This window comes from Streptosporangium brasiliense, assembly GCF_030811595.1.
Classification (GTDB): domain Bacteria; phylum Actinomycetota; class Actinomycetes; order Streptosporangiales; family Streptosporangiaceae; genus Streptosporangium; species Streptosporangium brasiliense.
This window is the reverse complement of the sequence record NZ_JAUSRB010000002.1, coordinates 1,191,239-1,246,947: the sequence shown is the minus strand read 5'-3', so window position 1 is coordinate 1,246,947 and position 55,709 is coordinate 1,191,239. Positions and strand designations below refer to the sequence as shown.

At 71.7% G+C, this 55,709-nt stretch carries 55 protein-coding genes and 2 pseudogenes (2 of these 57 running past the window's edge); 36 read left to right on the top strand and 21 right to left on the bottom strand.

Annotation, left to right across the window (positions count from 1 at the left end):
• Positions 1–511 carry the 5' portion of a metallophosphoesterase gene (locus J2S55_RS14270; protein ID WP_306875419.1) on the bottom strand. The gene continues 368 nt to the left of window position 1, outside the view, so only the first 511 of its 879 coding nucleotides appear in the window; the start codon lies at positions 509–511; the stop codon falls past the left edge of the window.
• A gap of 124 nt (positions 512–635) precedes the next feature.
• Here J2S55_RS14270 and J2S55_RS14265 point away from each other — a divergent pair, with 124 nt between their 5' ends.
• Positions 636–1,091: a GatB/YqeY domain-containing protein gene (locus J2S55_RS14265; RefSeq protein ID WP_306860663.1), complete on the top strand. Its 456-nt coding sequence runs from the start codon at positions 636–638 to the stop codon at positions 1,089–1,091.
• 207 nt (positions 1,092–1,298) lie between these two features.
• Here J2S55_RS14265 and J2S55_RS14260 read toward each other — a convergent pair whose 3' ends face one another.
• Positions 1,299–3,530 carry a transglycosylase domain-containing protein gene (locus J2S55_RS14260; RefSeq protein ID WP_306860661.1) on the bottom strand — a complete coding sequence of 744 codons (2,232 nt, stop codon included), beginning with the start codon at positions 3,528–3,530 and terminating at the stop codon, positions 1,299–1,301.
• Between the two features lie 265 nt (positions 3,531–3,795).
• On the opposite strand from J2S55_RS14260, the gene J2S55_RS14255 reads away from it, so the two are divergent.
• Entirely contained in the window at positions 3,796–4,092 is a 297-nt protein-coding gene (locus tag J2S55_RS14255; protein WP_306860659.1) for a WhiB family transcriptional regulator, read from the top strand.
• A 217-nt stretch (positions 4,093–4,309) separates the two neighbouring features.
• On the opposite strand, the gene bagB is transcribed toward J2S55_RS14255, so the two are convergent.
• Together bagB and bagA are read right to left on the bottom strand one after the other, a co-directional pair.
• Positions 4,310–5,497 (bottom strand): ATPase BagB, encoded by a 1,188-nt coding sequence (bagB, locus tag J2S55_RS14250; protein WP_306860658.1) that lies wholly within the window; start codon positions 5,495–5,497, stop codon positions 4,310–4,312.
• A complete protein-coding gene (bagA, locus tag J2S55_RS14245) occupies positions 5,494–6,498 on the bottom strand; it encodes an ATPase BagA (protein ID WP_306860656.1) in 1,005 nt (334 codons plus the stop codon). Before bagA ends, bagB begins: the two co-directional genes overlap by 4 nt.
• Before the next feature lie 147 nt (positions 6,499–6,645).
• Between bagA and sp36 the strand changes: the two genes are divergently transcribed.
• The 4 genes from sp36 (at position 6,646) to J2S55_RS14225 (ending at position 9,154) form a co-directional block, all read left to right on the top strand.
• Positions 6,646–6,801: a Sp36 family protein gene (gene sp36, locus J2S55_RS14240; protein ID WP_306860654.1), complete on the top strand. Its 156-nt coding sequence runs from the start codon at positions 6,646–6,648 to the stop codon at positions 6,799–6,801.
• Positions 6,798–7,256 (top strand): RidA family protein, encoded by a 459-nt coding sequence (locus J2S55_RS14235; RefSeq protein WP_306860652.1) that lies wholly within the window; start codon positions 6,798–6,800, stop codon positions 7,254–7,256. The genes sp36 and J2S55_RS14235 overlap by 4 nt, the downstream gene beginning before the upstream one ends.
• A 285-nt stretch (positions 7,257–7,541) precedes the next feature.
• A complete protein-coding gene (locus J2S55_RS14230) occupies positions 7,542–8,369 on the top strand; it encodes an NUDIX hydrolase (protein ID WP_306860650.1) in 828 nt (275 codons plus the stop codon).
• The gene (locus J2S55_RS14225; protein WP_306860648.1) at positions 8,366–9,154 is read left to right on the top strand and encodes an MBL fold metallo-hydrolase; all 789 of its coding nucleotides are present in this window, start codon (positions 8,366–8,368) and stop codon (positions 9,152–9,154) included. Before J2S55_RS14230 ends, J2S55_RS14225 begins: the two co-directional genes overlap by 4 nt.
• Positions 9,155–9,322: 168 nt before the next feature.
• Here J2S55_RS14225 and J2S55_RS14220 read toward each other — a convergent pair whose 3' ends face one another.
• Positions 9,323–10,003: a Crp/Fnr family transcriptional regulator gene (locus J2S55_RS14220; RefSeq protein WP_012887240.1), complete on the bottom strand. Its 681-nt coding sequence runs from the start codon at positions 10,001–10,003 to the stop codon at positions 9,323–9,325.
• A gap of 81 nt (positions 10,004–10,084) precedes the next feature.
• Between J2S55_RS14220 and nth the strand changes: the two genes are divergently transcribed.
• Together nth and J2S55_RS14210 are read left to right on the top strand one after the other, a co-directional pair.
• The gene (nth, locus tag J2S55_RS14215) at positions 10,085–10,810 is read left to right on the top strand and encodes an endonuclease III (RefSeq protein WP_370879670.1); all 726 of its coding nucleotides are present in this window, start codon (positions 10,085–10,087) and stop codon (positions 10,808–10,810) included.
• Positions 10,811–10,885: 75 nt separating this feature from the next.
• On the top strand, positions 10,886–11,527 hold the full coding sequence (locus J2S55_RS14210; protein WP_306860646.1) for an NUDIX hydrolase: 642 nt from the start codon (positions 10,886–10,888) through the stop codon (positions 11,525–11,527).
• Here the strand turns inward: J2S55_RS14210 and J2S55_RS14205 are convergent.
• Positions 11,477–12,028 carry a HEAT repeat domain-containing protein gene (locus J2S55_RS14205; protein WP_306860645.1) on the bottom strand — a complete coding sequence of 184 codons (552 nt, stop codon included), beginning with the start codon at positions 12,026–12,028 and terminating at the stop codon, positions 11,477–11,479. The genes J2S55_RS14210 and J2S55_RS14205 overlap by 51 nt on opposite strands.
• A 72-nt stretch (positions 12,029–12,100) precedes the next feature.
• Here J2S55_RS14205 and J2S55_RS14200 point away from each other — a divergent pair, with 72 nt between their 5' ends.
• Positions 12,101–13,300 carry a MarP family serine protease gene (locus J2S55_RS14200; protein ID WP_306860643.1) on the top strand — a complete coding sequence of 400 codons (1,200 nt, stop codon included), beginning with the start codon at positions 12,101–12,103 and terminating at the stop codon, positions 13,298–13,300.
• 47 nt (positions 13,301–13,347) lie between these two features.
• Here J2S55_RS14200 and J2S55_RS14195 read toward each other — a convergent pair whose 3' ends face one another.
• Genes J2S55_RS14195 through J2S55_RS48310 form a run of 4 tightly spaced genes read right to left on the bottom strand, consistent with a single transcriptional unit; the run spans position 13,348 to position 15,855 of the window.
• Entirely contained in the window at positions 13,348–13,833 is a 486-nt protein-coding gene (locus J2S55_RS14195) for a DUF309 domain-containing protein (protein ID WP_306860641.1), read from the bottom strand.
• Positions 13,834–13,871: 38 nt separating this feature from the next.
• A complete protein-coding gene (locus tag J2S55_RS14190) occupies positions 13,872–14,795 on the bottom strand; it encodes an alpha/beta fold hydrolase (protein ID WP_306860639.1) in 924 nt (307 codons plus the stop codon).
• A complete protein-coding gene (locus tag J2S55_RS14185; RefSeq protein ID WP_306860637.1) occupies positions 14,792–15,265 on the bottom strand; it encodes a phage holin family protein in 474 nt (157 codons plus the stop codon). Before J2S55_RS14185 ends, J2S55_RS14190 begins: the two co-directional genes overlap by 4 nt.
• Positions 15,266–15,291: 26 nt before the next feature.
• The gene (locus tag J2S55_RS48310; RefSeq protein ID WP_370879669.1) at positions 15,292–15,855 is read right to left on the bottom strand and encodes a hypothetical protein; all 564 of its coding nucleotides are present in this window, start codon (positions 15,853–15,855) and stop codon (positions 15,292–15,294) included.
• Positions 15,856–15,955: 100 nt separating this feature from the next.
• Here J2S55_RS48310 and J2S55_RS14175 point away from each other — a divergent pair, with 100 nt between their 5' ends.
• A complete protein-coding gene (locus J2S55_RS14175; protein ID WP_306860633.1) occupies positions 15,956–16,210 on the top strand; it encodes a hypothetical protein in 255 nt (84 codons plus the stop codon).
• An 82-nt stretch (positions 16,211–16,292) separates the two neighbouring features.
• Here J2S55_RS14175 and acs read toward each other — a convergent pair whose 3' ends face one another.
• Complete coding sequence (gene acs, locus J2S55_RS14170) at positions 16,293–18,278, bottom strand: acetate--CoA ligase (RefSeq protein ID WP_306860631.1); 1,986 nt, start codon at positions 18,276–18,278, stop codon at positions 16,293–16,295.
• Positions 18,279–18,592: 314 nt separating this feature from the next.
• Between acs and J2S55_RS14165 the strand changes: the two genes are divergently transcribed.
• From J2S55_RS14165 to J2S55_RS48295, 12 genes and pseudogenes are all read left to right on the top strand, one after another.
• Positions 18,593–19,366: a Fic family protein gene (locus J2S55_RS14165; RefSeq protein WP_306860629.1), complete on the top strand. Its 774-nt coding sequence runs from the start codon at positions 18,593–18,595 to the stop codon at positions 19,364–19,366.
• Positions 19,367–20,491: 1,125 nt separating this feature from the next.
• Positions 20,492–21,538 (top strand): septum site-determining protein Ssd, encoded by a 1,047-nt coding sequence (ssd, locus tag J2S55_RS14160; RefSeq protein WP_306860627.1) that lies wholly within the window; start codon positions 20,492–20,494, stop codon positions 21,536–21,538.
• Positions 21,535–22,695: pseudogene (locus tag J2S55_RS14155) on the top strand (TadA family conjugal transfer-associated ATPase); the annotation flags it as partial. The gene ssd and the pseudogene J2S55_RS14155, both read left to right, overlap by 4 nt.
• Positions 22,696–23,069: 374 nt before the next feature.
• Complete coding sequence (locus J2S55_RS14150; RefSeq protein ID WP_306860625.1) at positions 23,070–23,774, top strand: type II secretion system F family protein; 705 nt, start codon at positions 23,070–23,072, stop codon at positions 23,772–23,774.
• Positions 23,775–24,165: 391 nt separating this feature from the next.
• On the top strand, positions 24,166–24,750 hold the full coding sequence (locus tag J2S55_RS14145) for a type II secretion system F family protein (protein WP_306860623.1): 585 nt from the start codon (positions 24,166–24,168) through the stop codon (positions 24,748–24,750).
• Between the two features lie 665 nt (positions 24,751–25,415).
• On the top strand, positions 25,416–25,742 hold the full coding sequence (locus tag J2S55_RS14140) for a MerR family transcriptional regulator (RefSeq protein WP_306860621.1): 327 nt from the start codon (positions 25,416–25,418) through the stop codon (positions 25,740–25,742).
• A 164-nt stretch (positions 25,743–25,906) separates the two neighbouring features.
• Positions 25,907–26,143, top strand: coding sequence for a DUF4244 domain-containing protein (locus tag J2S55_RS14135; RefSeq protein ID WP_306860618.1), 237 nt, complete (start codon positions 25,907–25,909; stop codon positions 26,141–26,143).
• 44 nt (positions 26,144–26,187) lie between these two features.
• Complete coding sequence (locus J2S55_RS14130) at positions 26,188–26,520, top strand: TadE family type IV pilus minor pilin (protein ID WP_306860616.1); 333 nt, start codon at positions 26,188–26,190, stop codon at positions 26,518–26,520.
• A gap of 265 nt (positions 26,521–26,785) precedes the next feature.
• On the top strand, positions 26,786–27,106 hold the full coding sequence (locus J2S55_RS48305) for an Rv3654c family TadE-like protein (RefSeq protein WP_370879668.1): 321 nt from the start codon (positions 26,786–26,788) through the stop codon (positions 27,104–27,106).
• A 295-nt stretch (positions 27,107–27,401) separates the two neighbouring features.
• On the top strand, positions 27,402–27,725 hold the full coding sequence (locus J2S55_RS14120; protein ID WP_306860612.1) for a YciI family protein: 324 nt from the start codon (positions 27,402–27,404) through the stop codon (positions 27,723–27,725).
• A 53-nt stretch (positions 27,726–27,778) separates the two neighbouring features.
• Positions 27,779–29,008: pseudogene (locus J2S55_RS48300) on the top strand (RNA polymerase sigma factor); the annotation flags it as partial.
• Complete coding sequence (locus tag J2S55_RS48295; RefSeq protein WP_370879782.1) at positions 28,994–29,758, top strand: site-specific integrase; 765 nt, start codon at positions 28,994–28,996, stop codon at positions 29,756–29,758. The pseudogene J2S55_RS48300 and the gene J2S55_RS48295, both read left to right, overlap by 15 nt.
• Positions 29,759–29,811: 53 nt before the next feature.
• Here the strand turns inward: J2S55_RS48295 and J2S55_RS14110 are convergent, their stop codons facing one another.
• Positions 29,812–30,297: a hypothetical protein gene (locus J2S55_RS14110; protein ID WP_306860608.1), complete on the bottom strand. Its 486-nt coding sequence runs from the start codon at positions 30,295–30,297 to the stop codon at positions 29,812–29,814.
• 810 nt (positions 30,298–31,107) lie between these two features.
• On the opposite strand from J2S55_RS14110, the gene J2S55_RS14105 reads away from it, so the two are divergent.
• Entirely contained in the window at positions 31,108–33,105 is a 1,998-nt protein-coding gene (locus J2S55_RS14105) for a hypothetical protein (protein WP_306860606.1), read from the top strand.
• Positions 33,106–33,352: 247 nt separating this feature from the next.
• Here the strand turns inward: J2S55_RS14105 and J2S55_RS14100 are convergent, their stop codons facing one another.
• Positions 33,353–35,704 (bottom strand): DEAD/DEAH box helicase, encoded by a 2,352-nt coding sequence (locus J2S55_RS14100; RefSeq protein WP_306860604.1) that lies wholly within the window; start codon positions 35,702–35,704, stop codon positions 33,353–33,355.
• 154 nt (positions 35,705–35,858) lie between these two features.
• On the opposite strand from J2S55_RS14100, the gene J2S55_RS14095 reads away from it, so the two are divergent.
• From J2S55_RS14095 to J2S55_RS14075, 5 genes are all read left to right on the top strand, one after another.
• Positions 35,859–36,209 (top strand): STAS domain-containing protein, encoded by a 351-nt coding sequence (locus tag J2S55_RS14095; protein WP_012887265.1) that lies wholly within the window; start codon positions 35,859–35,861, stop codon positions 36,207–36,209.
• 2 nt (positions 36,210–36,211) lie between these two features.
• Entirely contained in the window at positions 36,212–36,658 is a 447-nt protein-coding gene (locus J2S55_RS14090) for an ATP-binding protein (protein WP_306860602.1), read from the top strand.
• A 428-nt stretch (positions 36,659–37,086) separates the two neighbouring features.
• Positions 37,087–39,420 carry a sodium-translocating pyrophosphatase gene (locus J2S55_RS14085; protein ID WP_306860600.1) on the top strand — a complete coding sequence of 778 codons (2,334 nt, stop codon included), beginning with the start codon at positions 37,087–37,089 and terminating at the stop codon, positions 39,418–39,420.
• Positions 39,421–39,589: 169 nt separating this feature from the next.
• Positions 39,590–40,099 (top strand): SixA phosphatase family protein, encoded by a 510-nt coding sequence (locus tag J2S55_RS14080; RefSeq protein WP_306860598.1) that lies wholly within the window; start codon positions 39,590–39,592, stop codon positions 40,097–40,099.
• Positions 40,100–40,366: 267 nt separating this feature from the next.
• Complete coding sequence (locus tag J2S55_RS14075) at positions 40,367–42,454, top strand: FUSC family protein (protein ID WP_306860596.1); 2,088 nt, start codon at positions 40,367–40,369, stop codon at positions 42,452–42,454.
• On the opposite strand, the gene serB is transcribed toward J2S55_RS14075, so the two are convergent.
• Complete coding sequence (gene serB, locus J2S55_RS14070) at positions 42,435–43,658, bottom strand: phosphoserine phosphatase SerB (RefSeq protein WP_306860594.1); 1,224 nt, start codon at positions 43,656–43,658, stop codon at positions 42,435–42,437. The two genes, J2S55_RS14075 and serB, sit on opposite strands and share 20 nt — an antisense overlap.
• A 115-nt stretch (positions 43,659–43,773) precedes the next feature.
• Here serB and J2S55_RS14065 point away from each other — a divergent pair, with 115 nt between their 5' ends.
• Complete coding sequence (locus tag J2S55_RS14065) at positions 43,774–44,487, top strand: GNAT family N-acetyltransferase (RefSeq protein ID WP_306860592.1); 714 nt, start codon at positions 43,774–43,776, stop codon at positions 44,485–44,487.
• Positions 44,484–45,347, top strand: coding sequence for a lysophospholipid acyltransferase family protein (locus J2S55_RS14060; RefSeq protein ID WP_306860590.1), 864 nt, complete (start codon positions 44,484–44,486; stop codon positions 45,345–45,347). Before J2S55_RS14065 ends, J2S55_RS14060 begins: the two co-directional genes overlap by 4 nt.
• Positions 45,348–45,486: 139 nt before the next feature.
• Here the strand turns inward: J2S55_RS14060 and J2S55_RS14055 are convergent, their stop codons facing one another.
• From J2S55_RS14055 to J2S55_RS14035, 5 genes are all read right to left on the bottom strand, one after another.
• Positions 45,487–46,167 carry a response regulator transcription factor gene (locus J2S55_RS14055; protein WP_306860587.1) on the bottom strand — a complete coding sequence of 227 codons (681 nt, stop codon included), beginning with the start codon at positions 46,165–46,167 and terminating at the stop codon, positions 45,487–45,489.
• A gap of 185 nt (positions 46,168–46,352) precedes the next feature.
• Positions 46,353–46,910 (bottom strand): hypothetical protein, encoded by a 558-nt coding sequence (locus J2S55_RS14050; RefSeq protein WP_306860585.1) that lies wholly within the window; start codon positions 46,908–46,910, stop codon positions 46,353–46,355.
• Positions 46,911–47,144: 234 nt separating this feature from the next.
• Positions 47,145–47,684: a hypothetical protein gene (locus J2S55_RS14045; protein ID WP_306860583.1), complete on the bottom strand. Its 540-nt coding sequence runs from the start codon at positions 47,682–47,684 to the stop codon at positions 47,145–47,147.
• Between the two features lie 89 nt (positions 47,685–47,773).
• A complete protein-coding gene (locus tag J2S55_RS14040) occupies positions 47,774–48,895 on the bottom strand; it encodes an S-adenosylmethionine:tRNA ribosyltransferase-isomerase (RefSeq protein ID WP_306860581.1) in 1,122 nt (373 codons plus the stop codon).
• 55 nt (positions 48,896–48,950) lie between these two features.
• Positions 48,951–49,616 carry an SDR family oxidoreductase gene (locus J2S55_RS14035; protein WP_306860579.1) on the bottom strand — a complete coding sequence of 222 codons (666 nt, stop codon included), beginning with the start codon at positions 49,614–49,616 and terminating at the stop codon, positions 48,951–48,953.
• A gap of 123 nt (positions 49,617–49,739) precedes the next feature.
• Between J2S55_RS14035 and J2S55_RS14030 the strand changes: the two genes are divergently transcribed.
• Positions 49,740–50,861: a GAF domain-containing sensor histidine kinase gene (locus tag J2S55_RS14030; RefSeq protein ID WP_306860577.1), complete on the top strand. Its 1,122-nt coding sequence runs from the start codon at positions 49,740–49,742 to the stop codon at positions 50,859–50,861.
• Positions 50,858–51,490 (top strand): response regulator, encoded by a 633-nt coding sequence (locus tag J2S55_RS14025; protein WP_306860575.1) that lies wholly within the window; start codon positions 50,858–50,860, stop codon positions 51,488–51,490. The genes J2S55_RS14030 and J2S55_RS14025 overlap by 4 nt, the downstream gene beginning before the upstream one ends.
• 32 nt (positions 51,491–51,522) lie before the next feature.
• Here the strand turns inward: J2S55_RS14025 and J2S55_RS14020 are convergent, their stop codons facing one another.
• On the bottom strand, positions 51,523–52,242 hold the full coding sequence (locus J2S55_RS14020) for an Rv1486c family protein (RefSeq protein ID WP_306860573.1): 720 nt from the start codon (positions 52,240–52,242) through the stop codon (positions 51,523–51,525).
• 65 nt (positions 52,243–52,307) lie between these two features.
• Here J2S55_RS14020 and J2S55_RS14015 point away from each other — a divergent pair, with 65 nt between their 5' ends.
• The 4 genes from J2S55_RS14015 to J2S55_RS14000 all read left to right on the top strand — a co-directional run bounded on the left by J2S55_RS14015 (position 52,308) and on the right by J2S55_RS14000 (position 55,200).
• Positions 52,308–53,102 carry an ABC transporter ATP-binding protein gene (locus J2S55_RS14015; RefSeq protein ID WP_306860571.1) on the top strand — a complete coding sequence of 265 codons (795 nt, stop codon included), beginning with the start codon at positions 52,308–52,310 and terminating at the stop codon, positions 53,100–53,102.
• Positions 53,103–53,195: 93 nt separating this feature from the next.
• On the top strand, positions 53,196–54,110 hold the full coding sequence (locus tag J2S55_RS14010) for an SPFH domain-containing protein (RefSeq protein ID WP_306860569.1): 915 nt from the start codon (positions 53,196–53,198) through the stop codon (positions 54,108–54,110).
• Positions 54,111–54,187: 77 nt separating this feature from the next.
• The gene (locus J2S55_RS14005; protein ID WP_306860566.1) at positions 54,188–54,943 is read left to right on the top strand and encodes a sulfite exporter TauE/SafE family protein; all 756 of its coding nucleotides are present in this window, start codon (positions 54,188–54,190) and stop codon (positions 54,941–54,943) included.
• Positions 54,944–54,972: 29 nt separating this feature from the next.
• Positions 54,973–55,200, top strand: coding sequence for a DUF8836 family protein (locus tag J2S55_RS14000; protein WP_306860563.1), 228 nt, complete (start codon positions 54,973–54,975; stop codon positions 55,198–55,200).
• A 192-nt stretch (positions 55,201–55,392) separates the two neighbouring features.
• On the opposite strand, the gene J2S55_RS13995 is transcribed toward J2S55_RS14000, so the two are convergent.
• Positions 55,393–55,709 carry the 3' portion of a Rieske (2Fe-2S) protein gene (locus J2S55_RS13995; protein WP_306860561.1) on the bottom strand. It continues 595 nt past the right edge of the window, so 317 of the gene's 912 nt are visible here — the last part of the coding sequence; its start codon lies beyond the right edge, outside the window; it ends in the stop codon at positions 55,393–55,395.

The following is a 55,709-nucleotide window of genomic DNA, read 5'->3' as shown; positions in this document are numbered from 1 at the left end:
GGTTGATGTGGGAGTCGTGGATGCCGCCCACGGCCACGTCGAGATCGCCGACCTTGATGCGGGCGGTGGTGTTGTTCATGTCCAGCCAGCCCTCGACGGCCATGGCGGAGCCCAGCTCCTCCCAGGGGAGCGAGGGGATCTTCTGGGCGTGGTCGCCCTTGGAGGTGCGCCAGAGGTAGCGCGCGGGGTTCTTGGGGCGCGGGGCGTACATGTCGTTGGAGCCGTAGACGAACAGGCCCGGACGCGACAGCAGCGGTTCGAGGGCGTGCAGGAGCGGGCCGATCGCGTCGGGGTGGGCGATGGAGTCGCCGGTGTTGACCACCAGGTCGGGCTTGAGGTCGCCCAGTGAGCGGACCCAGTTGATGAGCATCCGCCGGCCCGGGGTGAGGTGCAGGTCGGACAGCTGCAGGATGCGCACCGGACGCTGGCCGGGCTCCAGCACGGGCACGTCGAAGCGGCGCAGGCGGAACGCGTTGCGCTCGACGACCGAGGCGTAGGCGAGGCCGGCCATGCCGACACCGAGCAGGGACAGGGGCACCGCGGCTGCTTTCCTCACCCTTTCATCATGCCCGACATCGAGCTCCCCGAAGGAGACTTGGGCTGTGGCGAGCTGGTGAGACGGCAAGATGGAGCACATGAGCACATTGAAGGACAGGCTGAAGGCCGACCTCACGGCCTCGATGAAGAGCAGGGACGAGATCCGCACGCGGACGATCCGCATGGCCCTGGCGGCCGTGAACGTCGAGGAGGTCGCCGGTAAGACGGCGCGCGAACTCTCCGACGACGAGATCATCAAGGTGCTGACCAAGGAGGCCAAGAAGCGCCGGGAGGCGGCCGAGGCGTTCAGCGGCGCCGGCCGTACGGAGCAGGCGCAGGCCGAGGTGGACGAGCAGGCCGTGCTGGAGGAATACCTCCCGGCCCAGCTCTCCGACGAGGAGCTCGGCAAGCTCGTGGACGAGGCCGTCGCCGAGACCGGCGCCGCCGGTCCTCAGGCGATGGGGCAGGTCATGAAGGTCCTCAACCCCAAGGTCGCCGGGCGGGCGGAGGGCGGCCGGGTGGCGCAGGCCGTGCGCGCCCGCCTGACGGCCTGAGCCGGGCCGCCCGCCCGCCTGACGGCCTGAGCCGGGCCGGTGCCCTGAACCGGGCCGCGGGCCCGCCCTGGGCGGCGCTGTGGGCCCGCCTGGCGGCGGGATGACACCGGTAGACCCTTGATGTGACGAGAGCCCTCCCCGATGTCTCAGGGAGGGCTCCGGCGTCTCTACGGGGGCTCCGGCGTCCGCACGGGGGCCCCGACGGCTCTACGGGATGATGGGGACGGTCAGCTCACCGGGGTCGCCGTCGTTCGGGACGCCGCCGTTGGCGTCGTCGATGATGATGTTGCCGTCGTCCTGGGGCGGCCCGTCGCCGTCCACGTTGCCGGGCTTCCTGACGGGCGGCGGCGCGCAGGCGCCGGAGCAGCCCCCGAAGCGACCCGTGTTCACCGGGGTGAAGGAGCTCGGATCGACGCCCTTCAGGGCGCCCAGCATGGAGCTCTTCCAGATCCGGCCGGAGATCGAGGCGCCGTACACGTAGCTGTAGTAGCGCCCGCCGATGGTCACGCCGACCAGGTCGTGCTTGAAGGCGCCGCGCGGGTCGCCGAGGCTGACCGCGGAGGCGAGGTCGGGGGTGAAGCCGGCGAACCAGGCGGCGGTGTAGCCGTCGGTGGTGCCGGTCTTGCCCGCCGCCGGCCGGCCGATCCCGCCGACCTCGGTCATCGTGCCCTTGGTGAACACCCCGGACATGATGTGGGTGGCCGCGTCGGCGACCTCCTCGTCCAGGACCTGGCTGCACTTCGGCTTGTACGGCGTGATCTTGCCGTCGCGGTCGCGGATCTCGGTGATGGCCATGGGCTTGCAGTAGGTGCCGCGGGCGGCGATCGTCGCGTAGGCGGCCGACACGGTCACCGGGTCCATCTCGTTGACGCCGAGCGTGAACGTCTGGACCTCACGGAGCTTGCCCCCGTCGGCCCGCTTGATGCCCAGCTTCTTGGCCATCTTGACCACGTCGCAGAGGCCGACCTGCTCCTCCAGCTTCAGGAAGAAGGTGTTCACCGAGCCGAGCGTGCCGGTCGTCAGGGTCTTGAAGCCGCCGCCGCCCTCGCTGGAGTTGTGGACGTCGTGCTTGGGGTCGCCGACCCGGTTGCCCTCGCAGTCGCGGAAGGCGCCGTAGCTAGGGGCGTAGTAGACCGACCCGGTGCTGTTGCCGTCGTTGAGCTTCATCCCCTTGTCCAGCGCGGTCAGCAGGGTGAAGGGCTTGAAGGTGGAGCCGGCCTGGAAGCCCGCGCCGCCGCCGTGCAGGCCGTCGGCGGCGAAGTTGATGCTGGTCTCGTTCTTCTTCTTGTCCCTGCCGAACTTCCGGCTGGTGGCCATCGCCTTGATGGCGCCGGTGCCGGGGACGACCATCGCCTGCGCCGCGACGGGCTTGTCGCTGGTCTTGACGTATTCGCGCAGGGCCTTCTCGGAGGCCTTCTGCGTCTTCGGGTCGAGCGTCGTCTTGATCGTCAGGCCGCCGCGCTGGAGCCGCTTCTCGCGCTGCGCGGGGGTCTTGCCGAACTCGGGGTTGTTGCGGATCTCCTCGCGGACGTAGACGCAGAAGTAGGGGTACGGGCTCGTCTCGCAGCCGCCGGGGGCGGAGATGTCCTTGTATCCGAGCTTCTTGGCCTTGGCCTCCGCGGCCTCCTGTGGCGTGATCTTGCCGAGCTCGGCCATCCGGTCCAGGACGATGTTGCGCCGCTGCAGCAGCAGCCGCTGCTTGGCCTTGCCCCCGTTGGGGTCGGTCCCGTTCGGGTCCTGCACGGCCCCGGCGAGGGTGGCCGCCTCCCACAGGTTCAGCTTGGCGGCCGGCTTGCCGAAGAAGCGCTTGGACGCGGCCTGGATGCCGTAGCCGCTCGCGCCGAAGTAGGAGATGTTGAGATAGCGCTCGAGGATCTCGGCCTTGGTGTATTTCTCCTCGATGGCCATCGCGTAGCGCAGCTCGTTCAGCTTGCGGGAGAAGGTCGGCGCGATCGCGGCCTCTCTCTCCTCCTCGGTCTCCGCGCTGTTGAACAGCACCTGCTTGACGTACTGCTGGGTGATGGAGGAGCCGCCCTGGATGCCTCCGCTGCCCGTGGCGTTCTTCACCGCCGCGCGGAAGGTGCCCTCGATGTCGATCGGGCCGTGCTCGTAGAACCGGAAGTCCTCGATCGAGACGATCGCGGTCTTCATGATGTCGGCGACCTGGTCGAGCGTCACCGACTCGCGGTTCTCGTAGTAGAACTGCGCGAACTGCTTGCCGTCCGCGTCCAGCAGGGTCGTCTTCTCCGGGAGAGGGGGCTCCTTGAGCTCCTCGGGGAGCAGGTGCAGCTCCTCCGTGGTGGAATTCACGGTCAACCCCGCGCCACCCACCGCCGGAAGCGCGATGGCAGCGACCAATACGCCCGCGGCGACAGCCGCGGCGAGCAGCCGCGCGACGTTGCCGACCGCCGATTTCTGATCTTTGCCTTGAGCCTGCACGAGTCCAAGGGTACGTCGGACGGATGGCCCAAACGGTAACGGAACACTATTTCAGCTCGCGTCGAGTACGTACCGGGTCAGGTGACTAGTCATTCCCGGCCACATGGCCGCTGATGACCATGCGAGAAATTGGTCCCGCCGGGGTCTGTCGGCCCGAACGTCTGGTTGCGTACGTTCTCCTTCTGCGGCAATTGAATACGGAGGCTCGACGACCGCGCCCGTCGGCCCCAAGTCACGACTGACCACCTAAGGGGAGTGGGGTCGAATGTGGATCACGGATTGGACCTCCCGTGCTGCCTGTAAGGGTGCGGATCCTGACGCGCTGTTCGTTCAGGGCGCTGCCCAGAACCGAGCGAAGCTGATCTGCCGAGGATGCCCGGTCCGGACCGAGTGCCTCGCCGACGCGCTGGACAACCGCATCGAGTTCGGGGTGTGGGGCGGGATGACCGAGCGCGAACGCCGGGCGCTGCTGCGCCGGCGGCCGGACGTCGACTCCTGGCGGGACCTCCTGGAGGTCGCCAAGGAGGAGTACGAACGGACGAATGAGCTGATCGCCGGCTGAGCCCGCCGATCCCGTACGGCTGGCGCCCGGCGCCAGCCGTACCTTTCTCATGTCCGGAGTCCCTGAGACCCTCATGCCCGGAGTCCCCGGGACGTGCCCTGGGCCTCGGGGGCCGCTCCGGCCGGAGGCGTGCTCCGCCACAGGGCTCCGGAGCGGGTGCTCCGGAGCCCTGCGGGCGTGCTGCCCGGCACGGACGCCGTTCGGCGCTCTGCCGGACTCAGGCGCTCTGCTGGACGCCCTCCAGGTCCTGCTGGGCGGCCAGGAGCTCGCCGACCCGGCGCAGCCCCTCCAGGTCGTGCACGTCCTCCGACATGGCGGGGACCTGGGCCACGGGCACCGTGGGATGGGCGGAGAAGAAGTGCTCCTGCTCGCGGTGCTCGCGGGCGGCCAGCTGCATCCGGCCGGCGTGCAGCCGGAGCACGGCGGCGGTCAGCTCGTGCTCGCCCCGCGCCTCCAGGTCCTCGGCGGCGGCGGTGCTGCGCGCCGCCGACAGCACGGCCGCCGGCGCGCGGTGCACCCGGTTGACCACGAGCCCGGCCAGGGGCATGCGCTCCTCGGCCAGCCGCTCCACGAAGTACGACGCCTCGCGCATCGCGTCGCGCTCGGGTGCGGCCACGACGACGAACGCGGTCCCGGGGGCCTGCAGGAGCCTGTAGGTCTGCTCCGCGCGGACCCTGAACCCGCCGAAGACGGCGTCGAGCGCGGAGACGAACGTCTGCAGGTCCTTGAGCACCTGCGCGCCCAGCAGCTTGGTCATGGCTCCGGCGACGAGGCCGAACCCGGCGTTGAGCAGTTTGAACGCGCTGCGGCCGCCCGCCTTGGCGGGGGCCATCAGCAGCCGGATCAGCCGGCCGTCGAGGAAGCGGCCCAGGCGTTCCGGCGCGTCGAGGAAGTCGAGCGCGGAGCGGGAGGGCGGGGTGTCCACGATGATCAGATCCCAGTCGCCCGACCGGCGGAGCTGGCCGAGCTTCTCCATGGCCATGTATTCCTGCGTGCCGGAGAAGCTGGACGACAGGGACTGGTAGAAGGGGTTCGTCAGGATCTGACGGGCCCGCTCGGGGTCCGCGTGGGCCTCGATGATCTCATCGAAGGTCCGCTTCATGTCGAGCATCATGGCGTGCAGCCGGCCCTCGCCCCGCACGCCCGCGACGGGCTTGGGGGTGTTGTCGAGCTCGGTCAGGCCCATCGACTGCGCCAGCCGCCGGGCGGGGTCCACGGTGAGCACCACGGCCGACCGGCCGCGCTCGGCCGCGCGCAGCCCCAGCGCGGCCGCGGTGGTGGTCTTGCCGACGCCGCCGGAGCCGCAGCAGACGACGATCCGGGTGCCCGGGTCGTCGATGATGGCGTCGAGGTCGAGGACGGGGACGGCCCGCTGCCTGCCGGACCGCTCGCTGCGCTCGCTCATGCTGCTCCCTGCGTGTGGATCGATTCGGCCAGCTCGTACAGCCCGGCCAGGTCCACCCCGTCGGCCAGCAGCGGCAGCTCGTAACGGGGACGGCCGGCCTTGGCCAGCGACAGCCTCTCGCGCCGCTCCAGTCCTGTGCGGCGGGCGTGTTCGGCGATCTCCTCGGCGAGGGCCTCGGCCACGACGGCGGCGTCGGAGCTGCCGTCCGCCAGCCCGGACGCCTTGAGGCCGAGCGCCAGCTCGGCCGGGTCGAAGCGGCCCTTGCCGACGTCGTCCAGGACGGACTTGGGCAGCAGGGACTCCCTGATCATGTTCGTGAAGATCCCACCGGGCGGGAGCCCGGCCGCGCGGAGCTCGGCGAGGCCGTCCAGGGTCTCCTGGACCGGCATCTCCTCCAGGAGCGTGACGAAGTGCACCGCGGTCTCGGGGGAGGCGACGACGCCGTTCACCAGATCGGCGTGGTTCTTGATCGGCCCCATCCTGGCCAGCCCGGCCACCTCGTTGGTGACGTTGAGGAAGCGGGTGATCCGGCCGGTCGGCGGCGCGTCGAGCACCACCGCGTCGTAGATCCGCCGGCCGTCCTTGTCCTTGCGGCGGACGGCCTCGCTCGTCTTGCCGGTGACCAGGACGTCGCGGAAGCCGGGGGCGATGGTCGTGGCGAAGTCGACGACGCCCATCTTGGTCAGGGCCTTGCCCGCCCGGCGCATGCCGTAGAACATCTCGAGGTAGTCGAGCATGGCCTCTTCGGGGTCGATGGCCAGCGCGTAGACGTCCCCCCCACGGGGGGCGACGGCGATCTTCCGCTCCTCGTACGGCAGTGGCGGCAGGTCGAATACCTGCGCGATCCCCTGCCGCCCCTCGACCTCCACCAGCAGGACCTTGCGGCCGTCCGCGGCGAGGGCGAGGGCGAGGGCGGCGGCGACCGTGGTCTTGCCGGTGCCGCCCTTACCGGTGACGACATGGAGGCGTACGCCGTCCCAATCGGTGTCGCGAGCTCTCACGTTTCGAAGGCTACCCAACGACTACTTGACGATTCGTCGGAGCTGTCCACTGGCGGGGCTCCAGGTACGGATTGTGACAGTGATCCTGCCCACTCGGAGAACGGCGCCAGAGGCGGATTTCGGGGCCGCCTCGCTAATGTGTCCCACATGACGAAATGGGAATACTCGACGGTGCCTCTGCTGGTCCACGCGACCAAGCAGATTCTCGATAACTGGGGCCAGGACGGCTGGGAGCTCGTCCAGGTCGTGCCCGGGCCGAACCCCGAGCAGCTGGTCGCCTACCTGAAGCGGCCCAAGCCGTGACGCCGCAGGAGAAGCTGGCCGAGCTCGGCCTCACGCTGCCCGAAGTCGTCGCGCCGCTGGCGTCCTACGTCCCGGCGATCCGCTCGGGCGACCATGTATACACCTCGGGCCAGCTCCCGATGGTGGACGGCAAGCTCGTGGCGACCGGCAAGGTCGGTGCCGAGGTGAGTGCCGAAGAGGCCCGCGAGCTCGCCCGGACCTGCGCGCTCAACGCCCTCGCGGCGGCCGCCTCGGTGGCCGGAGGGCTGTCGAACATCGTCCGGATCGTCAAGGTCGTCGGCTTCGTGGCCAGCGACCCCGCCTTCAGCGGCCAGCCTCAGGTGATCAACGGTGCCAGCGAGCTGCTCACCGAGGTCATGGGAGAGGCGGGCAAGCACGCCCGCAGCGCGGTCGGCGTGGCCGTCCTCCCGCTGGACGCGCCGGTCGAGGTCGAGATGATCGTCGAGGTCCGCTGACGGTCGAGAAGGCCGCCGGGGATCGGCCCCCGGGGTCCGCCGGCGGTCAGGTGGCCGCCGGGGATCGATCGCCGAGAATCGACCGCCGGGGTCTGCCGGCGGCCGAGGCGGCCACCGGGATCACCGGCGGCTGGAACGGCCGCCGGGGTCCGCGGGCGGTCAAGGTGGCCGCCGGGGTCCGCGGGCGGCCGGAGCGGTCGCCGGGGTCCGCCGGCGATTGTCCGGAGCGGGAGCGGTGCCACATGATGGACCTGAAACCGAGTGTTGTTCGGGTGGAGGGTCTGAATGGGTGGTATTCCGCTCCCAGGTGAGTTCGGTGAGCGTGCGCGCGACATCCTGGCCGGGCGGCTGGAGCCCGCCCCGGCCCGGGATGCCGCCACCGTGGTCATCCTCCGCGAGGGCGTCGAGGTCTACCTGCTGAGGCGGAAGGCGAGCATGGCCTTCGCGGCGGGCGCCTACGTCTTCCCGGGGGGCTCGGTGGACCCCCGCGACGCCGACCACGCGGTCGCCTGGGCGGGCCCCTCGCCCGCGGAGTGGGGAGCGGTCTTCCGGGCGGACGAGAAGACCGCGCGCGGCCTGGTCTGCGCCGCGGTGCGGGAGACGTTCGAGGAGTCGGGCGTGCTGCTCGCCGGGCCGTCCCCGCGGTCCGTCGTGGCCGACACCACCGGCGACGACTGGGAGACCGACCGGCTCGCCCTGATCGACCGGAGCCTGTCGTTCGCCGACTTCCTCGACGGGCGCGGCCTGGTCCTCCGCTCCGACCTGCTCCGTCCCTGGGCGCACTGGATCACGCCCGAGGTCGAGCACCGGCGCTTCGACACCCGGTTCTTCGTCGCCGCCCTCCCGCCCGGCCAGCGCACCCGTGACGTCGGCGGCGAGGCCGACCAGGTCGTCTGGGTACGGCCCGCGGACGCGGTCGACCAGGCCAAGAACGGCCAGATCTTCCTGATGCCCCCGACCTACCGCACGCTCGGCGAGCTGAGCGACTACCCGACCGTGGCCGACGTGCTCGGGGCCGAGCGTGAGATCGTCACCCTCATGCCCGAGATCGCGGAGGTGGACGGGGAGATGCGCATCGTGCTCGACGACGACTACGGACTCGGTCCCGCATGAGCGGACTGCGGATCCCCCTCGACGGGCCCGACGGGTCCGGCACGGCCCACGCGCTCAGCCTGCTCGCCCCGAACCCGTCCCCGATGACCCTGGACGGCACCAACACGTGGGTGATCGGCCGCGGGGAGGAGGTGCTGGTCGTCGACCCGGGACCGGACGACGGGCCGCACCTGCGGCGGGTCGCCGACCATCTCCGCGGACGCAGGGTGACGGCGATCCTGCTCACCCACGGGCACGACGACCACAGCGGCGGCGCGAGAGGCTTCGCCGAGCTGGTCCGCGCGCCGGTCAGGGCCCTGGACCCCGGCCACAGGCTCGGCGAGGAGGGCCTGGCCGACGGCGACGTGCTCACCGTGGACGGGCTGGAGCTCCACGTCGTGGGCACGCCCGGCCACTCGTTCGACTCGCTCTGCTTCTGGCTGCCGGAGGACCGGGCGATGCTGACCGGCGACACCGTGCTCGGCCGGGGCACCACCGTCATCGCCCCGGACGGCGACCTCGCCGACTATCTGCGGTCCCTGGACCGGCTGCGCGCCAGGGTCGAGCAGGTCGGGGCCCAGGCGCTGCTCCCCGGCCACGGCCCGGTGCTGCCCGACCCGGCCGGCGCGCTGGAGGGCTACATCGCCCACCGGAGGCGGCGGCTGGACCAGATCCGCGACGCGCGGGAACGGGGCGCGAAGACACCGGCGGAGATCGTCGAGATCGTCTACGCGGAGGTCGACAGGTCGCTCTGGCCCGCCGCGGAGATGTCGGTCCGCGCCCAGCTCGCCTATCTCGACGGCTGAGCCCGCCAGTCCCGGCTGTCTCGACGGCTGCCTGCCGCTCCCGGCTGTCTCGACGGCTGGGCGCGCCCGACTCGGCTGTCTCGACGACCGGACGGGGCCGGACGGACGAGCCCGCCCGCCGGCTGTCGTGACCGCCGGGGGCGTCGCCGGGCAGCCCCGGTGACAGGTCTAGCGCGAGCGGTTGTGCAGCCGCTCCAGGTCCATGATGACCACGGCCTTGGCCTCGATGCGCAGCCAGCCGCGCTGGGCGAAGTCGGCCAGGGCCTTGTTCACGGTCTCACGCGAGGCGCCGACCAGCTGGGCCAGCTCCTCCTGGGTGAGGTCGTGGTGGACCCGGACGCCGTCGTCGATCCGCTGGCCGAAGCGCTCGGCCAGGTCGAGCAGGGCCTTGGCGACCCGGCCCGGGACGTCGGTGAAGACCAGGTCGGCCAGCACGTCGTTGGTACGGCGCAGCCGCTGGGCCAGGGCCCGCAGCAGGTGCAGGGCCACCTCGGGCCGGCCGGTCAGCCAGGGGCGGAGGTCGTCGTGGCCGAGCCCCGCCAGGCGGACGTCGGTCAGCGCGGTGGCCGACGCCGTACGGGGGCGGGGGTCGAACAGCGACAGCTCGCCGAACATCTCGCCCGGGCCGAGCACACTGAGCAGGTTCTCCCGGCCGTCGGGCGCGGTCCTGGACAGCTTGATCTTGCCTTCGAGCACCACGTAGAGGCGGTCTCCGGTCTCGTTCTCGCTGAACAGGGTCTGGCCCTTGGACAGCTCCACCTCCGAGACACTCGTGCGCAGCGCGGCGGCGCCCTCACGGTCGAGCGCCGAGAACAGAGGGGCTTTGCCCAGCACGTCGTCGGTGTTCACAGTGCCTCCTGTTTCACGGCTCACGCAGTCATTGTGACCTATCCCACCGAGCGACTCTCAAGGGGCCCTTGCGCGTAGGCTGTGCGGGTGCCCCGCAACGTCAGCCGCGCTGGTGAATCCCAGCTTGCCCTGGTCCGTCGCGCCCGGCGGATGGATCGCATTCTGGTGGAAACCTACCCAGACGCACACTGCGAACTCGACTTCCGCGACCCCCTGGAGCTGCTGGTCGCGACGATCTTATCTGCGCAGTGTACGGACAAAAGGGTCAACATGGTGACCCCAATCCTTTTTGCGAAGTACCAGACCGCGGAGGACTACGCGGGCGCCGACCGGGCCGAGATGGAGGACATCATCCGGTCCACGGGCTTCTACCGGGCCAAGACCAACAGCATCATCGGCATGGCCCAGGTCCTGTGCGACCGGCACGGCGGTGAGGTCCCCGGCAGGCTCAAAGACCTCGTCACGCTGCCCGGCGTCGGCCGCAAGACCGCCAACGTGGTGCTCGGCAACGCCTTCGGGGTCCCCGGCATCACCGTCGACACGCACTTCCAGCGGCTCACCCACCGCTTCGGCTGGACCGCGGAGACCGACCCGGTCAAGATCGAACAGGTCGTCGCGGAGCTCATCCCGAAACGGGACTGGACGATGATGTCCCACCGGCTGATCTGGCACGGCCGCCGCATCTGCCATGCCCGCCGGCCCGCCTGCGGCGTCTGCCCGCTCGCCGCGCTCTGCCCTTCGTACGGCATCGGCCCCACCGACCCCGTCCAGGCCGCCAAACTGGTACGCCCCGGCCCCTTCTCGTAACCGCTCCCGCGACCGCTCCCGCGATCCGGGAAGCACAGGACGGGTCGCCGTGTTGCAGAGACCGGAGGTGTGCCCGTGGAAGTGCCCGGATGGTTGGAGACGCTGGCCGAACGGGTCGCGCGGGCACCGGTGCCCCGGCGGCTGCGCCCGCCGGTCTCGGGCGGGCGTCCGGCGGCCGTGCTGATGCTGTTCGGCGAGGGGCCGTCCGGCCCCGACGTGCTGCTGATCCAGCGCAGCTCACGCGGGCGGCGGCACGCCGGGCAGCCCGCGTTCCCGGGCGGCGGTGTGGATCCCGAGGACGGCGGCCCGATCGCCGCCGCGCTGCGCGAGGCCCGGGAGGAGACCGGCCTCGACCCGTCCGGCGTCCACGTGGTCGGCACGATGCCCGAACTGTACGTCTCGCACAGCGAGAACCGGGTCACCCCGGTGCTGGGCTGGTGGCACACCCCCTGCGTGGTGCACGCGGCCTCACCCGACGAGGTGGAGTCGGTGGAGCGCGTCCCGATCACCGAGCTCGTCGACCCGGCCAACCGGCTCAACCTGCGCACCCCGAGCGGTTACTCCAGCCCCGCGTTCCGGGTGCGGGGGCTGCTGGTCTGGGGCTTCACCGCGGGAGTGCTCGACGGGGTGCTCGCCGACTCGGGCTTCGCGCTCCCCTGGGACCGGTCACGGATCGAGGATCTGCCCCCCGACGTCGTCAACCTCGCCTCCCGTTGACAGGGCCAGGCCGAGGCGGGCCCAGTCGGCCACGTCGTCGTCGGGGTCCTTGGCCAGCCGCTGCAGAGCCGCCAGGCCCATCGGGTCGGGCGGACTGCCCATGATGTTGGGCAGGGCGTAGGCCGCGCCGTACCGGACCCTGGGGTCGACGTGCTCGCCCAGGGCGATCACCGAGGGCAGCGCGCGGCGGTCCCTGAGGTGGCCGAAGGCGATCAGCACGGAGTAGAGGACCATGCGGTCGTCCTCGCTGGCGGCCAGGAAGCGCAGCACCGGCAGGCTCCGGTCGACGAATCCGAGCCTGCCCAGGATGTCGACCCCGAGCATCCGCTCGGCGGCGCTGTCGCCCGCGCACAGCCGCCGGGCCGCGGTGAAGGTCTCCAGGTCGCCCCGCGCGTGCAGCATGGTGATCGCGTGCCAGCGGATCGTGCCGTCGTGGTCCTGGTCCCGCAGCGCGGTCTCGATGAGAGACTCCACGGCCGCCGACCCCCCGATCGTTGCCATATGACCACGATAACCGCAGGGACCTACCAGAAGGGGTGCACGCGCGGGGCAGCGGCTGGATACCGTAAAGGGGTGAGCGGTGATCTCCTCGATCTCATCCTGATCGCCCTGATGGTGGCCTTCGCGGTGTCGGGATACCGCCAGGGGTTCATCATCGGGGCCCTGAGCTTTGTCGGATTCGTCGGCGGCGGGCTGCTGGGCATCTTCATCGCCCCGCCGATCGCCGGCGCCATCATCGACGGCGAGACCGAGCGGGCGCTGCTGGCCATCGTCATCGTCTTCCTCACCGCGACGATCGGGCAGTTCGCGTCCTCGACGATCGGCGCGGTGGTCCGCAGCCACGTCACCTGGGAGCCCGCCAAGGTGGTCGACGCGGTCGGCGGCACCTTCGCCAGCGCGTTCTCGGTGCTGATCATCGCCTGGCTGATCGGGTCACTGATCACTTTCTCGCAGTTCACCCTGCTGAGTGAGCAGGTCAACAAATCCCTGCTGATCAGCACCGTCGACCAGGCGATGCCGAAGGCGGCCAAGGACTTCCAGAAGCCGTTCAAGGACTTCATCGACACCTCCGGCTTCCCCAAGGTGTTCGACGCCATAGGGGGCAGCCAGCTCGTCGAGGTCGAACCGCCCGACCAGAGCGTGCCCAAGGGCGCGCAGCTCTCCCGGGCCCGCCGGGGCATCGTCAAGGTCCAGGGCGTCGCGTCGAGCTGCCGCCGGCACATCGAGGGCACCGGGTTCGTCTACTCACAGAACAAGATCATGACGAACGCACACGTGGTCGCGGGGGTCGACCAGGACCTCCAGGTCACCGACTACCTCAACAACACCCACCCGGCCAGGGTGGTGCTCTACAACCCCGACAGGGACATCGCGATCCTCCACGTCCCCGGCCTGAACATGCCCATCCTGCGCTTCGACGGCACCGCCAAGAAGGGCGACGACGCCATCGTCGCGGGCTTCCCGCACGGTCACGGCTTCACCATGAACGCCGCCCGCATCCGGGTCCAGCAGAAGGCCAAGGGCGGCGACATCTACGAGCGCAAGACCGTCGTCCGCGACGTCTACGCCATCCGCGGCCTGGTCCGGCAGGGCAACTCCGGCGGGCCGTTGCTCACCCCCGACGGCCGCGTCTACGGCGTCGTCTTCGCGGCGGCGCTCGACCAACAGGAGACCGGTTACGTCCTGACCGCGGCCGAGGTGTCGCCGGACGCCGAAGACGGCTCCAAGCTGTTCAACCGGGTCGACACCCAGGAGTGCGACCAGAACGACTAGGCCGGGTCCCGCTGGGGCGGGTCCGTGGTCGTGCGGGCCGGGTCCCGCTAGAGCAGGTCCCTGATCGCGGCGATGGCCGCCCCGGCGTCCGGACCGTCCACGCCGCCCAGCTTCCGGGCGGTCAGGGCGATCTCCTCGTACGGCATGCCGTACCGGCTGATCCGGTCGGCGCCCCGGGCGAACAGCGCCGTGGCCCCGCGCCGGTTGCCCCGCTGGAGGTGGGTGAGGCCGACGCAGATCTGCGCCAGTCCCTGCCAGAGCTCCCGCTCCTGCTCCGGAGCGGTCTTCCAGCGGCCTTCGAGAACCTCATGGGCGTGGAACGGCCGGTTCTCGCCGAGCAGCCGGCGCGCCTCGGCGAGGGCCTCGTCGGCGCTGGGCGCGTAGTCGTCCGGGACGCGCTCCACGCCCTCCGCCCCGCGGGGCAGCGGGCGGCCGAAGGCGTCCCGGGGACGCCGGTTGCGGGGCCTGCCGTCCGGATCCCGATCTCTCGCGGTCGGGGGCCTGCCATCGGGATCACGGTCTCTCGCGTTCATCGGTCGTGGAGCCTCCCCTCCGGGTGTCGGTCTCACGGTCATCGGTCGGGCTCAGGGTCGGACAGCCAGCCGATGAGCTCGGCGTCGAACTCCTCCGGCCGCTCCTCGTGCGGGAAGTGACCCGCCCCCTCGATCAGCCGCCACCGGTAGGGGGCGGCCACGTAGCGGCTGGAGCCCTGGGCGGTGCGGGGCAGGATGTGCCGGTCCAGCGCGCCGTGCAGTTGCAGAGTGGGCGCGGCGATCGCGCTCCGCATGGTCCTGGCGTAGCGCAGCCCGTCGGGGCGGAGCTGGGAGCGGGCGAACCAGCGGTGATACTCCACCGCGCAGTGGGAGACGGTGGGGATGCGGAAGACGTCGCGATAGATCTTCGCCACCTCCTTCTCCGGCCAGCCCGGCCCGGACCACTCCTCCAGCAGCCGTCCCACCATCGCGCCCTCGTTGGCGGTCAGGCGGCGCTCGGGCAGGAACGGAAGCTGGAACCCCAGCGCGTAGGCGCCCGCCCTGAGCTGGCCGAACGGGTCGCCGAACAGCGCCGAGCGGAGCCTGCGCGGATGCGGGGCCGAGACGGGGACGAGCCGGAGGACCGCCTTGGGGTCGAGCACGGACATCGTCCAGGCCAGCAGCCCGCCCCAGTCGTGGCCGACGACGATGGCACCGCTCTCGCCCAGCGCCCGGACCAGCCCGGCCGCGTCACCGGCCAGGGTGGGCAGGTCGTAGCCGCGCGGTGGTTTGTCGCTGGCGCCGTAGCCCCGCAGGTCGACGGCGACGGCGCGGTAGCCCGCCGCGGGCAGCGAGACGAGCTGGTTGCGCCAGCTCCACCAGAACTGCGGGAATCCGTGCAGCAGCAGCACCAGGGGGCCCTTGCCGGCCTCCACGATGTGGAAGCGGGTGCCCCCGGCGTGCACGGAGCGGTGGGTCCACGGGCCTTCCAACCTGACCAGGGACTCGTCGGGGCGGCTCACTGGCCTGGTCTCACCGGTTCGCGGTGCGTGCCGACCTGGCCCGCGGTGGGGGAAGCGGGCGGCGCGACGGGGCCGAGCCCGCTCTCGCCGCTCTTGATGGTCTTGAGCGAGCGCAGCGTCCGCTTCATCCCGGTCAGGCCCTTGAGCCGCCGGACGCCGAGGAAGACCAGCAGCCCGGCCACGAGCAGGTAGAACACGGTGACGATGGCGAAGGCCAGCCATGTCCACACGCCCAGCTCGACCATGGCGTAGGCGATGGCGAAGGAGGCCAGGATCAGGCACAGGTGGGCCATGAACGCGGCGGCGCCGAAGAGCCCCGCGGCCATGCCGGCCCGTTTGGCGTCGAACCTCAGCTCGCTCTTCGCCAGCTCGATCTCGGCGCGCACCAGGGTGGAGATCTGGTCGCTGGCCGCGGCGACCAGCGCGCCCAGTGACTCCTCCTGCGGCTCCGTGGGTGGATTCAGTGTCATGAACGATCTCCTATCAAGCGCCGGTATCAGACATCATCCTGCGCGTTGAGGTGGTTGTGCACGCGCCCCCGGAGCAGGATCGCCGCGAGGCCGGTGCCGTGGTGCTCGCCAGGAGCACCCCGGTGGTCACCGTGTCCACCCGTTCCGGGCCGTCGCCGTAGGCCCGGTCGCCGATGAGCAGGCACACGGTGAGCCCGATCGCGGCCGCTATCGAGACGGTGGCCGTGTCCCCGCCGGTGCAGTTCCTCCGACAGTCTGGCCAAGCCGGGCCGTACGGCCGGCCGCGCCCCGCCGAAGACATGGAGGAACTTACCCACGACCGGTCCGGCGGTCACCCCCGGCACCACCCGGTGGGCGGCCACCGCGCCGACGGCCTCAGCGCCGAGCGTGACCCCTGCGGGAACGGATGTCGGCATGGACATGGACACGGACGCAGGCATGGACACGGACGCGGGCATGGACGCGGACATGGACATGGACGCAGGCACGGACGCGGACGCCGTCCGGTCCGCCGAGAACGGGTGGACGCGGTGGTCGGCCGACTCGGCGGGGGAGCTTCCCTCGCCTGGGCCGCTGTGCACGTTTGTCATCAGGCCCGGCGCTACCCCGGCGACGGCCGTGTGAACGCCGCCGGTCCCGACGAGACACCGGGCCGTCCCGACGAGACACCGGACGAGGAAGGGGCGGTCGGTGGGACCGGAGTCCGGGGACCCGTCCGGCCTGCGGCAGGCCGTACACGGCGGTGACCGCTACTCGGCCGGCAGGGCCAGGACGTTCGGGCGCCGGGTGAAGCGGGCGGCGGCGACGGTGGCCGCGGGGACGGCCCAACCGGCCCGCGCCCGTGGCCGCGCCTGCGTGGTCCGTGACCCATGGTCCGTGGCGGTGGCGTGCCCGGTAGCCCGCGGCGGCGTGTTCGGTGGTCCGTGCTCCGTGGCGGTGGCGTGATCTACGGTCGGCGGCGGTCCGCACGGGAAAGGCGCGGTCCCGGCATCGGGGACCGCGCCTTCCGGACGGCGCTCGCCGCCGCTCAGTCGTCGTTCTTGGCGCTGGGGAGCTGCTCGGAGATGAGGTTCATCACCGTGCTGTCGGCCAGCGTGGTGACGTCGCCGATGCTGCGGTTCTCGGCCACGTCGCGCAGGAGGCGCCGCATGATCTTGCCCGAGCGGGTCTTCGGCAGCTCGGGGACGACCAGGATCTGGCGCGGCTTGGCGATCGGACCCAGGGTCTTGGCCACGTGGTTGCGGAGCTCGGTGGCGATGTCGGCGCTCTCCTCGGCGTTGCCGCGCAGGATCACGAACGACACGATGGCCTGGCCGGTCACCGGGTCGGTCGCGCCGACCACGGCCGCCTCGGCGACCTTCGGGTGGGAGACCAGGGCCGACTCCACCTCGGTGGTGGAGATGTTGTGGCCGGAGACGAGCATGACGTCGTCGACGCGGCCGAGCAGCCACAGGTCGCCGTCCTCGTCCTTCTTGGCGCCGTCGCCGGCGAAGTACATGCCCTCGAAGCGGGACCAGTAGGTGTCGATGTAGCGCTGGTCGTCACCCCAGATCGTGCGGAGCATGGCCGGCCACGGCTCGCGGAGCACCAGGAAGCCGCCGCCGCCGTTGCCGACGGTGTTGCCCTGGTCGTCGACCACGTCGGCGCTGATGCCGGGCAGCGGGCGCATCGCCGCGCCGGGCTTGGCGGCGGTGACGCCGGGCAGCGGGCTGATCATGATGCCGCCGGTCTCGGTCTGCCACCAGGTGTCCACGACCGGGCAGCGCTCGCCGCCGATGTGCTCGCGGTACCAGACGTAGGCCTCGGGGTTGATCGGCTCGCCGACGCTGCCCAGGATGCGCAGGGACGACATGTCGTACTTGGCGGGGATGTCGTCGCCCCACTTCATGAAGGTGCGGATCGCCGTCGGGGCGGTGTAGAGGATCGTGACCTTGTACTTCTGCACGATCTCCCAGAACCGGCCGCGGTGCGGGGTGTCCGGGGTGCCCTCGTAGATGACGCTGGTCGCGCCGTTGGCCAGCGGGCCGTACACGATGTAGGAGTGGCCGGTCACCCAGCCGATGTCGGCGGTGCACCAGTAGACGTCGGTCTCCGGCTTGAGGTCGAACACCGCGTGGTGGGTGTAGGCGACCTGGGTCAGGTAGCCGCCGGTGGTGTGCAGGATGCCCTTGGGCTTACCGGTCGTACCGCTGGTGTAGAGGATGTAGAGCGGGTCCTCGGAGTCGTGGGCCTGCGCCTGGTGGGCGTCGGACTGCCGGTCCACGAGGTCGTGCCACCAGACGTCCTTCTCGGTCCAGGCCACCTCCTGACCGGTCCTGCGCACGACCAGGACGTGCTCGATGCCCGGGCACTCCTTGACCGCCTCGTCCACGGTCGGCTTGAGGGCGCTGGGCGCGCCCCGGCGGTAGCCGCCGTCGGCGGTGACCACGACCTTGGCGTCGGCGTCCTGGATCCGGCCGCTGAGCGCGCTGGAGGAGAAGCCGCCGAACACCACCGAGTGGACCGCGCCGATGCGGGCGCAGGCGAGCATGGTGATCGGCAGCTCGGGGATCATCGGCATGTAGACGGCGACCCGGTCACCCTTGCCGACGCCGAGCTCCTGCAGCGCGTTGGCGGCCTTGGCGACCTCGCGCTGCAGGTCCGAGTAGGTGAGAGTACGGCTGTCGCCTTCCGGCTCGCCCTCCCAGTGGTAGGCGACCTTGTCGCCGCGACCGGCCTCGACGTGGCGGTCGACACAGTTGTAGGCGATGTTGAGCTCTCCGCCGACGAACCACTTGGCGAAGGGCGCGTTCCATTCAAGGGGGGAGTCCCAGCGCTTGGACCAGTTCAGCCGGTCCGCCTGCTTCTCCCAGAACGCCAGGCGGTCCTGCTCCGCCTCGGCGTAGGCGTCGAGGGTCACGTTCGCGGCCGCGGCCAGGTCGGCAGGAGGTGCGAACCGCCGGGTCTCGTGCAGCAGGTTCGACAAGGTCTCCTGGGTCTCACGCGACTCGGAACCAGGTGTCTCCGGGGCCACTGCGCACTCCTTACGTACTGCTAGGTGACTGGTCGTGTCCCACTTCACCAGGCCAGAGGGGCTTGCCACAAGAGGTCTAGACAGGTCTGTACCAATCGGTGATAGGGGTCATAGCGGTTCACAAACGCCTTAACGCCGGGTAATCGCGGGGCAGAAACGTTGCCTTTTCGACACCATAGGAATGTAGAAGGCGTTATTCCGTGCGCTTTAGTACGGCGGTGCGCTGGACGGCGGTATGCGTTCGCCGAACGGTCCGCCGCCGGTTTCGGTGGCGCGGTCGGGGCCTTGTTGACTGGCCGGTAGGGTCGGGGAACGTGAGCGACCCATTGGCTGTCATCGCCGAACTTCCCGGAGTGCCGGAGGCGGTCACCGACGCGCGCAAGGCCGTGGACCGGCTTTACGGGCATCGCGTGCTACGGCGCAAGAGCCCGGAGGTGTCGGCCAGATCGGCGCTGCGCGGCGCCCGCGCGTCCGCCGCCCTCGACGGTGTGGACGTCCCGCTTGAGGCCATCCCGGAGGTCACGGACCCCGTCGTCCAGGGGGCGCTGCGGGTCTCGGCCGAGCTGGGGCGGCTCGGCCCGACCTGGCGCACGGCCCCCCGCCAGGTGCTGGCCAGGCTGCACACCCTCGCGGCCGCCGGCCTCACCGAAGACCTCGGCCGTCCCCGGACCGCCGCCGAGACGCCCGACCCCCTCGGCCTGGGCGCCGCGCCGGGGCCGGAGGAGACCGTGGCCCGGGTCGACGGGCTGGTCGACCTGGTCACCAGGACCTCCAAGGCGCCCGCGCTGGTGCTGGCCGCCATCGTGCACGCCGAGCTGGTGGTGCTGCGCCCGTTCGGGTCGGCGGACGGGGTGGTCGCCCGGGCGGCCGAACGGCTGACGCTCGTGGAGTTCGGCCTGGACCCGAAGTCACTGGCGGCCGTCGAGCTGGGCCATCTCGAACTCGGGGCGGCCTACGCCGAGAGCCTGCGGGCCTATCTGAGCGGGACCCCCGACGGGGTCGCGGAGTGGGTGCGGCACTGCGCCTCGGCGGTCACCCTCGGTGTCCGGGAGGCCACGGCGATATGCGAGGCCATGCAGCGCGGCTGATCTCGACCGCCTGCGGCCGACGGCGATCGCTCGCGGCTGATCATGAACATCTTCGCCCGTGTCTCAGCGGGCTCGTGTCTCAGCGGGCCTGTATCTCAGCAGGCCCGCGCCGCAGCGGCCCGGCACCTCAGTGGGCCCGCGCCGCAGCGGCCCGTGCCGTAGCAGGCCCGTGCCGTAGCGACCCTGCATCTCAGTGGGCCCATATCTCAGTGGGCCTGCACCTCAGTGGACCCACACAGCAAACGGCGCCCCTGGTATGGGGCGCCGTCGCCGGCACTTCCAGCCGGGTTACCAAGCGTGCACCAGATAATCCTCGGGACGGGACAAGCCCGTCCTGACGGTGCCTCCCGCGGCTCGGCGGCACGTGGGTACCCGGCGGCCGTGCCCGGACAACTGGTCCGTGCAACCTTTCTATGCCTGATCCTGGCTGAGGGGAACCCCTGAAACCAAGACCTTTACAGATCAGGGGACATTCGTGGACGAATCGCCATCTATGCCGCGCCGTGCTCTTGAGGGTGCAAATCGGGACAGATGTGGTCCACAGCCCCTGTGGTCCTGGATGATCGAAAACGGATCGACGTAGAGCGTGTCCCATTGAAGGCTGAGTCGCAACTCAACTGTTACCCATGAAAAAAAGGTGGCGGAAATTGGAGATTACTCCTCGACGAAACTCAACTTGATCGGGCAGCATGAGGTGGTATCTCCCCATACCGGAGTGACTGTGCACGGGTTGGCCATGCAATCCGCTTGCCATGCTCCGGTGAACGACTGAAGCTTTCTTCCGAACAGGACCGGCTCTACCCCCCCAGAGCCGGACCGGTTGGCGGCCCCCGCTCTCCCCCCCGGCGGGGGTCGCCATTTTTCCCGGAACGTCCGGCCGTTTCCCGGAACGTCCGGCCGCCCCTGATCGTCCAGGACCGCACCCGCACCCGCCCCCGCAGAGCCGTCCGGCTCCCTTCACAAGGGTGTACTTTCCGCGCGGTGCGGCGGGGACGACACCTGTCGGCAGACAACTGTCCACAGACGACGTCAGCCCCTTCTGGCTGTCCACAGAGCGGCGTTCGGCGGCCTCGCCGTGGCAGGCTCTCCCGGAAAGTGGGTCCTCCGCACTTCAGGGAGGCACTCTTGGACCGCCCTCTGGTCATCACCGAGGACCACGATCTGCTTGACGACCTGCTCCGTGTCGCCGCAGCGGCCGGAGCCGAGCTCGATGTCGCGCATGCGCCCGCACACGCCCGGCCCCATTGGAACCGCGCCCCGCTGGTCGTCGTCGGCAGCGACATGGCCGACGCCCTGGCCGCCACCGGACCGCCGCCCAGGCACCGGGTCATCCTTGTCACCCGCACTCCCGAGGATCCCGACACCTGGCGGAAGTGCGTCACGGTCGGCGCCCAGGCCGTGCTGGAGCTGCCCTCGGCCGAGCGGCAGCTGGTCGAGGAGTTCGCCGATGTCGTGGAGCCGGCGGCCAGAGCGGGGCTGGTGGTGTGTGTCGCCGCCGGCCGTGGGGGAGCCGGGGCCAGCGTCCTCGCCGCCTCGCTGGCGCTGAGCGCCTCCAGACAGCATCTCCGCACCCTTCTCGTCGACGCCGACCCGCTCGGCGGCGGCCTGGATCTCCTTCTCGGACAGGAGGAGGCCGACGGGGCGCGCTGGTCCGACCTGGTCGCCCGCGAGGGGAGGATCAGCTTCACCGCGCTCCAGGCGGCTCTGCCCACCTTCGCCGAGCTGACCCTCCTCTCCTTCCACCGCGGCGAGGTCGAGCCCATCCCCGCCGAGGCGATGCGTTCGGTCCTCGAAGCGGGACGGCGGGGCTTCGACCTGGTGGTCGTCGACCTGCCCCGCCATCCCGACCAGGCCGCTGTGGAGGCACTCACCAGGGCCTCCACCACCTTGCTGGTCGTCACCGCCGACGTCCGGGGGGTGCTCGCGGCGGCCCAGGTGCTCGCCGGCCTGCGCAAGCACACCGGAGAGGTGCGGGCCGTCGTGCGCGGCGGCGTCCTGGACGACGAGGTGGTGGCGACCTCGCTCCGCATGCCGTACGCAGGCAGCCTCCCCGATCAGCCCCGCCTGGCCGCCGCCCTCAACCGCGGCGACGTCCCCCCACTCGGCCGCCGCACCTTTCTCGGCCGGTTCTGCGTCTCGTTCCTGCGCTCGCTGCTCGTGGCGGAGACATGAGGCGGCCCGGCACCGCCACGGAAGTCTCACCCGAGCTGGTCGAGGCGGTCCGGATACGGCTGGCCCGGACCGGGGTCGAGCCCAGCGCCGCGCACGTCGCGGTCGCCCTCCGGGCGGAGCGGGCGGTGCTCGGCGACGCGGAGATCCTGGCGGTGGCACGTGTCCTGTGCGCCGACCTGATCGGAGCCGGTCCGCTGGAGCCCTTGCTGGCCGAGCCCGATGTCACCGATGTGCTGGTGAACGGTCCGCGTGAGGTGTGGGTCGACGACGGTCACGGGCTGCGCCGGACCCCGGTCGTCTTCCCCGGCGAAGACGCGGTCCGGCGGCTCGCCCAGCGCCTCGCCTCCGCCGCGGGCAGGCGTCTGGACGACGCGTGCCCCTATGTCGACGCCCGGCTGGCCGGAGGCGTCCGGCTCCACGCCGTCCTGCCACCCGTGGCGGCCGGAGGCACCTGCCTGTCCCTGCGGCTCCCGCCCCGCCGCACCTTCACCCTCCCCGATCTGGTCGAGGCCGGCACGATCAGGGCCGGCACCGTCCCCGTCCTCACCGCGGTGATCGAGTCGAGGCTGGCCTTCCTCGTCACCGGTGGCACGGGCACGGGGAAGACCACCCTGCTGTCGGCTCTGCTGTCCCTGGCCGATCCCGGTGACCGGCTGCTGCTGGTCGAAGACTCGGCCGAGCTGAGACCGCTCCACCCTCATGTCGTGCGCCTGGAGTCGCGCCCGGCCAACCTTGAGGGGGCCGGTGGTGTCTGCCTGCGTGATCTCGTCCGTCAGGCGCTGCGCATGCGCCCGGACCGTCTCGTCGTCGGCGAGGTCCGGGGCGCCGAGGTCGTCGATCTCCTCGCGGCTCTCAACACCGGCCACGAAGGCGGTTGTGGCACCCTCCACGCCAACACCGCGACCGATGTGCCACCCCGCCTGGAGGCCCTGGCATGTGCCGCAGGTCTCAGCCGCGAGGCGGTTCACAGCCAGATCGCCGCAGCCCTGGACGTCGTCATCCACCTCGCTCGCGACCACACCGGCGGCCGCCGGCGGGTGGCCGAGATCTGCATGATGACCCGTCGCCCCTCAGGTCTGGTCGACGCCGAACCGGCCCTCACCTTCTCCCCGGACGGCCGCGCGACCACCGGCCCGGGTCTGTCCGCCCTCATGGCCCGGGCCCCCATCCTCTCCACGCTCCCCGGCCTTGCGCGCCGACCATACGGACCCACCCGGCCCGACCGCCGCCGCAAACAGCCGGAAGTCCCCCCAGCAGCACACCCCCGGCCACCCGCCCCGGTCCCCGATGTCCTGGAGCTGTCACCGGGCGGCTCTGTTCCGGGTGGTCCCGGGCTGTCGCCGACCAACCCTGCTCCTGATGTCCTGGGGGTGTCGCCGGGCGGTCTCATCCCGGATGTCCTGGAGATGTCGCCGTGTGGTCCCGCTCCGGGTGTGCCGGGGCTGTCGCCGGCCGACCCTGTTCCGGGCGTTCCGGGCGTTTCGGGACTGGCGCGGGGCGGTCTCACCCCGGATGTCCTGGGAGCACTGCCATGACGACGCTGGCCGTGCTCCTCGCCGCCCTGGCCGCGTGGTTGTGGGCCGGGCCCGACCCGGGAACGGCCCGCCTGCGGTGGATACGGCAACAGACCCGGAGCGGATCACGTTCTCTGCCGGCACTGTTCACCGGCCGCTCGCGGCCCTCCAGGCGTACGGCTGCCTGGCGGACAGCCTCGATCGAGCTGTGCCAAGGGTTGGCGGCGGAGTTGGCCGCCGGGCGTACGGCGGGCGAGGCGCTGGCCCGTGCCGTGTCGGCCGCGGAGTTTCCCGATCCGGTGGTGCTGCGGCCGTTGATCGCTGCGGCGAGGGACGGCGGCGACGTGGCCGCCGCGCTGCTGGCCGCGGCGCCGGAGCAAGGAGGCGAGGCATTCCGCGGGCTGGCCGCCTGCTGGAAGGTGAGCGTGAACGTCGGAGCGGGCCTGTCCGTCCTCGTCGACCGCCTGGCCACCTCCCTCCGTGAGGCACAGGCCCATCGACAGGACGTCGCCGCCCAACTCGCGGGCCCCCGGGCCACCGCCCGCCTGCTGGCCGGACTCCCTGTGCTCGGCCTGTTGATGGCGGCGGGTCTGGGCATGCGGCCGCTGCACTTCCTGTTCGGCAGCCCGGCGGGTGTGGGCTGCCTGGCGATCGGCCTCGCGCTCGACGGCTGTGGCCTGTGGTGGACCCACCGTCTGGTCGCCCATGCGCAGCAGGCTTGAGCTCTCACCGGCCCACGCCGCGCCGGACAGCCGGACCGCCCGATCTCCCGGCGTCCCCCTGCCTCGGAACGTGGCGCCCGAGTGCTGTCTGACCCGCGTTCGGAACGCGGCGCCCGAGTGGCGTCCGCGTGCTGTCTGAGCGGTTCCGTAGTCGGCTGATCGTGAGGAGCCAGAGTTGACCGTTTTGCTTGCCGTCGTCCTTGCCGGGATCGCCGGGTGGCTGTGGACCCCGCCCGATGATCCTGCCGAGCGGCTCCACCGGGCCCGGCGGGGCCTGACTTCTCCAGCTCGGTTGGCCGGGGCCGTGCCGGGGGCCGGGATGCCCTCGTTCTCTCCTCAGACGGGGGCGGTCCGTGGTCCGTCCGGTAGGCGGCGGCCGAGCCGGGGAGAGATGGCACTCTCCACCGCCATCGGGCTGATGGTGTTTCTCGTCGTCGGTGGAGTGCCGGGAGCCGCCGTGGGGGTGGCGGGCTCCACGGTCGCGTTGATCGCCGTTCGGAGGCGGGAGTCGCCCCGGCTCCGCCGGGAACGGGAGCGGGTGGCGGCAGACCTGCCGCTGGCGGCTGACCTCATGGTCTCCTGCCTGCGCGCCGGACAGCCGATCACCGGTGCCATCGACGTCACCGTCGAGGCGGTCGGCGGACCGCTCGGCGACCGGCTGGCCTGGGTGAGCGGGCAGTTGAGGCTGGGGGCCACCCCGGAGGACGCCTGGCAGGCTCTCGCAGCCGAACGTCCGCTGGCTCCCCTGGCGCGCATGATGAGCCGGGCCGCCCTCAGCGGCGCCCCGGTGGCCGATGTCCTCACCAGGCTGTCCGACGACTCCCGCCATGCCGCCCGTGCCGTGTCATCAGCGGCTGCCCGACGGGTCGGGGTCCAGGCTGTCGCCCCGCTGGGACTCTGTTTCCTGCCTGCCTTCGTCGTTCTCGGCATCATCCCCGTCGTGGCAGGACTCGCCGGTGGCGTGCTGATTCCTTGAGTTATCCACAGGATTATCTCGGTTGTCCCATAGTTATCCACAGATGGAGTGGGATCTGTGGACAGATGTTGAAGGCTGCTTCCAGTGCCTCCGGTGTGCGTGATGGCCGCCGGACGCATCCAATCCGCCGGCGGCCTCGGGGGCGCCGGGCTGCGCCGGAGGGGGCGTCGCCTCGTGTCGTAGATTATATGGGTCGATGATCAATATAAATCTGTTGTGATCAATGTAGACATTCTCAGGTTCAGCGGATAGTCTATGGCTTACCGCAAGTGAAGATCAGCTTGACGCGGCAGGGTGGCCTGCCGCGAAGGCTGGGGGCGCGCTCAAGCTCGACGGGGTGTCAGGGAAGGAGCTCCGGCGGGCGAAGTGTCGCCAGGCGGCCAGTCGGTCGCCCTGAAAGAACGACAAGTGTGCAGATAAGAGGAAGGAGAGATTCGAGCGCCATCAAGATCACCCGCAGTGGGCGCGGAAATGCCACGCGGGTGTCGCAGCTCCACGAGATGGAAGGTGGTCTCCGGTTACGCATATGCGATCCAGCGCACTGCCCATACGAGGAGGTTTGTGCGAAATCGAAAGCCGACATAATGGTCGGTAGATGGTGTTGAAACTCTCTGGGCCTCGGTGCTGTAGCACCGGGGCCCTTGTCCGCGCTCTCGGAAGGTGCAATGGCTCCAGCCTCTTCGGCTCCGGCCGACAAATTCGACGACGATGACTATCCCGCGTACTCGATGGGCCGGGCCGCGGAGATGCTCGGCGTCACCCCCGCGTTTCTGCGCAGCCTCGGCGCCGCGAAGCTGATCGAGCCGCAGCGGTCGAGTGGCGGCCATCGCCGCTACTCCCGCCACCAGCTCCGTCTCGCCGCCCGGGCGCGCGAGCTGATCGACCAGGGGACCAGTCTGGACTCAGCCTGCCGCATCATCATTCTGGAAGATCAATTGACGGAAGCTCTGCGGCTCAACGCCGAGCTGAAGGAGCGCATGGAATCGGCGTGACGGCGGTTGCCCGGATCTCCCGGCGACCGCTGCCCGTGGTTGTCCACAGGCGATGGCGTAAATCCACAGAACGCTGTTCGTGTCCACAGGGCCACCTGTCCATAAGGAAATCTGGTGCGACAGATGCCGGGTGCTGGGCCTGGCTGGATTTCCGGGAGGAAACGATGGCTCAATCGACCGTCGGCGGCGTCCGACGTGATCGGCTGCGGTGGCTGCGCGCCCGCTGGACACCATTGATCACTGGCCCAGGCCGCGATCGAGGCATGTCCACCGCTGAATACGCAGTGGGCACGATAGCCGCCTGCGCTTTCGCCGCCCTCCTTTTCAAGGTGGTGTCGAGTCCGGAGGTCCAACAGATGATCTCGGAGCTGATCAACCGGGCGCTGAACGTGGCCGGGTGACCCCCGTGGGGCCGATCGCCCATGCCGGTGGATCGAAGGGATCGGTGACCGCGGAGACCGCGGTTGTCCTGCCTGCCGTCGTGGTGATGCTGGCCGCCGCATTGTGGGGGGTGGCGGCGGTCGGTGCGCAGCTGGAGTGCGTGGACGCGGCCCGGATGGGAGCCCGTGCCGCCTCGCGCGGTGAATCGCTGGAACGGGTGCGGGGCGGCGTTCTGGCAGCCGCCCCAGCAGGCGCGCACGTCATGGTGACCCGGAGCGCGGAGGTGACCCGGGTGGAGGTCTCGGCAAGCGTCAGACCCCGCTGGGGTGCCTCACTTCCGGCCGTCACCGTCCGGGCGACCGCGGTCTCCGCCACCGAGCCGGGAGCTGAGCGATGAGACAGGTCTTCGGCGGTGAGGGCGCTGTGGGGGCGGCGATGGAGTGGGCGCCTCGCGCCGGGAGTTCGGGAGCGCTGTGGACGGAGCGGTGAGGCTGACGGCGACAGAGGATGAGGTCGGGGCGCGGGGCGGTGCGTGTCGAGGGCTCTGGGGTGCCTCTTGCGAGTTCCGGGGCGTGTGTCGTGGGCCTTGGGGTGCGTGTCGATGGCTCCGGGAGACGCGCGGGGGCGATCGGGGCGCGGCGACGGTCTGGGTGGCCGGGCTCATGGCGCTGGTCTTCGCGGTGGCCGCGGCGGTCATGTTCGCCGGCGCGGCCAGGGTGGCCCGTCACCGCGCGCAGAGCGCCGCCGATCTGAGTGCGCTCGCTGCAGCCCGTCTGGCCTTCGCCGCCCCGGACCGTGGCTGTGCACGGGCGTCATCGCTGGCCGGAGAGAACGGAGCGAAGATCATGCGGTGCTCCATCGGAGGTGACGGCATCGCCGATGTCCAGGTGGCCGTACGGCTTTCGCTGCCTGTGGTGGGCGACTTGACGATCATGGCCAATGCGCGCGCCGGACCCGTCCACATCGCCGGCTTCATCGGCTGATCCGGATCCTGCCCCAGGTCTGTCCCTCCCCAAGATCTGCCCGCCCAGGGCAGATGCCTCCTCCCGGCCTGGAGCGGAGGCCCTGCCCGGGAGCGGAGCCCTGCCTGGGAGCGGAGCCCTGCCTGGGAGGGGAGCCCTGCCTGGGAGGGGAGCCCTGCCTGGGGCGGGTGCCTCTCCCAGGCCCATAGGGGTCAGCCACCCGTGATCTGACAGGGAACGACGCGATTCCCTGTCAGATAGGTTTGTCCGACGTGTAGGCAGAGCCACGGAAGAGAAGTACTGAGGAGAACCCCCCATGCGCTACCTGATGACGACCAAGCCCACTGACGCCGCCCCCAACGAGAACCTCTACATGGAGATGGGCAAGTTCATCGAGGAGCTGACCGCGGCGGGTGTCCTGCTGGCCACCGGCGGTCTGGAGCCGGGCGGTGTGCGGGTGACGTCCTTCGGTGAGGAGATCACGGTGATGGACGGGCCGTTCGCCGAGGCCAAGGAGGCCGTGGCCGGTTTCGCCCTGGTCGAGGTGCGCTCCAAGGAGGAGGCGATCGAGCTGACCCGCCGTTTCCGCAAGATCGTAGGTGACGGCGAGAGCGTGATCCAGCAGGTCTTCGGCCCCTGAAGCGCTGATGGCGCCGCCCTGGTTTGCGAGCGGATGAGGGCGGTGCTGTCATCGTGTTCGTGACGGACGTCCATCGCACGGTCGACGCGGTCTGGAAACTGGAGTCGGCCAAGATCATCGCTGGGCTCACGCGGCTGGTGCGCGATGTCGGTCTCGCCGAGGAGCTGGCCCAGGACGCGCTCGTCTCCGCGCTCGAACAGTGGCCGGAGTCAGGCGTCCCGGACAACCCCGGCGCCTGGCTGATGACCATCGCCAAGCGCCGGGCCGTCGACCAAATACGGCGGTCCCGGCGTCTGGAGCGCAAGCACGAGCAGCTCGCCCACGAGCTGGACCAGCAGGACTCCGAGCTGGACCAGCAGCAGGACCCCGAGCAGGACGACGTCCTGCGGCTGATGTTCATCTCCTGCCACCCGATGCTTCCGACCGAGGCGCGGGTCGCGCTGACGCTCCGGCTGCTCGGTGGTCTGACGGCCGCGGAGATCGCGCGGGCGTTCCTGGTCAACGAGCAGAGGATCGCCCAGCGCATCGCCGGGGCGAAGCGGGCGCTGGCCGAGGAGCAGGTGCCGTTCGAGCTGCCGGACGGCTCGGAACTGGCCGAGCGCCTGTCGTCGGTGCTGGAGGTCATTTATCTGATCTTCAACGAGGGGTATTCGGCGACCTCCGGGGACGACCTGATGCGGCCGGGGCTCTGCCTTGAGGCGCTGCGGCTGGGCCGGTTGCTGGCCGAACTCGCACCGCACGAGGCCGAGGTGCACGGCCTGGTCGCGCTGATGGAGATCCAGGCGTCCCGCTCGGCCGCGCGGACCGGGCCGTCGGGTGAGCCCGTCCAACTGCACGAGCAGAACCGGGGGCGCTGGGACCAACTGCTCATCCGTCGTGGTTTCACCGCGATGCTGCGGGCGCGGGAGATCGACGGCACGCCCGGCCCGTATGTGCTGCAGGCGGCGATCGCCGTGTGCCACGCGCAGGCGCGGACCTTCGAGGACACCGACTGGAGGCAGATCGCGGCCCTGTACGAGGCGCTGGCCCGGGTGCTGCCGACACCGATCGTGCAGCTCAACCGGGCTGTGGCGCTCGGGATGGCGTACGGCCCGCAGCGTGGGCTCGACCTGGTCGACTCGTTGACCGCCGATCCCGTGCTGCAGGATTACCACCTTCTCCCGGGCGTCCGGGGCGATCTCCTGATCCGGCTGGGACGGTACGGAGAAGCGCGCCTGGAGTTCGAGCGGGCCGCCTCTCTCACCAGGAACGTCGCTGAGCGCGCTTTTCTGCGCCGTCGCGCGGACGAGATCGCTGTTTCCGGCACGTCGGGTGTCACTCTCGCGCAGGCCGCTCAGGATTTCCTGGGACGCGACGACCTGGACGCCGGGACGGTCCGCTCGTACGGGCAGACCCTGCGGCGCCTGCGCCTGACCCTGGGTGATCAGATGCCGCTGGCCGCCCTGACCGCCGACCAGGTGGCGCGGGTGTTCGCGACGGCCTGGGGTGAGGCGGCGGCCAGCACCTGGAACCGGCACCGGTCGGCCGTCCGGTCGTTCGGAGCCTGGGCGTCCCTGGACCACCTCGCGGCGGCGCTCGACCGGCGTGCCGAGGTCCGTACCCCGACGGAGACGATCGACCCCGCACAGCTGGAGGCGCTCTGGAACCGTACCGACCTTCGGCTGCGCGAACGGACCCTGTGGCGGCTGCTGCACGAGTCGGCGGCCGGGGTGACGGCCGTTCTGTCCCTGAACGTCGAGGACCTGGATCTGGACGACCGCCGGGCCCGCGCGGGTGACACCTGGGTGAGCTGGCGTTCCGGGACCGCCCGGCTCCTCCCTCACCTGGTGGCCGGCCGGACCCGCGGCCCTCTGTTCCTCGCCGATCGGCGGCCCGGACCGGCCCGGATGCCGGCGGACACCGACCTGTGCCCGGAGACGGGCCGCCGCCGCCTGTCCTACGAGCGGGCCGAATACCTCTTCAAACAGGCCACCAAGTCCCTGGACTCGGCGGGCAGCGGCTACACCCTCCGGCAGCTCAAGCCCCGTCCCTGACCGCCGGGCGGCGACCGGACGCAGGGGCCGCGGCGCCCCGGCGGAGGCCCGGGTCAGTGAGCGGCCGTCGCTGAAAGCTCCCCCACGGCGTCGGCGTAGTAGGTCGATCCGGCCAGGTGGAAGGCGAGCTGACGGAAGGTCCAACCCTTGCCGGGGGAGTGGTCGAGCTGGTCGGGCGTGAGCGCGTTCAGCCGGTCCGTCCAGATCTGGGCGAGCCGGGTGATGCGGCTGCGGGCCTCGTCCAGGTCCTGCTCGGTGAAGGGGGCGAGGTCGGCCGGGGTGGTGGTCGCCGAGGCGTGCCAATGATCGGGGATGGTCTCGTGCCCGGCCAGCCGGGCCTCCATCTCGGCGAGGTGATCGAGAAGGTGATCGGCCACCCGCCGGATCGCCTTGTGCGGGGTGTAGACCCGCCCGTCGATATGCGCCGGACGGCCGTCCCACGCGGTCCACGTGCTCGCCAGGCGGAGGACGTGCTCGGCCATCGCGGTCACGACCTGTGCCGGATCGCGGTCATCGGTGATCGGGGACTCATCGCTCATCGTCGGGCTCCCTCTCGCAACACTGCTCGGAACACTGCGTGGATGTCGTGGTCGGGCCGCCGGGCGGTCGAGGCGACGGAGACTCCGCGGCCGACGTCCGCACACGTTAGGTTCCGGACATTTCGGCGGCCGATGAAACGTGGGTGTGGTAGCGATCGAACGGTGACCCGGCCGTCAGGCCCGCGGCCGGGCGGAGCGATCACGTTCTCCCGCCGCCGCGCCACGGCGGCATGCCGTACGAGTTTTCCGGCGGAAATCTCCGGGCGGCTTTTGCGGAGGCCGGTGTGCCGATCCAGTCGATCCATTGGATATGCCCCGTAGATATGACTGAGTTGACGGCATATGGCCCCGCATCCGCCGGGAGATCCATTCACGTGATGAGCGTGTCGGTGCGATCGGAACGGCCCGCCGGGCCGCGCGGCCGGACCGTCATGGGGCATCCGTCAAAGCGCCGGTGAGGGGAGGTGAGAATCCGGGGAAAAGGGAGGATTGAATGATCTTGTCGGACCCCTGCGGGCAAGGTCGCAATCGAATCACGACTTCTTAGACGACATGTCCAAAAGTCGGAAATCTCACGTAAGGTTCCGCTTACCCCCGGTCCATGTTGTCCCGCCCTCAGACCTGGGAAGGGTGGATCGCGGGTCGCCGGGGCGCGGCGCCGTCGAGTGGTCCGCCCCGATCGCGATCGCGGGTCCGGGGGAGCCGGGCCGGTGCGAGCCGGTCCGGAGGGCCGGCACGTCCGGTCGTCGCGCGACCGTCGGCTCCTCCGGGCGGCCGGGCGGCGCGCGGCTCTCGACGAAGGGAGGCTCCGTGACGACGGTCCGCAGGCTGGTCGCCGTGGCGGCGATCGCACCGCTGGTGTCCATGTCCGCCGTGCTCGCCGCCGCGGGTCCGGCGCAGGCCACAGCGCGGCTGCACGTCCCGTCGCGGGTCACCTCCAACGGCGCGGTGACGCTCTCCGGCACGGTCGATCTGCTGTTCGACGCCGTCCTCTCGGTCAACGGCCGGCAGGTGGCGAAGGGGGACCGGAAGGTCTCCTACTCGTGGAATCCCCGGGACCGCCCCAACGGCAGCTACGAGATCAAACTTGAGCAGCGGGGCAAGCTCCTCGGCGCCGGATGGCACGAGACCCGCAGAACCCTGATCCAGGCCGCTCCCCCGGCGCCGCCGAGCGGGGTGAAGGCCAGGCTGCACGGCAACGAGGCCGTGGTGACCTGGGCCAAGGGGGCCGAGCCCGACCTGCGGGGCTATACGGTTCACACCAGCCAGACCGGCAAGGTCGGCTCGGTGCGGGTGGCCAATGCCTGCTCCGGCGGCTCGTGCCGGGTGACCCTGTCCGTCCCGGCGAAGGCGGCCGGTCGGCGGATCGGGTTCACGGTGCGGGCACTGCGCGATGACGGCGGTGGCGGCACCCTGTCCTCGGGCGGCTCGGCCGTCGCCTCGGTGGCCGTCCCCGCCCCCAGGGCGCCGCGGACCACCCAGGACACCGGGAGCCGGGACGCCGGCGGCGACAGGAGCGCCGGGAGCCGGGACGGTACGGCTCGGCAGGACACCGGCGGGAGCGCCGACGGCCGGCAGAGCGGGAAGACCGGCCGGAAGAAGGACGACGCCCGGCAGAGCGGTGTCCAGGACCTGCCGCGGCTCCCCGCCAAGAAGCCCACGACGGCCCCGACCCGGTCGCCGAGGACGGCGGTCGCGCCCACGGAGGCCCCCAGGCGTCCGGCCACGGCCAAGGACGGCAGCCCAGCGCGGCCGTCCGCCGAACGGGACGACAAGCGGGACGACAAGCGCGACGCCGGTACGGCGACGGCCGAGACCGGGACGGAGCCGGCCGCTGACCCCGCGCCCACCGGCACGGACCTCACGCCGGTCACGGACACCAAGGCCGCGGCCCGGTCGTCGGAGTCGCCGGACGGCGGGATGAGCCGGTACGGCATCCTCATCGCCGGCGGACTGATCCTGCTGCTGCTCGGCGCGCACGGTGGTGCCTGGGTCCGCCGCAGGCTGCTGGCCGCCGACGACGGCGGCACGGGCGGGGCCGGAGCGGCGGCGATGATCAACAACCCCGGTGGGGACGGCACGCCCGAGGCCGCTTCCGGGGCCGCCGGGGACACCGGCGCGGCCACCGCCCCGGCCGCTCCCCGGTTCACCACCGCCCCGGCCGCTCCTCAACGGCCCACTGCCACAGCCGCTTCTCAGCGGCCCACCGCCCCGATCGCCCCCCGGCGGCCCGCCGTCATCCTCGCGGTGGTCAAGACGGGGCAGTCCCCGCCGGCCCCGGCGCCGCCGTCCTCCGCGCGCCCTCCCTCGGCGCGGTGGGGACCGGCTCACTCCCCGGTACGGCCGGCCCCCGCCCAGCACTCTCCAGCCCCCGCCCAGCGGGTTCCGTCCGAGCAGGCTCCCGCCCGGCCGGTTCCGCCCGAGCAGCCTCCTGTTCAGCGGGTTCCGTCCGGGCAGCCTCCCGCCCGGTACTCCCCGGCTTCCGCCCAGGATCCGTCCGAGCAGGCTTCCGCCGGTCCGGATCCGGTCTCCGGACCCGTTCCGGCACCCCGGCCCGGACCCGCTCGCCTGGCGCTACCCGTCGCGGCTCCGATCCCCGAGGTGGGTCCCGTCACCCCGGTCGGGGTCCGGATCGGTGACCGGTGGGACGGATACCTCCCGCCCGCGCCCCGGTCCATGGAGGACAGCGGTTTCTGGGAGCGCCCGCAGCCGGGGGCGACCGACTTCTGGGCCGCCGACAAGGACGAGGAGGAGGCCGAGGACGGTCCGTCCTACTCGGGTGGTCGCCGCGTCCCCGGTGGCGGCTGACCTCCTGCCGGGCCCGCGCCTCACGGCGGTCTCACCTGCGGCGCCGTACGTCCCGGAGGGCCCTCCGGGGACGGTGGCCCTCACAGCGTGTCCCCGCAACTCCCGGAGGGCCCCTTGCGGCAGGGGCGCTCTCCTGCGGCGTCCCCTAGTCCTCGGAGGGCCCTCCGGGGAGGGTGGCCCAGGGTGTCCCCACACTCCCCGGAGGACCCTCTCGGGGGGCGGAGAACGGGGCGGCGATCTCCCGCGATCACGTTTCCTGTGGGTCGGCGGAGAGCAGGACGGCCAGGAGCCGGAGGGCTCCCGCCTTGTCCAGGGGCTCGTTGCCGTTGCCGCACTTGGGCGACTGGATGCAGGAGGGACAGCCGCGTTCGCACTCGCAGGAGGCGATGGCCTCCCGGGTGGCCGTGAGCCAGTCGAGGGCGCGGGCGTAGCCGCGTTCGGCGAAGCCCGCGCCGCCTTCGTGGCCGTCGTAGACGAAGACGGTCAGCAGCCCGGTGTCAGGGTGGAGCTCGGTGGAGACCCCGCCGATGTCCCAGCGGTCACAGGTGGCGAAGAGCGGGAGCAGGCCGATGGCGGCGTGCTCGGCCGCGTGCGCGGCCCCGCCCAGGTCGAGGCCGTCCTCGGCGAGGGGGACGACCGCGGAGGTGGGCAGCGTCCACCACACCGCCCGGGTGCGCAGCGTGCGCGGGGGCAGGTCGAGGGGCTCGTCGCCGAGGAGCTCGCCGCTCTGCGCGCGGCGCTTGAGATAGGACACGACCTGGCGGGTCACCTCCACCGAGCCGAAGTGGAGCTCTCCCGGGCCGAGCGGGTGCGAGCGGAGCGACTCCAGCACCGAGATCTCGGTGACGTCCCTGGCGAAGGTCGTGTAGTCGGTGGCCCCGGCCTCGACGAGGGCGACCCCCGACTCCAGGTCGAGCTCGACGACCAGATACGTCTCTCCCTGGTGGACGTAGACGGCGCCGGTGTGCACGGTCGTGTGGGCCGAGGGTTCGTCCACGGTGCCGAGCAGCCGCCCGGTGGACGCCTCCACGACCTGGACCGGCGCGCCGCCCGCGCCGCGGATGTCGGCGAGGTCGGTGGCCCGTTCGCGGCTGGTCCAGAACCAGCCCGTGGCGCGCTCCCTGAGCAGGCCGTCGGTGACCAGGCCGGCGAGCACCTCCTTGGTGGCCGGGCCGAAGGTCTCCAGGTCGTCGCGGGTGAGCGGGATCTCGGCGGCGGCGGCGCACAGGTGGGGCCCCAGCACGTAGGGGTTGTCGGGGTCGAGCACGATCGCCTCGACGGGCCGGCCGAACAGCGCCTCGGGGTGGTGGACCAGGTAGGTGTCCAGCGGGTCGTCCCTGGCGATCAGCACCGCCAGGGCGTCCTGTCCGGCCCGCCCGGCCCGTCCGGCCTGCTGCCAGAGCGACGCCCGGGTGCCCGGCCAGCCCGCGATGAGGACGGCGTCGAGCCCGGACACGTCGACGCCGAGTTCCAGCGCGTTGGTGGTCGCCAGCCCGAGCAGGTCTCCCGACCGGAACGCCTTCTCCAGCCCCCGGCGGTCCTCGGCCAGGTATCCGGCCCGGTAGGCGGCGACCTTGTCCGGCAGGTCCTTCGGCGCCCCCACGTCGACCACGAGGTCCTGGAGCTTCGCCCGGGTGGTGAGGGCCACGGATTCGGCGGCGCGCCGGGAGCGGACGAAGGCCAGGGTGCGGATGTCGGCGATCACCAGGTCCGCGAGGAGGTCGGCGCTCTCGGCGGTGGCGGGACGGCGGAGGGGGGCGCCGCCCTCACCGCGTAGATCAGTCAGGGGAGGCTCCCACAGGGCGAAGGTGGTCGCGCCCCGGGGGGAGGCGTCGGTGGTCACCTCGGCCATCTGGAGGCCCGTCAGGCGCATCGCGAAGGTCCCGGGCTCGCTGGCCGTGGCCGAGGAGAGCACGAAGGTGGGGCGGGAGCCGTACCGCGTGCAGATCCGGCGCAGGCGGCGCAGGATCTGGGCCACGTGGGAGCCGAACACGCCCCGGTAGCCGTGGCATTCGTCCACCACGACCATCCGCAGCCGCCGCCAGAAGGCCGACCAGTTGGCGTGGCGGGGCAGCAGGGTGCGGTGGAGCATGTCCGGGTTGGTCAGGAGGTAGTTGGCGTGCTTGCGGACCCAGGCCCGTTCCTCGAAGGAGGTGTCGCCGTCGAAGGTGGCGGCGCGGAGCTCGGGGAGGTCGAGCTCGTTCAGGGCGCGGAGCTGGTCGGCGGCCAGTGCCTTGGTAGGCGTGAGGTAAAGGATCGTGCCGCCGTCGAGCACCGCGGAGAGCGCCGGGACCAGGTAGGAGAGGGATTTGCCCGAGGCGGTGCCTGTGGCAATGATCACGTTTTGACCACGATGCGCCAGTTCAGCGGCCTCGGCTTGATGCGGCCACAGGCCAGAAATACCGTGGTTCGCCCAGCGCGTAACCAGACTCTCGTGGACCCACTCCGGCCAGTGGGCTTGACCTGCTTGACGTGCTGGAACATGCTCCACGTGGGTCACGCGTTCACGACGTGCGGGGACGCCGAGCAGGTGGGTGAGCGCGGAGCCCGCTCGGAGCGAGGAGGATGAGGGCGGAGTCACTGGTTTCCAGTCTGGCATCTGTGGGCAGAGTCGCCGGGAATCGTGATTTCGTATAGACACTGAGCGTACGCATGGTTGAATGCCGCGCGTCGGGGCTTGTCGTCTGGGGGCCACCCGGTCCCAGGAGTCACGCCTGAATCGGTACTTTCGCAGGCAAGGCGCTGGAGGATCTGTGGATCTGAAGTTGGACCACCATTCCGAGGACCGTCTCACCATCGTTGAGGTCGAGGGTGAGATCGATGTCTACACCGCGCCCAGATTGCGTGAGCTCCTGATCGACCTGGTCAACAAGGGGAACTTCCACCTCCTGGTCAACATGGAGAAGGTCGACTTCCTTGACTCAACGGGACTTGGCGTCCTGGTCGGCGGGCTCAAGCGAGTTCGGGCGCACGACGGCTCACTGGAGCTGGTCTGCACCCAGGAGCGCATCCTGAAGATCTTCCGGATCACCGGGCTGACCAAGGTCTTCGGGATCTACGCCTCGGTGGAGGAGGCCAAGGAAGCCCACGGCCGAGACAAGTAGCCGTGGCTACCGTCGAGCTGACGTTCAGCGCTCTCCCCGCGCACGTGCGCACGGCACGCCTGGTCGCCACGGCGATCGCCAGGCGCACCGGCGTGGCGGAGTCGCTGCTGGACGAGGTACGGCTCGCCGTCGGTGAAGCGTGCTCCCGGGCCGTCGAGGCGCATCGCCTCCACTGTCCGGGGGAGCCGATCCGCATCGAGCTACGTGATGATCTGGGGCGCTTCGAGGTGACTGTCACCGACTCCGCCCCGAGTGATGAGCTGGAGCAGGAGCGCGAGCTGTTACGGTTCGACGATCCGCTCGGGCAGCTTCCCGACACCATGATGACCGGCTTCGGCATCGCGGTCATCGTGGGACTGGCCGACGACGTTCAGGTCTACCCCAGCCAGAAGGGCATGCGCATCCGCATGAGCTGGCCTGCGGCGACCAACGGTCTGTCTCCGGTCTGACGGCAGAGAGCCCCGAAAGCCGGGCGCGCCCATCGGGCGCGCCCGGCTTTCCGTATGTGGGCCCGCACTTTCGGGCAAAACATAATTTTGATATGTGTGGGCCAAAACCAGAGGGAAATGCGGGTTTGAGATCCGTAGTGCCACTCAGAAGAACCTTATAAGCAGGCCGGTCGATGGCAATTGCTGAACGCGCCGTTAAACAGCCGCGCGCAGAGGCTTCATATCCGCGTCGTAGCTGCGTAGACTCCCGGCACCGGCCAAGGTTTGTCCTTCGGAGCGGCCCGTGAACGGGTCCGATTCCGTGGGAAGTCTGCGGACGCAACCGGAAGCGGCACTGCCAACACCCGGAGTGCGCCGCTCCGTCAGCCGACCATTCACCGCAGCGCACTCCGGGCAGGACGTGTTCCCGTCTTGCCGAGGAGAGTCGGATGTCTGTGCTCCATCTAGCCGTTGCCGAAGAGCCAGCGGTATCCCTGAGCGGTTCTCATTTCAACATCGTGATAGTGGTGGCCGTCGTGGCCCTGCTCGCACTCGCCGTCGCCGGCGTCCTCGTGCGAGAGGTGCTCGCCGCCGGCCAAGGCACCGAGCGCATGCAGAACATCGCGCGCGCCGTACAGCAAGGAGCCTCCGCCTACCTGGCGCGGCAGTTCCGGACACTCGCGGTGTTCGTCATCCTGATCCCCTTCCTGCTCTACCTGCTCCCCGCCGAATCGACCGCCGTGGCCATCGGCCGGTCGGCTTTCTTCGTCGTCGGCGCGCTCTTCTCCGCGCTGACCGGCTTCATCGGCATGTGGCTGGCCGTCCGCGGAAACGTCCGGGTCGCCGCGGCCGCCCGTGAGACGGGCGAGAAGGTCGCGATGCGGATCGCCTTCCGCACCGGCGGCGTGGCCGGCATGATCACCGTCGGCCTCGGCCTGCTCGGCGCCGCCATCGTGGTGATCGCCTACGGCGGCGACGCCCCGGCCGTGCTGGAGGGCTTCGGCTTCGGCGCCGCACTGCTCGCCATGTTCATGCGGGTCGGCGGCGGCATCTTCACCAAGGCCGCCGACGTCGGCGCCGACCTGGTGGGCAAGGTCGAGCAGGGCATCCCCGAGGACGACCCGCGCAACGCCGCCACCATCGCCGACAACGTGGGCGACAACGTCGGCGACTGCGCGGGCATGGCCGCCGACCTGTTCGAGTCCTACGCGGTCATGCTCGTGGCCAGCCTGATCCTCGGCAAGGTGGCCTTCGGCACCGAGGGCCTGGTCTTCCCGCTGATCGTGCCGATGATCGGCGTGATCACCGCGATCATCGGGATCTTCACCACCGCCCCGCGCAGCGGCGACCGCTCCGGCATGGCCGCGATCAACCGCGGCTTCTTCATCTCGGCCGTCATCTCGGCGATCCTCGTCGGCGTCGCGGCCTTCCTCTACCTGCCCAGCAGCTTCGCCGGCCTGACCGGGGTGAGCCCGGAGATCGCCGCGGTCACCACCGACCCGCGCCTGATCGCCATCGGGGCGGTGCTCATCGGCCTGGTGCTGGCCAGCGCCATCCAGATCCTCACCGGCTACTTCACCGAGACCAACCGCCGTCCGGTGAAGGACATCGGCGAGAGCGCCCGCACCGGCCCCGCCACGGTCATCCTGTCCGGCATCAGCGTCGGCCTGGAGTCGGCGGTCTACTCGGCGCTGATCATCGGCGCCGCCGTCTACGGGGCGTTCCTGCTCGGCTTCGGCAACGTCACCATCGCCCTGTTCGCCGTGGCCCTGGCGGGCACCGGTCTGCTGACCACGGTCGGTGTGATCGTGTCGATGGACACCTTCGGCCCGGTCTCCGACAACGCGCAGGGCATCGCCGAGATGTCCGGAGACGTCGACGGCGAGGGCGCCCAGGTCCTCACCTCGCTCGACGCCGTGGGCAACACCACCAAGGCCATCACCAAGGGCATCGCGATCGCCACGGCGGTGCTCGCCGCGACGGCGCTGTTCGGCGCCTTCCGGACGGCGATCGAGACCCAGCTCGCCGGCGCGACCCAGGGCGTGAAGGACGCGCTCGGCTCCTTCGGCACGTTCAGCCTGAGCGTCGACTCCCCGAACGTGCTGGTCGGCCTGGTCATCGGCGCCGCGGTGGTGTTCATGTTCTCCGGCCTGGCGATCATGGCGGTCGGCCGGGCGGCCGGCCGGGTGGTCTTCGAGGTGCGCGAGCAGTTCCGCACCAAGCCGGGGATCATGGAGGGCACGGAGCTGCCCGACTACGGCAGGGTCGTCGACATCTGCACCCGTGACTCGCTGCGGGAGCTGGCCACGCCCGGCCTGCTCGCCGTGCTCACCCCGATCGCCGTCGGCTTCGCCCTCGGCTACGCGCCGCTCGGCGCGTTCCTCGCCGGTGCCATCGCCTGCGGCACGCTGATGGCGGTGTTCCTGGCCAACTCAGGCGGCGCCTGGGACAACGCCAAGAAGCTGGTCGAGGACGGCCACCACGGAGGCAAGGGGTCGTCCGCCCACGAGGCCACCGTCATCGGTGACACCGTCGGCGACCCGTTCAAGGACACCGCGGGCCCGGCGATCAACCCGCTGCTCAAGGTGATGAACCTGGTGGCGCTGCTGATCGCCCCGGCCGTGGTGGCCTACGCCGACAACGTGGCGCTGCGGATCGGCGTCACCGTGGTCGCGGCGGGCATCGTCGTCGCCGCGGTGATCGTCTCCAAGCGCCGGTCGGCGAGCATCTCCCCGACCGAGGAGAACAACGTCAAGCGCGAGCGGGAGCCGATCTCCAGCTGAGCGAGGGCCGACGGAAGGGGTGCGCGGGGCCGCGCACCCCTTCCGCGCGTACGGGGCCCCTCGGTGGGAAACTTGGGCGTATGGAACAGCAGCCCTCCGGAGGCAAGTCACTCATCCTGATCCTGCTGGCGATGGCCGCGGTGTTCGCGGTGATCGTGGGGATCGCCATGTGGGCGGCGAGGTGACGACCCGCACGCTGGTCGTGCTGCGGCACGCCAAGGCGGCCCACATCCCCGGCCTCGCCGACCGGGACCGCCCCCTCACCGAGCGCGGGCAGCGCGACGCCCGCCGGGCAGGTGAGGCGCTCACCGGCATGGACCTCCGGCCCGACCTGGTGCTCTGCTCGCCGTCGACGCGGACCAGGCAGACCGCCGGGCTGGCCCTGCCCGGTGCCGACATCACCTTCGAACCGGCCATCTACCAGGCATACTCCGACGAGCTCCTGTCCCTGATCCGGCGGAGCGACCCCGAGGTCCGCACGCTGATCCTGGTCGGGCACAACCCCGGTGTCCACGAGCTGGTCCTGGACCTCACCACGGGGGACGACGGCCCCGGCGCCACGGAGGACGACGACCCCGGTTTCCCGCCCGGCGCGTTCGCCGTCATCGAGGCCGAGGGCGAGTGGGCCGAGCTCGACGCGGGACGCGGTGTCGTCCGCTGGAGCCCCAAGGACCACTGAGCACAGCAAGGCCGGAGGCCCCGGTCACCGTACGGCCGGAAGCCCTGATCCCCGGAGACCCCGGTCACCGTACGGCCGGAAGTCCCGGCGGCCGTACGCCCGGAGGCCCCGGTCCCCGAGGTTCCGGTCACCGTACGGCCGGAGGCCCCGTCCCTGGAGACTCCGGTCACCGTACGGCCGGAGGTCACCGGTCACCGGGAGCACTAAGTGCCCGGAGGGCGGGCAGGAAGGTCACATCCCCCCGTCCTGACGACCTCGGGGGGTGGCATGCGGAAGATCGCCGAGGCGCTGCGGGGCGACTTCGTGATCTCCGGCCGGCCCGCCTGGGGGTACAGCCTGCTGTGCGCGCTGGGCATCTGCCTGCCGCTGCTGCTCGGCGTCGTGCTCGGCCGTGTCCCCCAGGGCGCGGCGGCGGCCCTGGGCGGCTATCTCACCGTCTTCGGGGACGCCCCGGGCCTGCCGTACGGCGAGCGCGCCCGCAAGCTGCTCGTCGCCACGCTCATGGTCACCCTGGGCTCCGGCCTCGGCGCGCTGATGCAGCCCCACCCCTGGCCGGCCGTCGCCGTGATGGGACTGGTCGCCCTGGCCGGCGGCTACTGGCCGGTGATCAGCGTCTCCTCGATGCTCGCCGTGGCCCTGGCCTACTTCGCCCCGGCGGGCATGAGCGTGCCGGTCCGCATGGAACTCGCGGCGGCCGGCGGCCTGCTGATGACGCTGCTGCTGGTGGTGCTCTGGCCGGTGCGCCGCCTCCAGCCGCTCCGCGCGGCCCTGGAGGAGGCCGGCGCGGCGCTCGCCGACCTGCTGGAGGCCGGGGGGCGGGCCCCGCTGTCCGACGAGAGCTGGGAGGTGCTGCGCCGCCGTGCTGGGACCGCGGTGGACGACGCGGCCCGGGCCTTCTGCCTCTACCGGGTCTCGGAAGAGGACGACCGGGCCCTGCGGCGGCTGCTGGCCACGCTGACCCGCATCCTCCACGAGACCGTCGCCCTGCGCGTGCTGCGGGCGGCGGCCGCGCAGGCCGACATGGGCACCGAGTGGGCCGGAGAGCTGGAGGAGGCGGTCGGGCCGCTGGCCCGCGCGCTGCGGGAGGCGGTGTCGCTCGGCGGTTCGGCCGCGGTGCCCGAGGCGCTGGAGGCGATGGGGCACTTCGCCGAGCGGGTCGAGGAGGTCCGCCGCTCCGCCCACGCGGGCGAGGCGCCGCTGCCCGCGGCCGCGCTGCTCGGACAGGTCCGCCGGTGCCTGGACCGGATCGGGATGGCGGTGCGGTCGGTGGCGCAGCAGGCGGCCGAGGGGGTCGAGATCGGGCCGCGCCTGCCCAGGTTCGGCCGGTTGCGCAGGCCGGTGTTCTCCACCGGGTACCACCCGGTGCGGCTGGGCCTGGCGGTGTCCCTGGCCATGGCGCTGATGCTGGTGATCCACGAGCACTACGCCAAGTGGTTCGTGGTGACCGTGATCGTCAGCCTCCGCCCGGCGTACTTCGACACGGTCGAGCGGGTGGTGCTGAGGACGGCCGGCACCGCGGTGGGCTCGGCGGGCGCGGCGGTGGTGCTGGCGGTCGCGCCCGGCCACCTCTACCTGCTGCTGTTCATCGCGGTCTGCGCGGTGCTGGGGTTCGCGCTGCGAGGGGCCAGCTACGGTTACTGGACGATCTTCGCCACCCCGCTGTCGCTGATGCTGTCGGACTTCTCCCTGCCGCTCGGCTGGGGCGCGGCGGCGGCCCGGGTGGTCCTGACGGCAGCCGGCGGGATGCTGGCGCTGGCCTTCGCCCGGCTGCTGTGGCCCCGGGGGCAGCGGGCGGAGCTGACCGGCAGGGCGGTGGACATGCTCGGGCGGCACGCGGCGCTGGTGCGGTCGCTGATCGACCAGGACCCCGACGAGGTCCGCGCCAGGGTCTCCTCGGCAGCCGACGCCGCCGACCGGTTCGCCGCCTCCCTGGACCGGCTGGACAAGGAGCCCGGGGGCAGCGCGCCGCGGCGGCTCAGGGACGCGGTGACGGCCGCCCGGCGGCTGCGGGACAACGCGCTGGCGCTGTTCGCCGTGCCGCCGCCCAGCGAGGAGTCCGGGCCGACGGCGACGGTGCTCGACATGGTCGCCGACCGGCTGGAGAACGTCGCCGAGGCGGTCGGGACGGAGCGCCCCGAGACGCCGCCCGACGATCTGGACCGCGTCCTGGACGAGCTCGGCGCCCACGTCGACGTGCTGACGGCGCGCCGGCTGGACGAGGTGGCCGGGGGCGCGGCCGATCAGATGACCGGGGTGCGCCGCGGGATCATGCACGCCGCCGCGGCGCAGCCGACGCTGAAGGGGCTCAGCGCCGAGGCTCTCCGGCTGGCGGCGCTCACCGCTCCACGAAGGTGACGCCGTCTTCGGCGTCGGCGGCCTCGACCTCGGCGCGGGGGATGCCGAGCAGGTAGAGGATCGAGTCGAGGTAGGGCACGTTGACCGCGGTGTCGGCGGCCTGACGGACCACCGGCTTGGCGTTGAACGCGATGCCCAGGCCGGCCGCCGCGATCATGTCCAGGTCGTTGGCGCCGTCGCCGATGGCCACGGTCTGGCTGATCGGGATGCCCGCCTCGCGGGCGAAGCGCTCCAGGGCCCGCGCCTTGCCGGGGCGGTCGACGATCTCGCCGACGACCCGTCCGGTGAGCACGCCGTCAACGACCTCCAGGGTGTTGGCCGCGGAGTAGTCGATGCCGAGATCCTGGACGAGGGAGTCGGTGAGCTGGGTGAACCCGCCGCTGACGATCGCGAACCGGTAGTCCAGCCGCTTGAGCGTCCGCACCAGCGTGCGGGCGCCGGGGGTGAGCACCAGCTCCTTGCGGACCTTCTCGAAGATCTCCTCGGGGAGACCCGCCAGCAGCGCGACCCGGCGGCGCAGCGACTCGGCGAAGTCGAGCTCGCCGCGCATCGCCTCCTCGGTGACCCGGGCGACCTCATCCAGGCAGCCCGCGTGCTCGGCCAGCAGCTCGATCACCTCGGCCTGGATGAGCGTGGAGTCCACGTCCATCACGATCAGCCGCTTGGCCCTGCGGTGCAGGCCGGTCCGCTGCACGGCCACGTCGACCTGCTGCGCGTGCGCCTCGGCGGCGAGCTCGGCCCGGAGCGCGTCGGGGTCGGCGCCGGAGACGGCCAGCTCGATGCAGGTCACCGGGTAGTTGGACAGCCGCTCGATCCGGTCGATGTTGGCGCCGGCCGCGGCGATCCGGCCCGAGATGCCGGCCATCGCGGCGGGCTGCAGGGGCGAGCCGAGCACGGTGACGTGCAGCCGCCCCCGGCGCCGCTTCTCCTGCGGGTCGGAGCCGGTGGACAGCTCCACGTGCAGGCCCATGTCCTCGGCGGTCCGCTCGACCGCGGTCCACAGGGCTCCTATGGTGCTGCCCGTGCCGGTCGGGGTGTCGCCCGCGTAGGCGACGAGGACACCCAGGGTGAGCCGGCCGCGGATGACGACCTGCTCGACGTCGGCGACGAGGACAGGGAAACCGGCCAGGACGGAGAAGAGCCGCGAGGTGACCCCGGGGCGGTCGGGGCCGGTCAACGTGATCAGAAGCGTGCGCTGGTTCATCGGTATCTAAGCTACTTGGCCCCGGAATCGAGCGTGAATGCGGTTCATCATCCGGACGCCTGAAGTTCGCGGTCCCCTTCCGCCCCGCGTCACCTGCGACTGTCTTCATGAACTCATGACGACCATCCCCGCAGAGCAACGCCTCGCTCGCTACACGGTCGGGCTGGCCACCACCGCTGTCGAGATGCGTGCGGCCCAGCGCCTGCGCCACCGGGTCTTCGCCGAGGAGATGGGCGCCCGGCTGGACACCCCCATCACCGGCCTGGACGTCGATCCGCTCGACGCCTACTGCGACCACCTGCTGGTACGGCACGGCGGCACGGGTGAGGTCGTCGGCACCTACCGGCTGCTCGCCCCCCGCCGGGCCGACCGGTTCTACGCCGACTCCGAGTTCGACCTCGGCGCGCTGTCCGGGATCCGGGCGGACCTGGTCGAGGCGGGCCGGGCCTGCGTGCACGCCGACCACCGGTGCGGCACCGTGGTCGGGCTGCTGTGGGCGGGCATCGCGCGCTACATGCTCGCCGGAGGGTACGGCTGGCTGGCCGGGTGCTGCTCGGTGCCGGTGGCCGACGCCGCGGGGGTCATGGACCGGCTGCCGCTCGCCCCGCCGGAGTATCGCGTCACTCCGCACCGCCCCTGGCGCGGCGGCCGCGCCGCCGGGCGGGTCGCGGTGCCCGCCCTGCTGCGGAGCTACATCCGGCTGGGCGCGTGGGTCTGCGGGCCGCCCGCCCACGATCCCGAGTTCGGCACGGCCGACTTCTTCGTCCTGCTGTCGATGGCCAACCTGGACCCTCGCTACCTGCGGCACTTCCTGGGAGCCCCCGCATGAACCCGTGGCTGCCGGTGGCGCCGTGCATGCCCGCCACCTGCCTCACGCCACCGGCCGCGGGGGTGTCCCGGCCGCGCCGGGCCCTGCGGCTGGCGGCCGTCGCGCTGTCGGTCCTCGCCGGGGTGGTGCCGGCGCTCCTCGCCCGCGGGTCCGGTACGGCGGGGCGGGTCCGGCTGGCGAGCCTCTGGTCCCGGCTGGTGCTGCGGGCCCTCGGGGTCCGGATCGAGGTGCGGCGGGGCTTCACCTTCCTGGCGGGTTCGGCCGCCGGGCTCCGCGTGGTCCCCGTCTCCGAGGCGGCCCCGCTGATCGTGGCCAACCACGTCTCGTGGCTGGATCCGCTCGTCATGTCCGCCGTGCTGCCCTCGCGCCCGCTGGCCAAGCACGAGGTCCGGAGGTGGCCGCTGATCGGCCTGCTGGCGGCGGGGGCGGGTGCGCTGTTCATCGACAGGGACCGGCTGTCGGCGCTGCCGGAGGCGGTCGGCCGGGTGGCCGCGGCGCTCGGCGAGGGCCACCCGGTGACCGCCTTCCCGGAGGGCACCACCTGGTGCGGCCGGGAGATGGGCGCCTTCCGGCCGGCCGTGTTCCAGGCGGCGCTGGACGCCGGGGCCCCGGTGCGGCCGGTGGCGATCAGGTATCTGGGCCCGGACGGGCTCCCGGCCGGCGTGGCCGCCTACGTCGGCGACGACACCCTGCCCGCCTCGATGCTGCGGGTGGCGGCGTTCCGGCGGCTGACCGTGGAGGTGACGCTGCTGCCCCCGGTCCAGGCCCGCGACCGCAGGTCCCTGGCCTGGGCGGCGGAGTCCTCGATCGCCTCCGTGGTGATCGCCCCGGCCGTGCACGGTGTCCCGGTCGCGGCCTGAGCCCGGCCGTGCACGGTGTCCCGGTCGCGGCCTGAGCCCGGCCGTGCGGGGTGTCCCGGTCGCGGTCTGAGCCCGGCCCGCGTGCCCTCCGGGGGCGCTGTCCGGACCGGCCGGGCCGGGGCCGATCCGGCCCGGCGTGTCACCTCGGTCCGAGGTAGGCGATGACGGCCGCCACCCGCCGGTGGGTGTCGGGGCTGTTCTCCAGGGCGAGCTTCAGGAAGATCGAGTTGACGTGCTTCTCGATCGCGGAGACCGACAGGTGCAGGGCGCGGGCGATGCCGCCGTTGGACAGGCCGTGCGCCATCTCCCGCAGCACGTCCAGCTCCCTGGGGGTCAGCTCGGCGGGCGGTGGGTTGTCCCGCACCCCGCGCTTGGCCAGCAGGCCCTCCACGACCTTGGGGTCGATCACCGACCCGCCCGCGGCCACCGACCGGATCGCGCCGAGCAGCTCGTCGATGTCCCCGACCCGGTCCTTGAGCAGGTACGCCCGGCCCTCGGTGCCGTCCCTGAACAGGTCCAGCGCGAACATCGCGTCGGAGAACTGGGAGAGCACCACGACCCCGATGTCCCGCGAGGCGCCCCGGATCCGGTGCGCGGCGTCGATCCCCTCCATGCCCGCGCGCACGAGCCCGGCCGAGCCGGGCATCCGGATGTCGGTGACCACCACGTCGGGCCGGAGCCGCCGGGCGGCGTCGAGCAGTTCGTCGGCGGTGCCCACGGCCGCCACCACCTTGATCTCCCCGGATGTCTCCAGGAGCCTGCGGGTGCCCTCCCGCACCAGGTAGTGGTCCTCGGCCAGGACGACCCTGAGCTCAGTCATGGACCGTGCGGTATCCGGAAGTGGTCATAGGCAGATCCTGCCCGGTGCCGGGCCCGGACGGATATGAGGTTGTCCGCACGCCTGCGGTCCGTGCCCCGCGCGTCCGCCGTCCCGCGGCCCGCGCGGGGTCCGGAGAGCGGAGAGCCCCCGTCCTGGGGCAGGACGGGGGCCCTCACGGCGTGCGGCTAGCGCGTGATCCTGGTCTTGACCTTCTTCACGAAGTACCAGCTCTTGATGCCCATACGCTCGTACTCGTCACGGCTCAGGTTGTCCGCGCCGGTCGGCTCGTCGTAGGTGTCGACGCCGAGGACGGCCTCGGCGGTGCCCTTGGACTTCTTGCCGAGCTTCACCATGATCTTGATGCTGTCGTACTCGCCCACCTCAAGGGCGTAGGGGGTCCAGCACCAGAAGCCGTCCTCGTACCAGTCGCACTCGGTCCCCTTGGGCGCGCCGACTCGGACGACCTTGGACCCCTTGGGCAGCACGCCACCGAGGTAGTAGGAGGTGGCCTCGTAGGGGCCGGTGTTGGTGGCCTTGATCGAGTAGGTGATCGTCGCTCCGGCCCGGGCCTTGCTCGGCGCCGAGATCTTGACGTCGAAGGAGGAGTAGGGGTCGTCGGCCTTCTGGACGGCCGCGGCCGGGGCCTTGGTGGGAGCGGCCGAGGCCGGCGTGGCGAGCAGGGTCGTGCCCGCGAGCGGAATGGCCAGGGCCAGAGCGGCGATCTTGTGGATCGGGTGGCGCATTAAACGTCTCCCAGTTGAGGGGTGCGAGGGCGCTGCGGTCGCCCCCGTGAAAGTCCGCAGCGTTTTATCACACATATTAGATAAAGTAAAAATTATCTATGTAAAGTGATTTATTGGGGCATCTACCGGACGGCGGCGGCTGTACAGAACGGCCGGGGTCCCGCGCCGGGCCGCCCGCCTCGCACGGACCGCCCGCCTCGCACGGGCCGTCCGCGTCCGCCGTCCGGACGCTGACTAGGGGATGATCCGGGTCTTGACCCGCACGTACTTCAGGTCGCTGCCGACGTCGATGCCGTGGATGTTCAGGGTGTCGAGCCCGCCCGCGGGGACGTCGATCGACGCCGAGGCGAACTCGGCCGACGCGGTACCCCGCGCGCTGCTCCTGAGCCAGACCTTGACCTTGACCGTGGCGGTCCGGCCCGGCCGCAGGGTGTCGAGCAGGCAGCCCACCTCGCGCCTGTCGACGTCGCAGACGGAGCCGGAGGGGCCGGTGATCTGGACCTTGCGGGCCTGCTTGGGGACGTAGCCTCCGATGTAGGCGATGTCGGTGGACCACTCGCCGACGTTCTTGGTCTTGAGCGTGTAGGTGATCGTGTCGCCCGCGTAGGCCCGGCGCGGGTAGAAGGCGGTCAGCTTCAGCGGCGAGAGCGGTGGGTTCACGTGGGCCGCGGCCGGCGCGGCCGGGACGGCCGGGGCGGCGTTCGCGGTGCCAGGGGCGAGGAGCAGGCCTCCCGCCAGGGCGATGACGGCGGAGGCGGTCAGGTGCCGGCGCATTTCTTACTCCAGTCGGAATCAGGGGTTCCCCGTTGTCTGCTGGGTCCAGCATGGGACGTCCGACTTGGAAACCCCTTGTGCCTGACTGGCTATCGGACGATCAGGTGGACATCGCCGAATTCGTGCCAGAGATAACCCTCCCGCAGAGCCTCCCGGTAGCTCCGGGAGAGCAGCCCGTCCCCGGCGATCGCCGACAGCATCAGCAGGTGGCTGGAGCGCGGCTCGTGCAGGCCGGTGATCAGGCCGTTCACCGCCCGCACCCCCGACGAGGGGGTCACCAGGTGCGAGGTCCAGCCCCGCGCGGCCCGCAGCGGCCCACCGGCCGACGCGGCCGTCTCCAGGGCCCGCACCACGGTCGTGCCCACCGCGATCACCCGGCCTCCGGACCGGCGGGTGAGCTCGACCTGCCGCGCGGTCGGCCCGGGCACCTCGAACCACTCCGGATAGGGCGGCTCGTCCTTCTCCGGCGAGGCCACCCCGGTGTGCAGGGTGATCGGCGCGACGCCGATCCCGCGCGAGACCAGTCCGGTCACCAGCTCCGCGGTGAACGGCCGTCCGGCGCTGGGCATCTCCGCGCTGCCGGGCCGGACCCCGAACACGGTCTGGTAGTCGGCCAGGGGCCAGTCCCGCTCCACGTAGGAGTAGCGGATCGGCACGCCGTAGCGGCGCAGGTAGGCGGGGACCTCGCGGTCCAGCCGGGCCCGCCACAGGCGCGGGGTCTCCCGCTCCAGCAGGCGCAGCGTGGCCCCGCCGGGCAGCGGCAGCCACTCTCCGGGCGCGCCTCCCTGGTAGGGCTCGCCGGCCGCGTCCGCCTCCGTGGCCGCGTCCCCGGCGGGCCCCCGCCGCCCGCGCGGGTCCCGCCCGGCGGACGCGCCCGCGCGGCCGGGCCCGGACCTGCGCTCCACCCGGCGGCGCAGCTCCACCAGCCAGGTCCCGTCCTCGCGCTCGGTGGAGAAGTGCACCGCCAGCCGGTCGAGCCGGACCGCGGCCGGGAGTGTCGCGGAGTTGTTGACCACCAGCAGGTCGCCGGGGCTGAGCAGGCCGGGCAGCTCGGTGAAGGTGTGGTGGGCGATCTCGCCGGTGGCGCCGTCGGAGACCAGGAGCCGCACCCCGTCGCGGGCCAGCCCCCGCGCCTCCGGCGGCTCGTGCGCCTCCAGGTCGTGCGGGAGCACGAAGTCGGGGGCCATGGCGTCGGCCGCGGGCGCGCTCACGCCTCCTCCTCCGCCGGTCCCGCCGGCCGCCGGCCGTGACCGCCGGGCCGCCCGCTCATGAGTGGCTCACCCGGCCGCTCGCCGGACGCTCCTCGATCAGCCGCCGCAGGGTGGGCACGACCGTCTCCGGCGCCGGGGCCGCGGCCGCGTCCCCGGCGCCGATCGCGTCGGCGAGCATCGCCGTGTTCATCTCGCCCGGGTCGACCCACCAGACCGCGACCCGCTGCTCCTCGACGGCCAGCACCTTGGACAGCTGCTCCAGGGCGGCCTTGGTCGCGCCGTACCCGCCCCAGCCCTCGTACGCCTCCACCGCCGCGTCGGAGGAGATGTTGACGATCGCGCCCCGCCGCTCCCTGAGCCAGGGCAGGGACGCCTGGACCAGCGCCAGCGGGGCCAGCACGTTGGCCCTGAACAGGTCTTCGAGCACGTCGAGCGGGTAGCCGGCCAGGGGCGGCAGCGGGACCGCGCCCAGCCCGGAGGCGTTGTTGACCAGCAGGTCCAGCCCGCCGTGGTCCTGTACGGCGTGCGCCAGCCGGTCCCGGTGGGCCGGGTCGGCGACGTCCCCGGCGAGGGCGAGGGCGCCGAGTTCGTCGGCGACGGGCTTCAGCGCGTCCGCGCCCCGCGCGGTGAGGATGAGCCGCCAGCCGTCGGAGGCCAGGGAACGGGCCAGGGCCAGGCCGAGCCCGCGGGAGGCGCCGGTGATGAGTGCGGTCTTCGTCATGGCCTCGACGGTAGGGAGCGGACCGCCCGCCCACATCGGCCGCGGGACCGGCCCCCCATGGGCTGATGGACCTAAGACCCATGGCGTAACGCCGCGGCGGACCGCGGCGCCTAGAGTTTTCCCGTGAACGAAGACCAGGAGGCCGTCCTGCACGCGGTGAGCTCCGCCGTGCTCGCGGTGACCAGGCATCTGTCGGTCCGGGAGGTGCTCCAGGTCATCGTACGCTCGGCGCAGCAGCTGCTGGACGCCCGCTATGCCGCCCTCGGCGTGCCCGACGACGAGGGGGCCTTCGCCGAGTTCGTCGCCGAGGGCATCTCCGACGAGGAGTGGGAGGCGATCGGGCCGATGCCCCGCCAGCACGGCATGCTCGGCGCGATGCTGCGGGAGGGCGCGCCGGTCCGGCTGCCCGACATCCGCAGGGACGCCAGGTTCGAATACTGGCCGCGGGCCCATCCGGTGCTCAAGGACTTCCTCGGGGTACCGATCCGCGACGGCGACCAGGTGCTCGGCATCGTCTTCCTGTCCAACAAGCGGACCCCGGGCGGTTTCACCGAGGCCGACCAGCGGCTGCTCACCATGTTCGCCGCGCACGCCGCGATCGCGCTCACCAACGCCCGCCTCTACGAGCGGGGCCGGGAGCTGGCCCTGGTGGAGGAGCGCACCCGGATGGCCCGGGAGCTGCACGACGCGGTGACCCAGAAGCTGTTCTCGCTCCGGCTCACCGCCCAGGCGGCGGCCTCGCTGGTGACCCGCGACCCCGACCGGGCGCTGGGGGAGCTGGAGCGGGTCGAACGGCTGGCGGGGGAGGCGCTGTCCGAGCTCCGCGCGGTGATCGTGGAGCTCCGGCCGGCCGAGCTCGACCGCCACGGCCTGGCCGAGACGCTCGGCAAGCACGTGCGCCTGCTGGACCGGCTGCACCCGGCGTCGTTCACCTTCGAGGAGATGGCGATGTGCCCGCTCGAACCGGCGACCGAGGTGGCGGTGCTGCGGGTGGCCCAGGAGGCGCTGCACAACGCCTCCCGGCACGCGGCGGCGCGCGCCGTGGACGTCCGGCTGGGCTGCGAGGCGGGCCGGGTGGTCCTGGAGGTGCGGGACGACGGGGCGGGGTTCGACGTGGCCGCCGCCGCCGGACGGGGGCTGGGCATCGCGTCGATGGAGGACAGGGCGCAGGCCCTGGGCGGGAGCGTGCGTGTGACGTCGGGGTCCGGTCGAGGGACCCTGGTGCGGATGGAGGTGCCGGTGTGATCCGCGTGCTGATCGCCGACGACCACCCGGTCGTCCGGCAGGGCCTGCGCACCTTCCTGGACCTGCAGGACGACCTCGAGGTGGTCGGGGAGGCGGCCGACGGCACCGAGGCGCTCGCCCTGGTCGCCTCCCTCGCCCCCGACGTGCTGCTGCTCGACCTGAAGATGCCGGTCCTCGACGGCCTCGGCACACTGGTCGGGCTGGGCGAGCGCGGGCTCTCGCCGCGCGTGCTGGTGCTGACCTCGGTCAGCGACCGGGAGGACGTCGCCCCGGCGATGCGGGCCGGCGCGTCCGGGTTCCTCTACAAGGACGTCGACCCCGTCGCGCTCGTCCAGGCCATCCGCGCGGTCCACGGCGGCCAGGTGCTGCTGGCCCCCGAGGCCGCCGAGGCGATGCTGTCCGCCCCCGCCTCCGCGCCGGCGGCCGGCGGGCCCGTGGCGCCGCTGACCGACCGGGAGCGCGAGGTGCTCACGCTGATCGCCTCGGGCCGCTCCAACCGCGAGATCGCCCGGGAGCTGGCGGTGGCGGAGAAGACCGTGAAGACCCACGTCTCCAACGTGCTGATGAAGCTGGGCGTGCAGGACAGGACCCAGGCCGCCCTCTACGCGGTACGGCACGGCCTGGCCTGATCCCGCCCGCCCGGGAGCCGCCGGAGCGGGAGCTAGACGAGTTCGGTGATGGCGTGGTGGGCGGCCACGCGTGCCCGCCGTACGGCGCGGTCGAGGTCGCGCAGGGCCTCGCTCCGGGTGACGATCTGGCCGGAGGTGAGCCCCCGGTCGTCGGCGACCTGGAGCACCGCGGTGAGCCGGGCGGCGAGGGCGGCGACCCGGTGGGCGCGGGCCGGGTAGCCGGGGGCCAGGCCGTCGTCGACGGTGCTGACCCGCCGGTGGCCCTGGGCCGGGCCCTCCACGCCGAGCAGCGCGTCGGTGGCCGCGCGCATCGCCATGGTCAGGGCGTGTTCGGCCTCGGCCAGGGAGGGGATGTCGGGGGCGTTAGTGCTGGCCTCCAGTACGCTCCAGCGCACCCCGGCGTACGATGACCCGCGGCGGTCCCGCACGGGGACCAGGCCGAGGCACCTGCCGGCAAGCACGGCTGTCGCCGCCTGTCCGGCCTCGATGGCCGCGGAGTTGAAGGGGGGCGGTCCGGTGAGTCCGAGCGGGTCGCCCGCCACGGGGAGCGCCAGGCGCAGGGATTTCATGCCCTCGACGCGCAGGTCGGCGAGGAAGCGGCGGAGGGGGAGGTCGCCGTCGTCTCCGGCGACGAGTTGGGGGCCGGCCTGCCGCTCCACGCGGTCGGCGGCCTCGTCGAGGCCGACCTGCCCGGTGAGCCAGGCGTTGCCCCAGCAGACCAAGGTGGCCGAGATCGGTGAATCAGGGTGCACCGATCCACGATATGCGCTTGTCCTGCAATAGGTTTTGTTCGAGTGATTCACGAGGAGGCGTAGGGATGGGCGGTCAGGTGCTTCGGCTACAGGACGTCACCGTCCGCAGGGACGGGGCGGCCCTGCTGCGGGACATCGAATGGACCGTTCACGAGGACGAGCGGTGGGTCGTCATCGGCCCCAACGGCGCGGGAAAGACGACGCTGCTGCAGGTCGTCGGGGCGATGCTGTTCCCCACCGAGGGCATCGTGGAGATCCTGGGCGAGCGGCTCGGCCAGAGTGACGTGTTCGACCTGCGACCCCGCATCGGGCTCGCGAGCGCCGCGCTGGCCGAGAAGGTGCCGCCGGAGGAGAAGGTCATCGACCTGGTGCTCACCGCCTCCTACGCGATCCTCGGCCGCTGGACGGAGGAGTACGACTCCAACGACGTCACCCGTGCCGTCGAGCTGATCGACCAGCTCGGCTGCGCCCACCTGATCCGGCGCCGGTTCAACACCCTGTCGGAGGGCGAGCGCAAGCGGGTGCAGATCGCCCGGGCGCTCATGCCGGACCCCGAGCTGCTGCTGCTGGACGAGCCCGCCGCCGGGCTGGACCTGGGCGGCCGGGAGGATCTGGTCCGCCGCCTGGCGACGTTCGCGCACGACCCGAAGGCGCCCACGATGGTGCTGGTCACCCACCACGTGGAGGAGGTGCCCAGCGGGTTCACCCACGCGCTGCTGCTCCGGCACGGCTCGGTGATCGCCCAGGGCCCCATCGACCACGTGATGACCGCCGAGAACCTGTCGCGCACCTTCGGCGTCCCGCTCAACCTGGAGCGCGGGTCCGACGGCCGCTGGTACGCCCGGGCGCATCATTTCTGAGACCCTTATCGGCTGTTCAAGAGCCGGCAACGGTAAAACGAAATAGCATCTCGGAGCGGGTGACCTGGTTGACTCGACCGTCCGGGGTGGCTGATGGAAACGCTTGTCGCCGCATTCGTCGTGGTGGCCGCCGCGGGGTTCTCCCTGTTCCGGGCGGTCCATGTCGTCCCCCAGGCCAGCGCGGCGATCGTGGAGCGGCTCGGCCGCTACCACCGCACGCTCGATCCCGGGCTGAGCCTGGTGATCCCCTTCATCGACCGGATCAGGCGGACGGTCGACCTGCGCGAGCAGATCGTCTCGTTCCCGCCGCAGCCGGTGAGCACCTCCGACAACCTCGTCGTCTCCGCCGACACGGTCGTCTGCTTCCAGGTCGTCGACCCCCGGGCCGCGACCTACGGGGTCGCGGACTTCCGGGCGGGGATCGAGCAGCTCGCCGTGGCCACGCTGCGCGGCGTGGTCGGCGCCGTGGAGCTGGAGCGCGCGCTGACCTCGCGTGAGGAGATCAACGCCGAGCTGCGCCGGGCGCTCGGCGGCGCCGCCGCGGAGTGGGGGATCCAGGTCAACCGGGCCGAGCTCAAGACGGTCGACCCGCCGGCCTCCGTCCAGGAGTCGATGGAGCGGCGGTTGCGCGCCGACCGCGACAAGCGGGCCGCCGTCCTCGCCGCCGAGGGGCACAAGCAGGCGGCCATCCTCACCGCCGAGGGGCACCGGCACGCCGAGGTGCTGAAGGCGCGGGGCGAGGCGGAGGCCGTGGTGCTCAGGGCCCAGGCCGACGCCGAGGCGGAGGCGATGCGGGCCAAGGGCGAGGCCGACGCGATCGGCATGATCTTCCGTGCGATCCACGAGGGCCGGCCGGACCGGCGGCTGCTGGCCTACCAATACCTGCGGACGCTCCCGGAGATCGCCAGGGGCGGCGCCAACAAGGTGTGGATCGTGCCGTCGGAGCTGGGCAGGGCGATCGAGAGCCTCGGCTTCTTCGACGCGAAGGACACCCCCGACGCCGATTAGGGTCCGTCCTCCTCCTAGCATCCGGTGAGTGCCGTGCACCGTCCGTGGGCGCGAGCCGTACGAGTGAGGAGGGCGTCATGACGCCGTGGGAGGCCGTCGCGATTCTCGCGGCCGGGGTCGGGGCCGGGGGCATCAACGCCGTCGTCGGCTCGGGATCGCTGATCACGTTCCCGACGATGGTGGCCGTGGGGCTGCCGCCGATCGTGGCCAACGTCTCCAACAACATCGGGCTGGTACCCGGGTCGCTGACCGGCGCGCTCGGCTACCGGGCCGAGCTGAAGGGGCAGCGCGAGCGGCTGGTCCGGCTGGGCGCCGGTTCGATCGTGGGCTCTCTCATCGGCGGCGTGCTGCTGCTCTTCCTCCCCGCCGACACCTTCGACGTGGTGGTGCCGGTCCTGATCGGCCTGGCGTGCGTACTGGTGGTGATCCAGCCCAGGCTCAACGGGTGGCTGAGCGCCCGGCGGGAGGACCCTCATCCGCACGGCGGGCCGTGGCTGTGGCTCGGGGTGTTCGCCGCCGGGATATACGGCGGCTATTTCGGCGCGGCCCAGGGGGTGCTGCTCATCGGACTGCTCGGCAGCTTCCTCGACGACGACCTGCAGCGGGTGAACGCCGCCAAGAACGTGCTGTCGCTGCTGGTCAACGCCACCGCGGCGGTGCTGTTCATCGTGGTGGCGGAGGTGGACTGGCGTGCGGTGGCGTTGGTCGCGCTGGGAGCCACGGTCGGTGGTTTCCTCGGCGCGAAGGTCGGCCGGAAGCTGCCGGCGCCCGTATTGCGGGGTTTCATTGTTTGCGTGGGAATCGTAGCGATAATCAAACTGGTGTACGGCTAAATTCATCTGTTTTAGGGCATAAAGCGGACATGAAAGGCGACAAGGTAGAGATCGTCATCGACGCGGGCGACAGCTCGCGTACCTACGAAGTCGTCGCCACCAAGGCTGGCCGCCGGGTCGAGGTGTCCAACCGTCGCGGTGGCGTGGTCGAGGTGAGCGAGGTCACCCGTAGCGGTACGGCCGTGCGCACCGCCCGGTTCATGTCCAGCCGGATCCTCGCCCTGGTCGAGCATCCGGCCGACGGCAGGCCGGACTGACATCCGGGCGGGGCGTCCGGCGGGCCATGTCGTCCGGCGGAGACCGGCGTCGGCCGCCCCGGCCCGGAGCGCCACTCAGGGCGGCCCCGCCCCGGACCTGGAGCACCCCTCAGGCCCTGGACCCCCTCAGGTCAGGGCCGGGCGGACCTGGAGCGCCCCTCAGGTCAGGGCCGGGCGGACCTGGAGCGCCCCTCAGGTCAGGGCCGGGCGGACCTGGAGCACGCCGTCGCGCCGGATCCGGGTCTCGAAGGACGGCTGCGGAGCTGTGGCGGGGCCGTGCGCGACGGTCCCGTCCGACAGCCGGAAGGTGCTCCCGTGCCACGGGCACACCACGCAGGCGGCGCCCTCTTCGGAGATCAGGCGCCCCTGGTGCAGCGGCCCGGCCAGGTGGGAGCAGCCGTCGGCGAGCACGGTGACCCCGTCGCCGACCCGCAGCACGAACAGGTCGATGTAGCCCAGCCGTCTGGCCACCGGACGCCCGTCCGGCAGGTCCCTGAGCTCGCACAGGT

What these genes read in the sequence shown, in the direction of transcription:
- J2S55_RS14225 (WP_306860648.1), top strand. Translation starts at nt 8,366, where the DNA reads ATGAGCGGACTGCGGATCCCCCTCGACGGGCCCGACGGGTCCGGCACG.
- J2S55_RS14075 (WP_306860596.1), top strand. Translation starts at nt 40,367, where the DNA reads ATGCGGAAGATCGCCGAGGCGCTGCGGGGCGACTTCGTGATCTCCGGC.
- J2S55_RS14205 (WP_306860645.1), bottom strand. Translation starts at nt 12,028, where the DNA reads ATGGCAACGATCGGGGGGTCGGCGGCCGTGGAGTCTCTCATCGAGACC.
- J2S55_RS14065 (WP_306860592.1), top strand. Translation starts at nt 43,774, where the DNA reads ATGACGACCATCCCCGCAGAGCAACGCCTCGCTCGCTACACGGTCGGG.
- J2S55_RS14185 (WP_306860637.1), bottom strand. Translation starts at nt 15,265, where the DNA reads ATGACACTGAATCCACCCACGGAGCCGCAGGAGGAGTCACTGGGCGCG.
- J2S55_RS14110 (WP_306860608.1), bottom strand. Translation starts at nt 30,297, where the DNA reads ATGAGCGATGAGTCCCCGATCACCGATGACCGCGATCCGGCACAGGTC.
- J2S55_RS14145 (WP_306860623.1), top strand. Translation starts at nt 24,166, where the DNA reads ATGGCACTCTCCACCGCCATCGGGCTGATGGTGTTTCTCGTCGTCGGT.
- J2S55_RS14150 (WP_306860625.1), top strand. Translation starts at nt 23,070, where the DNA reads ATGACGACGCTGGCCGTGCTCCTCGCCGCCCTGGCCGCGTGGTTGTGG.
- J2S55_RS14085 (WP_306860600.1), top strand. Translation starts at nt 37,087, where the DNA reads ATGTCTGTGCTCCATCTAGCCGTTGCCGAAGAGCCAGCGGTATCCCTG.
- J2S55_RS14100 (WP_306860604.1), bottom strand. Translation starts at nt 35,704, where the DNA reads ATGCCAGACTGGAAACCAGTGACTCCGCCCTCATCCTCCTCGCTCCGA.
- J2S55_RS14010 (WP_306860569.1), top strand. Translation starts at nt 53,196, where the DNA reads ATGGAAACGCTTGTCGCCGCATTCGTCGTGGTGGCCGCCGCGGGGTTC.
- J2S55_RS14045 (WP_306860583.1), bottom strand. Translation starts at nt 47,684, where the DNA reads ATGCGCCGGCACCTGACCGCCTCCGCCGTCATCGCCCTGGCGGGAGGC.
- J2S55_RS14050 (WP_306860585.1), bottom strand. Translation starts at nt 46,910, where the DNA reads ATGCGCCACCCGATCCACAAGATCGCCGCTCTGGCCCTGGCCATTCCG.
- J2S55_RS14140 (WP_306860621.1), top strand. Translation starts at nt 25,416, where the DNA reads ATGGCTCCAGCCTCTTCGGCTCCGGCCGACAAATTCGACGACGATGAC.
- J2S55_RS14120 (WP_306860612.1), top strand. Translation starts at nt 27,402, where the DNA reads ATGCGCTACCTGATGACGACCAAGCCCACTGACGCCGCCCCCAACGAG.
- J2S55_RS14060 (WP_306860590.1), top strand. Translation starts at nt 44,484, where the DNA reads ATGAACCCGTGGCTGCCGGTGGCGCCGTGCATGCCCGCCACCTGCCTC.
- J2S55_RS48310 (WP_370879669.1), bottom strand. Translation starts at nt 15,855, where the DNA reads ATGACAAACGTGCACAGCGGCCCAGGCGAGGGAAGCTCCCCCGCCGAG.
- J2S55_RS14000 (WP_306860563.1), top strand. Translation starts at nt 54,973, where the DNA reads ATGAAAGGCGACAAGGTAGAGATCGTCATCGACGCGGGCGACAGCTCG.
- J2S55_RS14005 (WP_306860566.1), top strand. Translation starts at nt 54,188, where the DNA reads ATGACGCCGTGGGAGGCCGTCGCGATTCTCGCGGCCGGGGTCGGGGCC.
- serB (WP_306860594.1), bottom strand. Translation starts at nt 43,658, where the DNA reads ATGAACCAGCGCACGCTTCTGATCACGTTGACCGGCCCCGACCGCCCC.
- J2S55_RS14135 (WP_306860618.1), top strand. Translation starts at nt 25,907, where the DNA reads ATGGCTCAATCGACCGTCGGCGGCGTCCGACGTGATCGGCTGCGGTGG.
- J2S55_RS14055 (WP_306860587.1), bottom strand. Translation starts at nt 46,167, where the DNA reads ATGACTGAGCTCAGGGTCGTCCTGGCCGAGGACCACTACCTGGTGCGG.
- J2S55_RS14265 (WP_306860663.1), top strand. Translation starts at nt 636, where the DNA reads ATGAGCACATTGAAGGACAGGCTGAAGGCCGACCTCACGGCCTCGATG.
- J2S55_RS48305 (WP_370879668.1), top strand. Translation starts at nt 26,786, where the DNA reads ATGGCGCTGGTCTTCGCGGTGGCCGCGGCGGTCATGTTCGCCGGCGCG.
- sp36 (WP_306860654.1), top strand. Translation starts at nt 6,646, where the DNA reads ATGACGAAATGGGAATACTCGACGGTGCCTCTGCTGGTCCACGCGACC.
- J2S55_RS14230 (WP_306860650.1), top strand. Translation starts at nt 7,542, where the DNA reads ATGGGTGGTATTCCGCTCCCAGGTGAGTTCGGTGAGCGTGCGCGCGAC.
- bagB (WP_306860658.1), bottom strand. Translation starts at nt 5,497, where the DNA reads ATGAGCGAGCGCAGCGAGCGGTCCGGCAGGCAGCGGGCCGTCCCCGTC.
- J2S55_RS14255 (WP_306860659.1), top strand. Translation starts at nt 3,796, where the DNA reads ATGTGGATCACGGATTGGACCTCCCGTGCTGCCTGTAAGGGTGCGGAT.
- J2S55_RS14195 (WP_306860641.1), bottom strand. Translation starts at nt 13,833, where the DNA reads ATGAACGCGAGAGACCGTGATCCCGATGGCAGGCCCCCGACCGCGAGA.
- J2S55_RS14035 (WP_306860579.1), bottom strand. Translation starts at nt 49,616, where the DNA reads ATGACGAAGACCGCACTCATCACCGGCGCCTCCCGCGGGCTCGGCCTG.
- J2S55_RS14015 (WP_306860571.1), top strand. Translation starts at nt 52,308, where the DNA reads ATGGGCGGTCAGGTGCTTCGGCTACAGGACGTCACCGTCCGCAGGGAC.